The organism is Streptomyces sp. C (genome assembly GCF_000158895.1).
GTDB lineage: Bacteria > Actinomycetota > Actinomycetes > Streptomycetales > Streptomycetaceae > Streptomyces > Streptomyces racemochromogenes.
In genome coordinates, this window is sequence record NZ_GG657750.1 from 1,653,661 (window position 1) to 1,695,352 (window position 41,692).

Annotated in this window: 35 protein-coding genes and 2 pseudogenes; 11 read left to right on the forward strand and 26 right to left on the reverse strand. The window is 70.3% G+C overall.

Going from position 1 to position 41,692, the window contains the following annotated elements:
• The coding region (locus tag SSNG_RS07310) for a serine hydrolase (RefSeq protein ID WP_007263164.1) at positions 1-1,300 on the forward strand (1,300 nt) is incomplete at its 5' end.
• Positions 1,301-1,318: 18 nt separating this feature from the next.
• The gene (locus SSNG_RS07315; protein ID WP_007263165.1) at positions 1,319-2,287 is read left to right on the forward strand and encodes a pseudouridine synthase; all 969 of its coding nucleotides are present in this window, start codon (positions 1,319-1,321) and stop codon (positions 2,285-2,287) included.
• Here SSNG_RS07315 and SSNG_RS07320 read toward each other — a convergent pair.
• The 13 genes and pseudogenes from SSNG_RS07320 to SSNG_RS07380 all read right to left on the reverse strand — a co-directional run bounded on the left by SSNG_RS07320 (position 2,232) and on the right by SSNG_RS07380 (position 15,161).
• A pseudogene (locus SSNG_RS07320) lies at positions 2,232-2,928 on the reverse strand (helix-turn-helix domain-containing protein). The gene SSNG_RS07315 and the pseudogene SSNG_RS07320 overlap by 56 nt on opposite strands.
• Before the next feature lie 91 nt (positions 2,929-3,019).
• Positions 3,020-5,872, reverse strand: a complete 2,853-nt coding sequence (locus SSNG_RS07325) for a DEAD/DEAH box helicase (protein ID WP_007263167.1) — start codon at positions 5,870-5,872, stop codon at positions 3,020-3,022.
• Between the two features lie 46 nt (positions 5,873-5,918).
• Complete coding sequence (locus SSNG_RS07330; protein WP_042800677.1) at positions 5,919-6,806, reverse strand: diacylglycerol kinase; 888 nt, start codon at positions 6,804-6,806, stop codon at positions 5,919-5,921.
• A gap of 17 nt (positions 6,807-6,823) precedes the next feature.
• The gene (gene tatC, locus SSNG_RS07335) at positions 6,824-7,789 is read right to left on the reverse strand and encodes a twin-arginine translocase subunit TatC (RefSeq protein WP_007263169.1); all 966 of its coding nucleotides are present in this window, start codon (positions 7,787-7,789) and stop codon (positions 6,824-6,826) included.
• A 54-nt stretch (positions 7,790-7,843) separates the two neighbouring features.
• On the reverse strand, positions 7,844-8,134 hold the full coding sequence (tatA, locus tag SSNG_RS07340; RefSeq protein ID WP_042800678.1) for a Sec-independent protein translocase subunit TatA: 291 nt from the start codon (positions 8,132-8,134) through the stop codon (positions 7,844-7,846).
• A gap of 213 nt (positions 8,135-8,347) precedes the next feature.
• On the reverse strand, positions 8,348-8,548 hold the full coding sequence (locus SSNG_RS07345) for a hypothetical protein (RefSeq protein ID WP_007263171.1): 201 nt from the start codon (positions 8,546-8,548) through the stop codon (positions 8,348-8,350).
• A gap of 23 nt (positions 8,549-8,571) precedes the next feature.
• Positions 8,572-8,805: a hypothetical protein gene (locus SSNG_RS07350; RefSeq protein ID WP_007263172.1), complete on the reverse strand. Its 234-nt coding sequence runs from the start codon at positions 8,803-8,805 to the stop codon at positions 8,572-8,574.
• Positions 8,806-8,820: 15 nt separating this feature from the next.
• Positions 8,821-9,789, reverse strand: coding sequence for a WYL domain-containing protein (locus SSNG_RS07355; RefSeq protein WP_007263173.1), 969 nt, complete (start codon positions 9,787-9,789; stop codon positions 8,821-8,823).
• A 51-nt stretch (positions 9,790-9,840) separates the two neighbouring features.
• Positions 9,841-10,797, reverse strand: coding sequence for a WYL domain-containing protein (locus SSNG_RS07360; protein ID WP_042800679.1), 957 nt, complete (start codon positions 10,795-10,797; stop codon positions 9,841-9,843).
• Positions 10,798-10,923: 126 nt separating this feature from the next.
• On the reverse strand, positions 10,924-11,298 hold the full coding sequence (locus tag SSNG_RS07365) for an FKBP-type peptidyl-prolyl cis-trans isomerase (RefSeq protein ID WP_007263175.1): 375 nt from the start codon (positions 11,296-11,298) through the stop codon (positions 10,924-10,926).
• A 46-nt stretch (positions 11,299-11,344) separates the two neighbouring features.
• Positions 11,345-12,349: an FKBP-type peptidyl-prolyl cis-trans isomerase gene (locus SSNG_RS07370; RefSeq protein WP_007263176.1), complete on the reverse strand. Its 1,005-nt coding sequence runs from the start codon at positions 12,347-12,349 to the stop codon at positions 11,345-11,347.
• Positions 12,350-12,478: 129 nt separating this feature from the next.
• The gene (gene pafA, locus SSNG_RS07375; RefSeq protein WP_007263177.1) at positions 12,479-13,840 is read right to left on the reverse strand and encodes a Pup--protein ligase; all 1,362 of its coding nucleotides are present in this window, start codon (positions 13,838-13,840) and stop codon (positions 12,479-12,481) included.
• 58 nt (positions 13,841-13,898) lie between these two features.
• Positions 13,899-15,161, reverse strand: a complete 1,263-nt coding sequence (locus SSNG_RS07380; protein ID WP_007263178.1) for an MFS transporter — start codon at positions 15,159-15,161, stop codon at positions 13,899-13,901.
• A gap of 137 nt (positions 15,162-15,298) precedes the next feature.
• Between SSNG_RS07380 and SSNG_RS07385 the strand changes: the two genes are divergently transcribed.
• The gene (locus SSNG_RS07385) at positions 15,299-16,300 is read left to right on the forward strand and encodes a LacI family DNA-binding transcriptional regulator (protein ID WP_007263179.1); all 1,002 of its coding nucleotides are present in this window, start codon (positions 15,299-15,301) and stop codon (positions 16,298-16,300) included.
• 57 nt (positions 16,301-16,357) lie between these two features.
• Here the strand turns inward: SSNG_RS07385 and prcA are convergent, their stop codons facing one another.
• From prcA to arc, 6 genes and pseudogenes are all read right to left on the reverse strand, one after another.
• A complete protein-coding gene (gene prcA, locus SSNG_RS07390) occupies positions 16,358-17,122 on the reverse strand; it encodes a proteasome subunit alpha (RefSeq protein WP_007263180.1) in 765 nt (254 codons plus the stop codon).
• A gap of 43 nt (positions 17,123-17,165) precedes the next feature.
• The gene (prcB, locus tag SSNG_RS07395; protein ID WP_007263181.1) at positions 17,166-18,005 is read right to left on the reverse strand and encodes a proteasome subunit beta; all 840 of its coding nucleotides are present in this window, start codon (positions 18,003-18,005) and stop codon (positions 17,166-17,168) included.
• A pseudogene (locus tag SSNG_RS39245) lies at positions 17,957-18,109 on the reverse strand (recombination endonuclease VII); the annotation flags it as partial. The pseudogene SSNG_RS39245 and the gene prcB, both read right to left, overlap by 49 nt.
• A 51-nt stretch (positions 18,110-18,160) precedes the next feature.
• Positions 18,161-18,373 (reverse strand): ubiquitin-like protein Pup, encoded by a 213-nt coding sequence (locus SSNG_RS07400; protein ID WP_042803062.1) that lies wholly within the window; start codon positions 18,371-18,373, stop codon positions 18,161-18,163.
• 184 nt (positions 18,374-18,557) lie between these two features.
• The gene (dop, locus tag SSNG_RS07405) at positions 18,558-20,069 is read right to left on the reverse strand and encodes a depupylase/deamidase Dop (RefSeq protein WP_007263183.1); all 1,512 of its coding nucleotides are present in this window, start codon (positions 20,067-20,069) and stop codon (positions 18,558-18,560) included.
• A gap of 275 nt (positions 20,070-20,344) precedes the next feature.
• Positions 20,345-22,111, reverse strand: a complete 1,767-nt coding sequence (gene arc / locus SSNG_RS07410) for a proteasome ATPase (protein WP_007263184.1) — start codon at positions 22,109-22,111, stop codon at positions 20,345-20,347.
• Between the two features lie 264 nt (positions 22,112-22,375).
• Here arc and SSNG_RS07415 point away from each other — a divergent pair, with 264 nt between their 5' ends.
• Positions 22,376-22,696, forward strand: coding sequence for a ferredoxin (locus SSNG_RS07415; RefSeq protein ID WP_042800683.1), 321 nt, complete (start codon positions 22,376-22,378; stop codon positions 22,694-22,696).
• A gap of 4 nt (positions 22,697-22,700) precedes the next feature.
• Here SSNG_RS07415 and SSNG_RS07420 read toward each other — a convergent pair whose 3' ends face one another.
• From SSNG_RS07420 to SSNG_RS07430, 3 genes are all read right to left on the reverse strand, one after another.
• On the reverse strand, positions 22,701-23,276 hold the full coding sequence (locus tag SSNG_RS07420) for a hypothetical protein (protein WP_007263186.1): 576 nt from the start codon (positions 23,274-23,276) through the stop codon (positions 22,701-22,703).
• A gap of 182 nt (positions 23,277-23,458) precedes the next feature.
• On the reverse strand, positions 23,459-24,355 hold the full coding sequence (locus SSNG_RS07425) for a tRNA (adenine-N1)-methyltransferase (protein WP_007263187.1): 897 nt from the start codon (positions 24,353-24,355) through the stop codon (positions 23,459-23,461).
• An 18-nt stretch (positions 24,356-24,373) separates the two neighbouring features.
• Positions 24,374-25,573 carry a site-2 protease family protein gene (locus tag SSNG_RS07430; protein WP_007263188.1) on the reverse strand — a complete coding sequence of 400 codons (1,200 nt, stop codon included), beginning with the start codon at positions 25,571-25,573 and terminating at the stop codon, positions 24,374-24,376.
• Positions 25,574-25,728: 155 nt separating this feature from the next.
• Here SSNG_RS07430 and SSNG_RS07435 point away from each other — a divergent pair, with 155 nt between their 5' ends.
• Together SSNG_RS07435 and SSNG_RS07440 are read left to right on the forward strand one after the other, a co-directional pair.
• Positions 25,729-26,613, forward strand: coding sequence for a RecB family exonuclease (locus SSNG_RS07435; RefSeq protein ID WP_007263189.1), 885 nt, complete (start codon positions 25,729-25,731; stop codon positions 26,611-26,613).
• 64 nt (positions 26,614-26,677) lie between these two features.
• Entirely contained in the window at positions 26,678-27,349 is a 672-nt protein-coding gene (locus SSNG_RS07440) for a response regulator transcription factor (protein ID WP_007263190.1), read from the forward strand.
• 81 nt (positions 27,350-27,430) lie between these two features.
• Here SSNG_RS07440 and SSNG_RS07445 read toward each other — a convergent pair whose 3' ends face one another.
• From SSNG_RS07445 to metH, 4 genes are all read right to left on the reverse strand, one after another.
• A complete protein-coding gene (locus SSNG_RS07445) occupies positions 27,431-29,014 on the reverse strand; it encodes an ABC transporter substrate-binding protein (protein ID WP_007263191.1) in 1,584 nt (527 codons plus the stop codon).
• A gap of 68 nt (positions 29,015-29,082) precedes the next feature.
• Positions 29,083-30,687, reverse strand: a complete 1,605-nt coding sequence (locus SSNG_RS07450; protein WP_007263192.1) for an ABC transporter substrate-binding protein — start codon at positions 30,685-30,687, stop codon at positions 29,083-29,085.
• A 481-nt stretch (positions 30,688-31,168) separates the two neighbouring features.
• Positions 31,169-31,870, reverse strand: coding sequence for an HAD family phosphatase (locus SSNG_RS07455; RefSeq protein ID WP_007263193.1), 702 nt, complete (start codon positions 31,868-31,870; stop codon positions 31,169-31,171).
• A gap of 112 nt (positions 31,871-31,982) precedes the next feature.
• Positions 31,983-35,495, reverse strand: a complete 3,513-nt coding sequence (metH, locus tag SSNG_RS07460; protein ID WP_007263194.1) for a methionine synthase — start codon at positions 35,493-35,495, stop codon at positions 31,983-31,985.
• Between the two features lie 250 nt (positions 35,496-35,745).
• Here metH and SSNG_RS07465 point away from each other — a divergent pair, with 250 nt between their 5' ends.
• From SSNG_RS07465 to SSNG_RS07485, 5 genes are all read left to right on the forward strand, one after another.
• Entirely contained in the window at positions 35,746-36,513 is a 768-nt protein-coding gene (locus SSNG_RS07465; RefSeq protein WP_007263195.1) for an IclR family transcriptional regulator, read from the forward strand.
• 325 nt (positions 36,514-36,838) lie between these two features.
• Positions 36,839-37,621, forward strand: coding sequence for an MIP/aquaporin family protein (locus SSNG_RS07470; protein ID WP_007263196.1), 783 nt, complete (start codon positions 36,839-36,841; stop codon positions 37,619-37,621).
• 79 nt (positions 37,622-37,700) lie between these two features.
• Positions 37,701-39,227 carry a glycerol kinase GlpK gene (gene glpK, locus SSNG_RS07475; RefSeq protein WP_042800685.1) on the forward strand — a complete coding sequence of 509 codons (1,527 nt, stop codon included), beginning with the start codon at positions 37,701-37,703 and terminating at the stop codon, positions 39,225-39,227.
• A 39-nt stretch (positions 39,228-39,266) separates the two neighbouring features.
• Positions 39,267-40,874 carry a glycerol-3-phosphate dehydrogenase/oxidase gene (locus SSNG_RS07480; protein ID WP_007263198.1) on the forward strand — a complete coding sequence of 536 codons (1,608 nt, stop codon included), beginning with the start codon at positions 39,267-39,269 and terminating at the stop codon, positions 40,872-40,874.
• Positions 40,875-41,000: 126 nt separating this feature from the next.
• On the forward strand, positions 41,001-41,692 hold a 692-nt coding region (locus SSNG_RS07485), incomplete at its 3' end, for a PAC2 family protein (RefSeq protein ID WP_042803064.1).

A 41,692-nucleotide genomic window follows, 5' to 3' on the forward strand; every position in this document is an offset into this window, starting at 1 on the left:
CCTCCGCCGCACCGGCGAGAGCGCCAAGGTCGGCCCCGACACCGTCTTCCAGCTGGCCTCCGTCTCCAAGCCGGTCACCTCCACCGTCATCGCCGGCGCCCTGACCTCCCCCGACGCCTGGGACGAGCCCCTCGCCGGCACCCTCCCCGGCTTCGCCCTCAAAGACCCCTGGGTCACCTCCCACGTCACCCCCGCCGACCTGCTCTCGCACCGCAGCGGCCTCCCCGACCACGCCGGGGACCTCCTGGAGGACCTCGGCTACGACCGTACGTACATCCTCGGCCACCTCCGCGAAGAGCCGCTGACCCCGTTCCGCGCGAGCTACGCGTACACCAACTTCGGGTTCACCGCCGCCGCCGAGGCAGTCGCCCGCGACCACGGCGTGAGCTGGCAGAAGCTCAGCGAGGACACCCTGTTCAAGCCCGCCGGGATGACCCGCACCAGCACCGAGTTCGCCGCCTACGCCAAGGCCCCCGACCGCGCCTCGGGCCACGTCAGGAACCCGGACGGCACCTGGAGCCCCCGCTACGTCCGCGACGCCGACGCCCAGACCCCGGCCGGCGGGACCAGTTCCACCGCCCGCGACATGTCCCGCTGGCTGCGGCTCCAGCTGAACACCGGCACCCTCGACGGCAAGCGGATCGTCCCCGCCGACGCCCTCACCCGCACCCGCGTCCCCGAGATCGTCTCCCAGGCCCAGACCCCCCGCGGCACCCCGCAGTTCTACGGGCTCGGCTGGAACGTCAGCTACGACGACGCGGGCCGGCTGCGCCTGAGCCACTCCGGGGGCTTCGAGCTCGGCGCCAACACCAACGTCACCCTGCTCCCTCTGGAGCGCCTCGGCATCGTCGTCCTGACGAACGGCTCCCCCGTCGGCCTGGCCGACTCCGTCGCCCTGGACTTCTTCGACACCGTCGAGCACGGCAAGCCGACCGCCGACTGGCTGCCGCTCCTCGCCGCCACGTACGAGCAGCTCGACAACGCGCTCCGGTCCCCGACCGACTACGCGCGCCCCCCGGCCGGGGCCGCGCCCGCGCGCGCCGACTCCGCCTACACCGGCACGTACGACAACCCGTACTACGGCCCCCTCACCGTCACCGCCGACACCCAGGGCGGCCTGACCCTCTCCCTGGGCCCGAAGCCCCTGCGCTTCCCCCTCACCCACTACTCGGGCGACACCTTCAGCTTCGAGACCACCGGCGAGAACGCCGTCGGCCGCACCGGGGTGTTCTTCTCCGACGGCAAGGTCCGCGTCGAGTACCTCGACCAGAACCACCTCGGCACCTTCACCCGCAGGTAGCGGCCTACCCTGGTCCCGATGACCCGCAGATCCCACATCCCTCCCGCGCCCCTCCCCCAGCAGGCCGGCATCGACCCGGTCCGGATGCGCCTGCCCCCCGACCACGAGGGCCGCTGGCCCACCCTCGGCGCCTACCTGACCGAGCGGTACGCCGGCACGCGCGGCTCCGAGTCCATGGCCCGGCTGCTCTCCGGCGGCCGGGTGCTGGGCGAGGGCGGGCGGGTGCTGCGGCACGAGGACCCGTACGAGCCGGGCGGCTGGCTCTGGTTCCACCGGGACATGCCGCCCGAGCCGGCCGTGCCCTTCCCGATCGGCGTGGTCCACCGCGACCGGCACCTCCTGGTGGTGGACAAGCCGCACTTCCTGGCGACCACCCCGCGCGGCACCCACGTCACCGAGACCGCCCTGGCCCGGCTGCGCCGGGAGCTGGACCTGCCGGCGCTGAGCCCCGCGCACCGCCTGGACCGGATGACGGCCGGGCTGGTGATGTTCAGCATCCGGCCCGAGGACCGCGGCGCCTACCAGCTGCTGTTCCAGCAGCGCCGGGTGCACAAGGAGTACGAGGCCCTCGCGGCCCACGCCCCCTCGCTGGAGCTGCCCCGGCTGGTCCGCAGCCACATCGAGAAGACCCGCGGGGTGATGGCGGCGGTCGAGGTGCCCGGCGCCGAGCCGAACGCCGAGAGCCTGGTCGAGCTCACCGGCGTACGGGACGGGCTGGGCCGCTACCGGCTGACCCCGCACACCGGCCGCACCCACCAGCTGCGGGTGCACATGAACTCCCTGGGCCTGCCCATCCTGGGTGATCCCGTCTACCCGGTGGTCGCCGAGGCGGCGGACCCGGCGGACTACCGGCGGCCGCTCCAGTTGCTGGCCCGGACCCTGGCGTTCACCGATCCGGTCACCGGCGTCGAGCACCGGCTGGAGACCGGGCTCACCCTCCAGGCGTGGGAGGACCGGGCGGGCTGGGAGGCGGGCCCGGCGGCGTGAGCCCCCCGATCCGCAGCGCCGCGTCGGCGGCGGCCTCCGCGAAGGCCGCGACCGGGCGCCCCGGATCGGAGCGGCGGACCAGCATGACGCCCTCGATCAGGCCGAAGACCAGGTCGTTGCGCAGGGCCAGCCCGCCCCGCTCCCGCGCCAGCTCGGCACCGGCGGGGGTGGCGGCGAGCAACGCCCGGTAGCCGTCGCGCAGTTCCGCGCGCATCCGCCGGAACCGCGCCAGCCGCGGCTCCCTCAGCTCGGGCAGCAGGTAAAGGGCGCCCAGGTCGTACGGCCCCCCCGCACAGCAGCAGCACGTCGGAGCGGCACAGCTCCCACAGCCGCAGGGCGGCCGGCCGGGCGGTGTCGGCCAGCAGCCGGCGCAGCAGCGCCAGCGAGGGCGCGACCGTGGACTCCAGGAGTTCGGCGAGGAGTTCCTCCTTGCCGCCGAAGTAGTGATACATCGTGGCCTGGCGCATTCCGGCCCGTTCGGCCACCGCCCGGGTGGTGGTGGCCGCGTACCCCCGGACGGTGAACAGTTCGGCCGCCGCGCAGAGGATCTCCTCGCGCGGCGGCCGGCCGCTGTCCCGTCTCAGCCGGTCGGCGCGCGGCCGACCGACCCGTCTCGGACCTTCGCCCGTTCCCCCGCTCATACGCCCGATCGTCGCACAGGACACCGGCGAAAGATCATGGCAAGAGCTCAGATCCGGCCATCAGGGGCTTCGGACGAAGCCCCAAAACCGCCTAGCCGACCGAGCTGTAGGCCACTACGCCCCGCAGCAGGGCGTCGACGGCCTTGCGGGCGTTGCGCGCCACCGTGCTCCCGCCGGCCGAGGACGGCGGGGCCGTCGAGGCGGGGGCCGCCTGCGCGATCTGCCCGAGGACGTCGATGACCTGCTTGCACCAGCGCACGAAGTCGCCGGCCGGCATCTCCGCCTCGCGCAGCACCTCGTCCAGGCTCTTGTCGGAGGCCCACTGGTAGGCCGCCCACGCGAAGCCGAGGTCCGGCTCGCGCTGGCCCACGCCCTCCGCCTGGTTGATGCGGTGCTCCTCCTCCAGCGCGTCGAGCCGGCCCCAGATGCGGACCATCTCGCCCAGCGCCGTCTTCGCCGCGCCGTTCGGGACCTTGGGCGGTGCCGCGTCGTCGGACTGCCGCGCCTCGAAGACCAACGCCGAGACGCAGGCGGCCAGTTCCGCCGGGTTCAGGCCCTCCCAGACGCCCTCGCGCAGGCACTCCGAGGCCAGCAGGTCCAGTTCGCCGTAGAGCCGGGCCAGGCGCTTGCCGTGCTCGGTGACCTCGTCCTCGCGCAGGTAGTCCAGCTCGGTGAGCAGCGCGTGGATCCGGTCGAAGGTACGGGCGATGGTGTTCGTCCGGCCCTCGATGCGCCGCTCCAGCTGCTGCGTGTCCCGCTTGAGCCGGTGGTAGCGCTCCGCCCAGCGGGCGTGGTCCTCGCGCTCGTCGCAGCCGTGGCAGGGGTGCGCCCGCAGCTCGGCGCGCAGCCGGGCGATCTCGCGGTCGTCGGCCGCGGAGGCCCGGCCCGGCCGGTGCCGCTTCGGGTCGATGTGGCCGGCCTTGTTGCGCAGCGCCGTCGCCAGGTCCCTGCGGGACTGCGGGGAGCGCGCGTTGAAGGTCTTGGGGATCCGCATCCGGTCGATGGCCTCGACCGGGACCGGGAAGTCGATCGCCGCGAGCCGCTTGACCTGCCGCTCGGCGGTGAGCACCAGCGGGCGCGGGCCCTCGTGGTACTCGTACCCGCGGTGCCCGTTGCTCCGCCCGCCCGGCACGCCCGGGTCCAGGACCAGTGCGAGCCCGGCGAACTTGCCGGTGGGGACGTGGATGACGTCGCCCGGCTTGAGCTTCTCCAGCGAACTGGCCGCCTGGGCCCGGCGCTGGGCCGCGCCCTGCTTGGCGAGGTCGTTCTCGCGGTCCTTGAGGTCGCGGCGCAGCCGCGCGTACTCCTCGAAGTCGCCGAGGTGGCAGGTCATGCCCTCCCGGTAGCCTTCCAGGCCCTCCTCGTTGCGCTGGACCTGCCGGGAGATCCCGACGACCGAGCGGTCGGCCTGGAACTGTGCGAAGGAGGTCTCCAGCAGTTCGCGGGAGCGGTGCCGGCCGAACTGGGAGACCAGGTTGACGGCCATGTTGTACGAGGGCTTGAAGCTGGAGCGCAGCGGATAGGTGCGGGTGCCGGCGAGCCCGGCGAGCTGCACCGGGTCCATGCCGCGCTGCCACAGCACCACCGCGTGGCCCTCGACGTCGATGCCGCGCCGTCCGGCCCGGCCGGTGAGCTGCGTGTACTCGCCGGGGGTGATGTCGGCGTGCTGCTCGCCGTTCCACTTGACGAGCTTCTCCAGGATGACCGTGCGCGCGGGCATGTTGATGCCGAGCGCGAGGGTCTCGGTGGCGAAGACGGCCTTGACGAGGCCGCGTACGAACAGCTCCTCGACGACCTCCTTGAAGGTGGGCAGCATGCCCGCGTGGTGCGCGGCGATGCCCCGCTCCAGGCCTTCGAGCCACTCGTAGTAGCCCAGGACGTGCAGGTCCTCGGCGGGGATGGAGGCGGTCCGCTCCTCGACGATCTCACGGACCCGCAGGCGCGCGGTGTCGTCGTTGAGCCGCAGGCCCGCGTACAGGCACTGCTGGACGGCGGCCTCGCAGCCGGCCCGGCTGAAGATGAAGTTGATGGCGGGCAGCAGCTCGTCGTTGTCGAGGCGGGCGATGACCTCGGGGCGGCCCGGGGTCCAGATCCGGCTGCGGGAGCGGCGTTCGCGCTCGCGGTCGGCCTCGCGGACCATCTTGCCGCGCCGCCGGTCCTTGGGGCTGTAGCCGCGGCTGTTCTCCTCGCGGGCCATGCGCAGCAGGTCGGGGTTGACCTCGCGGCGGGCGGAGCCGCGGCCTCCGTGGTCGGACTCCTCCTCGAAGAGGTCGTAGATCCGCCGGCCGGCCATCACGTGCTGCCACAGCGGTACGGGGCGCTCCTCGGAGACGATGACCTCGGTGTCGCCGCGGACGGTGTCGAGCCAGTCGCCGAACTCCTCCGCGTTGGAGACGGTCGCGGAGAGCGAGACGAGGGTCACCGACTCGGGGAGGTGGATGATCACTTCCTCCCAGACGGCGCCGCGGAACCGGTCGGAGAGGTAGTGCACCTCGTCCATCACGACGTATCCGAGGCCGCTGAGCGCCTGGGAGCCCGCGTAGAGCATGTTGCGGAGCACCTCGGTGGTCATCACGACCACGGGGGCGTCGCCGTTGACGCTGTTGTCGCCGGTCAGCAGGCCCACCTTGGCGGCACCGTAGCGCTTGACGAGGTCGGCGTACTTCTGGTTGGACAGGGCCTTGATGGGCGTCGTGTAGAAGCACTTGCGGCCCTGCTGGAGGGCGAGGTGCACGGCGAACTCGCCCACGATCGTCTTGCCCGAGCCGGTCGGGGCGGCCACCAGGACGCCCTTGCCGGCCTCCAGTGCCTTACAGGCTTCGATCTGGTACGGGTCCAGGTCGAATTCGTACATCTCCCGGAAAGGGGCCAGGGCGGAGGCCTCTTCGGCGGCGCGGATCCGGGCAGCGGCGTACCGCTCGGCGGGTGAGAGTTCTTCGGTCATCTTGTCTTCGAGACTACCCGCCGCCTCTGACAACAGTCGCGATCATTTATGTGAGGAGCCGGACCGCCCCGGGGACGCACTCGGCGGTCACCGGGAGGGGGCCCAGCGGCTCCCCGTCGGCGTAGGCGGTCAGGTCGGGGGCTTCGAGGGTGACCTGGGCGGCGCGGTGGACGGTGACCTTGGGGTGGGACAGGTGCGTCCCCTTGTAGACCTGCGGGAACACCCTGAGGAGGGTGCCGCGGCCGCAGTCGCCGACCACCGTGACGTCGAAGAGCCCGTCGTCGGGCTCGGCGTCGGCGCATATGCGCATCCCGCCGCCGTACGAGCTGCCGTTGCCGACGGCGACGAGGGTGGCCTCGGTCTCGATGACCGGGCCGTCGTCGAGGGTGATCCGGTACGGGAAGGGGCGGAAGGCGGCCAGCTCCAGGGCGATGGCCAGGTCGTACTTGAAGCGGCCGAGCGGCAGCCGCATGCGGTTGCCGCGGTCGTTGACCCGGGAGTCGAAGCCGGAGCACAGCACGGTCCCGTACCAGGTGCCGGCCACCCGGCCGAGGTCGATCTCCCGGATCCGGCTCTCCTTGAGGGCCTCGGCGGCCAGCCGCCCGGCCCCGGCGGGGTCGCCCACGGGCAGGCCGAGGGAGCGGGCGAAGTCGTTGCCGGTGCCGGCCGCGACCACGCCGAGAGGGACCAGCGTCCCGGCCAGGGCCTGGAGGGCGAGGGAGACCACTCCGTCGCCGCCCACCGCGACCACCGCCCCGGTGCCCTCCCGGACGGCGGCGCGCAGCCGGGCCTGGGCGTCGGCGGCGTCGGCGCCGACGACGGTCCGTACGGAGAAGCCGGCGGCCCTGAGCGCGGAAGCGGCCGGCTGCGCGGCGTGCGCGCCCCGGCCGCGTCCCGCGGTGGGATTGACGAAGAGGGTGATGTCAGCGCTCACCCACCGGAACCTACCTGTCAGGTGGCGTCGTCGTAACCGTTGATCTGGCGGCGCCCGCCGTCGTCCTGGCCGGGCAGCGCGGAGGCGGACGGGGCGGCTTCCGCCGCGCCGATCGGGGCGGGGGTCAGGTCCAGCTCGGAGGCCTCGTCGTCGTCGAGCCCGGCGTCGGGGTCGCCCAGCCGGCGCCTGCGGTCGTTCAGCAGGCAGATGCCGAGGGCGATGAAGTACAGCGCGACGATCGGGGAGGCCAGCGTGAGCATGGTGAGCGGGTCGCCGGTGGGCGTCGCGAAGGCCGAGAAGACCGTGATGCCGAGCACCATGGCCCGCCACCAGCTGCCCAGCCGCTTCGCGGTGAGGACGCCGGTGAAGTTCAGCAGCACCAGCATCAGCGGCAGCTCGAAGGCGAGGCCGAAGACCACGACCATGCGCGTGACCAGGTCGAGGTAGTCGTCGACCGGGAGCAGGTTCTTGACGTGGTCGGGGGTGAAGCCGAGGAGGATCTCCGCCGTCTGCGGCAGGATCTTGTACGCGAGGACCGCGCCGGCGACGAAGAGGGGCGCGCCGACGGCGACGAAGCTCAGCGCGTACTTCTTCTCGTTCTTGTGCAGGCCGGGGGCGGCGAACGCCCACAGCTGGTACAGCCAGACCGGGGCGGAGAACACGATGCCCGCGGACAGGCCGACCTTCAGCGCGATGGAGAAGGGCGCGGTCAGGCCGTTGGTGGTCATCTCGGCGCAGGGGGCGCCGTTGCGCTGGTGCGTGGCGCCGTTGGTGCAGCCCACGGACGACAGCATCGGTTCCAGCAGGAAGTCGATGATCGGCCGGTAGAACCAGGCCGCGACGACCGTGATCACGACGATCGCCAGGACCGACTTCAGCAGCCGGTTCCTCAGCTCACGCAGGTGCTCGACGAGCGGCATCCGCCCTTCGGCGTCCTTCGCCTGCCGGTCCTTTTTCCCCTGCTTGCGGGCAGACTTGAGCAACCCACGTCCCTTGTCTCGTTGCAGATGACTGTCGTGACGGGCGACCGCCGCGCGTCAGCCCTGGGTGGTGCGGTTGGTCTCGTTCACGGGCCGGGCGCTGGTGACGTCACCGGGCGCGGCCTGGATGGTGCGGGGGGCCACGGGCTGCTGCGCGGCCTGGTCGGCGGCGGGAGCGGCGTCGGCCTCGGCCTCGCCGTCCTTCTTCATCGCCTTGGCCTCGCTCTTGAGGATGCGGGCCGACTTGCCGAGCGAGCGGGCCATCTCGGGGAGCTTCTTGGCGCCGAACAGCAGCACGATGACAGCGATGATCAGAAGGATCTCAAGGGGCTTCAGATTGCCGATCATGTGTGTCTTCCTTCTCACCGAAACGGCTGGTTGTGGTGGCCTTGGGCGATACCGGACAAAGATCCGGTACCGCTCTGACATGGATCGTAACCCCCGAGGGTTAACGCCCGGCAATCCCCGGGGGTATCCACGATTGCCTGCCGCACCGACGGTACGGGTCCGGCTCCGCGGTTTCCATATCCAGAGGACTACGTGCTCGTGACGCGCCGCCCGCTACGGGGCCGCCGCCCGCCCGGCCCGGGCGAGGTCGGCGGCGGCCCGTTCCAGGTCGCCCGAGGCCTCGGTGATCCGGCGGCTGGCCAGCGCGACCTGCCCGGCCAGCCGCCGCACCTCCAGGAAGACCCGCAGGGCCAGGACGGACAGGACGGCGAGCCCGAGGAATCCCAGGGCGATCGCGAGCATCGGCCACAGCATGCCCTGAGCCTAGCGCGCCCCTCTCACACGCTGCGCAGGGTGCTCACTCCCCCGCCCGTCAGCAGCTCCACGATGCGCTCACCGGCGGGTTTGCGGACGGCCGCCGCGCACTCGGGGCAGGTGAAGGAGTAGAAGGTGGCGCGCCGGCTGCCGCCAATGGCCAGGCGCAGCGCGTCCGCCGCGAGCTCGAAGCGCGCCCGGCACTCGGGACATGCCGCCTTGAACGTGACCGGTACGAGACCTGCTGATCGCGACATCGCTCCCCGCTCCCTCTAGACCTGTTCCCCGTACCCCGCGAGTGCCTCTCCAGCGGCCTTCCGGGCGCTGTCCGCCAGCTCCGGCGGCGACACGATCCGCCCGTCGCGGCCCAGGCGCAGCGCGAGCCGGCGCAGCGAGGCCGGGTCGGGGCTGCGCAGCGTGATCCGCAGGCCGCCGTCGGCGAGCTCCTCGGCGCTGTCGTGCGGGTAGTACTCGGCGACCCAGCGGCCGCCGGGGCCCACCTCGACCACCACCTCCGGGTCCTCGGCGGCCGGCTGCACCAGGCCCACCGACAGGTCGCGGGGCTCGATGGCGGGCGGCTCGGCCCGCTCGTCGAGGAGGCGGATCTCGGCGACCCGGTCGAGCCGGAAGGTGCGCCGGGCCTCGGAGAGGTGGCACCACCCCTCCAGGTAGGTGTGCCCGACCGCGAAGAGCCGGATCGGGTCGACGGTGCGCTCGGTGAGCTCGTCGCGGGCGGGCGAGTAGTAGCGCAGCCAGAGCCGGCGCCGCTCGGAGATGGCCCGGTCGACGTCCGCGAAGACGCCGCCCTCGGACTCGAAGGTCACCGACAGCCGGGAGCTGGCCCCGGCGGCCTCGCCGGCGGCGGCCTCCAGCTTGGCGGTGGCCCGCAGCAGCGCGTCCCGGTCGCTCTCGCGCAGCCCCGGCAGGGTCGCGACCGCCCGGGCGGCGACCAGCAGGGAGGTGGCCTCGTCGGCGGCGAGCCGCAGCGGCTCGGCGGTGGACTCCCCCGAGGCGTCGGCGTTGTGCCACCAGATGCGGTCGCCGTCGGTGTCGATGTCGAGCAGGTCCCCGCCGCGGAAGCTGGTGCCGCACATGGGCAGCACGTCGAGGTCCGAGATCAGCTCGTCCTCGGTGATCCCGAAGGCGCGGGCGACGTCCGCGACGTGCGCGCCGGGGCGCTCGCGCAGGTAGGTCACCAGGGACAGCATCCGGCGGGTCTGGTCGATGGCGTTGGCGGCCATGCTGCTACGTCTCCCCCTCAGGGCGTTGCTGCTGTTGTTGATCGGGTGGGCTCAGCCCTGGGCGACGGCGCGCAGCCGGTCCACCACGTCGGCCCGCAGGTCGGCCGGCCCCACCACGACGACGTCGGGACCGAACTCCACGAGCCAGGCGTCCAGCCCGTGCCCGTACGGGATCTCCAGCTCGTCCCAGCCGTCACCGCCCTCGCGCACGGCGGTGGCCTTGGCCCGCAGCGGGTAGCCCGCCCCGGCGCGCAGCCGGATCAGCGCCGAGCGCTCGGCGCCCTCGCCGGCCCAGGCCGCCACGGTCTCGCGCACGGTCACCACGTCCGGTACGTCGGCGGTGTACTTCCCGGCCCGGGAGCGGACCTTGCCGGTGATCCGGGAGAGCCGGAAGACCCGCTCCGCCCCGCGGTCGCGGTCGTAGCCGGCCAGGTACCAGTGGCCGCGCCAGCACTCCAGGGCCCACGGCTCCACCTGGCGGGGCTCGGGGCGGGCGGCGTTGGACTTGCGGTACTCGAACACCACCGGCCGCCGGTCGCGGCAGGCCAGCATCAGCGGCTCGAAGGCCGCCTCGTGGACGGGGATCCGCGGTTCGATCGCGCTGTGCTGACCCTCGTACGGATCACCCGCCTCCGGCATCCCGCCGGCGCGGAGCTTCTGCAGCGCGCCGCTGGCCGCCCCCGCCAGACGGGCCTGCTGCCACACCTTGGCCGCCAGCCCCAGGGCGGCGGCCTCCTCGGCGTCGAGGGAGACGGGCGGCAGCCGGTTGCTGTCCCGGCGGGCCAGGTAGCCGGTCTCGCCCTCCAGGTTCTCCACGGTCTCGATCACCAGCCCGAGCTCGCGCAGATCGTCCTTGTCCCGCTCGAACATCCGGTTGAAGGACTCGTCGTTCCCTGCTTCGAGGTAGGCCTCGATGGAACCGCGCAGCTCACGCTTGCTGAGGGGACGACGCGTCCCCAACAGGCACAGCGCCAGGTTCATCAGCCGCTCGGCCTTGGCGATCGCCATCGACGCCCTTCCCCCCACTCTTCGGCACACACTCGTGACCGTTGACCGTACCGCCCCCGCGGTCCCCGGCAAAAGCGAGGGCCCCCGCCTCACGGCGGGGGCCCTCCATGATCACAGCGGGTGAGATCAGACGCCCATCAGGTCGCAGACGAAGATCAGCGTCTCGTTCGGCTTGATGGCACCGCCGGCACCGCGCTCGCCGTAGGCGAGGTGGGCCGGGATGGTCAGCTTGCGACGGCCGCCGACCTTCATGCCCTGGACGCCCTGGTCCCAGCCCGGGATGACCTGGCCGATGCCCAGGATGAACTGCAGCGGGGCGCCGCGGTTCCAGGAGGCGTCGAACTCCTCACCGGAGGAGAAGGCCACGCCCACGTAGTGGACGGAGACCTTCTTGCCGGCCTCGGCCACCGGGCCGTCGCCCTCCCAGATGTCCTCGATGACCAGGTCGGCCGGGGCCGGACCCTCGGGGAAGTCGATCTCGGGCTTCTCGAGCTCGCGCACGGAACTGCTCCTCATACGTACGAAACGATGTACAACCGGAACAGTCTTACACTGCTCCGACGATGTCCACGACGAAGACGAGGGTGGAGTTGGCCGGCAGGTCCTCACCCTTGGCCTGGTCCTTGTACGCCTGCTCCGGCGGGATCACCAGCAGGACACGGCTGCCGACCTTCTTGCCCACCAGGCCCTTGTCCCAGCCCTCGATGACCTGACCCTGGCCGATCTTCGTCGAGAACGGCTGCCCGGTCTTCCACGAGGTGTCGAACAGCTTCGCCGAGTCCTTGCCCTGGTTCGGGGCCCACGCCGCACCGCTGTACTGCATGTAGACGGTCTGGCCGTTCTTGACCTCGGGACCCTTGCCCTCGATCAGGACCTTGTCGACCAGCTCCTTCGGCGGGTCGTTCTTCGGGACCGTGATCGTCGCGGCCTTGTCCTCGTCGGCCTTCACCTGCGGAAGGTCGGACGGGATCGGCGCCTGCGTGCCCTCGGCCTTCTTCGGCAGCACGGAGTCCACGTCGAGGACGAACACCAGGTTGTCCTTCGGACCGACGCCCAGCTGCGGCTGACCCTGCTCACCGAAAGCCGCCGCCGGCGGGGCCACGACCAGCAGACGGCTGCCGACCTTCTTGCCCAGCACCGCGTCACTGAACAGCGGCAGGATCTGCGGCGAACCGGCCGGGACCACGAGCGGCTGGCCGTTCTCGTCGTAGGACCCGCTCAGCTCCTTGCCGCTCTTCCAGACCTTGCCCGTGTACTTCGTGACCACGAGATCGTCCTTCTTGATCTCCGGCCCGGTGCCCTCCTTGACCGTGTTCACCACGAACTTGCCACTCGGCTCGCCCTTGGGAACGGTGATCTCCGCCTTCTTGCCGGCCTCACCGGCGACCGTCGGCATCGGGTCGGCCGACGCCACCGGCTTCGGCACCTCGGTCTTGCCGGCACTGGCCGACGGGGACGCCGCGGAGTCCTTCTTCTCGTCGTCGCCCCCTCCGCAGGCCGCGGTGAGCATCAGAGCCGGCACGATGAGCGCGGCAGCAAGTCGGCGTCGCACAATGGTCCTCAGGGTCGCTGGAATGGTCCGTCGTAGCGGCCCACTCTACGGGCTGACCCCCGCGCGACAAGGCGGTGGCGTGCGGGAACCCCGCACGCCACCGCGTACGGGGTTCCCGGCCGGACCGCCTCACATCCCGGCGATGAGCTTCTCCACCCGGTCGTCCACCGACCGGAACGGGTCCTTGCACAGAACCGTGCGCTGCGCCTGGTCATTGAGCTTCAGATGCACCCAGTCGACCGTGAAGTCCCGCCGCTGCTCCTGCGCCCGGCGGATGAAGTCACCGCGCAGCCTCGCGCGGGTGGTCTGCGGGGGCACCGACTTGCCCTCGAAGATCTTCAGGTCGTTGCACACCCGCGCCGCCTGGCCCTTGCGCTCCAGCAGGTAGTACAGGCCCCGGCGGCGGTGGATGTCGTGGTACGCGAGGTCTATCTGGGCGACCCGCGGGTTGGACATCGTCATGTTGTGCTTGGCCCGGTACCGCTCGATCAGCTGATACTTCATCACCCAGTCGATCTCGGTGCCGATCCGGTCCAGGTCCTGCGCCTCGACGGCCTCCAGCGTGCGGCCCCACAGCTCCAGGACCTGCGCCACGACGCCGGTGTTGATGCCCCTGCGGTCGGCGAAGTCGAGGGCCTTGTCGAAGTACTCCCGCTGGATCTCCAGCGCCGAGGCCTCCCGGCCCGAGGCCAGGCGCACCTTGCGCTGGCCCGTGATGTCGTGGCTGACCTCCCGGATCGCCCGGATCGGGTTCTCCAGGGTCAGGTCCCGCATCACCGTCCCCGCCTCGATCATGCGCAGGACGAGGTCGGTGGCGCCCACCTTGAGCAGCATCGTCGTCTCGGACATGTTCGAGTCGCCGACGATGACGTGCAGCCTGCGGTAGCGCTCCGCGTCGGCGTGCGGCTCGTCACGGGTGTTGATGATCGGACGGGAACGGGTCGTGGCGGAGCTGACGCCCTCCCAGATGTGCTCGGCCCGCTGGCTGACGCAGTAGACCGCGCCCCTGGGCGTCTGCAGCACCTTGCCCGCGCCGCAGATCAGCTGCCGCGTGACGAGGAACGGAATCAGGATGTCCGCGAGGCGGGAGAATTCTCCGTGCCGGGCCACGAGATAGTTCTCGTGACAGCCGTACGAATTGCCCGCCGAGTCGGTGTTGTTCTTGAAGAGGTAGACGTCGCCCGCGATTCCCTCCTCGTGCAGGCGGCGTTCGGCGTCGACGAGCAGGCCTTCGAGAATGCGCTCGCCCGCCTTGTCGTGAGTGACCAGTTCGGTCAGGTTGTCGCATTCCGGTGTTGCATATTCCGGATGCGAACCCACGTCGAGGTACAGGCGGGCGCCGTTCCGCAGGAAGACATTGCTGCTGCGGCCCCATGACACAACACGGCGGAAGAGGTAGCGCGCCACTTCGTCAGGAGACAGTCGGCGCTGTCCCCTGAACGTGCACGTGACGCCGTACTCGTTCTCCAGCCCGAAAATGCGGCGGTCCATGACTGAACATTACGCCTTCCGCACACTTCTGAAACCGAGTTCGAGAACGGCGTTCCGGTCAGTTCTTGATCAACGGCTCCCGGACGGCCTCCGCCGCACCCTCCGCCGCGCCCTCCGCAGACCCCGCCACCGCACGGCTGCGGCCCGCGCCGGCCATCGCCCGCTGAGTCAGCATCAGCACCAGCAGCGCCGCCGCCCCGCCACCGCAGGCCACCGCGAAACCGGCCGCCACACCACCCCGTTCCAGCGCCGGACCCGCCGCCGCCGTACCGATCGCCGCACCCACCCCGAAGAAGGTCACCAGCCAGGAGAAGGCCTCCGTCACCGTGCCCGCCGGCGCGTGCCGGTCCACCACGATGAACGCACACGCCAGCGAAGGCGCCAGGAACACGCCCGCCAGCGCCGCCAGCGCCGTCATCGCCACCGGACCCACGTCCAGCAACAGCGGCAGGTAACAGACGGCCAGCAGCCCCACCAGCAGCCGCAGCCGCCGCTCCGGCGCCCCCGCCCACTGCCGCGCCCCGTAGAACACACCGCCGACCAGCGCACCCAGACCCAGCGCCGCCATCAGCCAGCCGTACACCGCCTGGCCGCCGTTCTCGTCGGCGTACGCCACCGCCGCCACCGCGATCGAACCCAGCGCCATGCCGACGAAGAAGAACGCGCCCAGCAGCGCCAGCAGCCCGCGCGAACGCAGCGCACCCAGCCAGTGCGCCTCGCGCGGCGCGGAACGCCAGGTCCGCGAGGGCTCCGAGAGCACCACCATCAGCACGCCGAGCAGACCGACGCCGTTCAGGACCAGCAGCGCCACCGCCGGGGACCACAGGGCCACGCACAGGGTGACCAGCAGCGGCCCGACCGTGTACATGATCTCCTGGGCCACCGCGTCCATCGCGTACGCCGCGTGCACCCGCTCCTCGCGGCCGCCGAGCACCCCCGGCCACAGGGCCCGCAGGCCGCCCTCCAGCGGCGGGGTGAACAGGCCGGAGAGCACCATCGCCGCGTAGGCGGCGCCCACCGAGCCCGTACCGGCCACCGCCAGCCAGACCATGCCCGCCGCCGACACCAGCGCCGCCGGCAGCTGCACGCGCGGCTGCCCGTACAGGTCCACCGCCCGGCCCAGCAGCGGCTGGCCGACCGCGTTGGCGAGCCCGTACACGGCCGCCAGCGCGCCCGCCAGGCTGTAGCTGCCGCCCTGGTCCCGGACGAAGAGGACGATCGCGATCGCCGCCGTGGCGTTCGGCAGCCGGCCTATCAGGGTGCCCGCCAGCAGCCTCGCGGCATACCTGGTCCTGAGCAGCTCCGCGTAACCCGCGGCCATGACCGCCCCCTTCTGCCCGGACCCACGCCCGGGGTAATACGTATAACGAGACACGTCATACGTACCATGGCGGCAGACCCGGGGTCCACCCGGCGAACCACGCACGCCCGCCCCACCTCGCATTTCAGGAGCTACCTGTGACGAGACCCACCAGCCGCGACGTCGCCACCGCCGCCGGGGTCTCCCAGGCCACCGTCTCCCTCGTCCTCGGCGACAAATGGCGCGGCCGCGTCTCCGAACGCACCGCCGCCCTCGTCCGCGAAGCCGCCACCACCCTCGGCTACCGCCCCAACCTCGCCGCCCGCAACCTCCGCCTCGGCAGCACCCGCACCGCCCTCCTCGTCGTCCCCGCCCTCACCAACGAGTTCTTCGCCCGCGTCTACACCGGCGCCGCCCGCGTCGCCGCCGAACACGGCTTCGGCGTCGTCCTCTACCCCTCCCCCGAAGGCACCGGCCCCGCCCGCGACCCCTTCGCCTCCGCCCGCGCCGCCCTCGACGGCGTCATCGCCTCCTCCATGGCCACCCACGCCCTCGACGCCCTCGGCGGCGACGGCCTCCCCCTCGTCATGCTCGACAGCGACCCCACCGCCGGCCGCGCCGCCGCCCACGTCAACCTCGCCATCACCGACGGCATGCGCCAGGTCACCGAACACCTCCTCGGACACGGCCACCGCCACTTCCTCCACCTCGCCGCCGACGTCGACTCCTGGACCTTCGACATCCGCGCCGAAGCCCTCGCCGCCCTCCTGCGCCCCCACGCCACCCTGCGCACCGCCCGCGCCGCACTCACCGTCGAAGCCGCCCGCGAGGCCGCCGGGACCGCCCTGGCCGACCCCCGCCACCGGCCCACCGCCGTCGTCTGCGACGACGACATCCTCGCCGCCGGCGTCTGCAAGGCCGCCCGCCGCCTGGGCCTGCGCGTCCCCGAGGACCTCTCCGTCACCGGCGTCGACGACCTCGCCCTCGCCACCGCCGTCGAACCCGAGCTCACCACCGTCGCCCTGCCCGCCGAGCGCGTCGGCGAACAGGGCATGACCGCCCTCCTCGCCGTCCTCTACGGCACCCCCTGGACCGCCCCCGAGATCCCCGTCCACCTCACCGTCCGCGACTCCACGGGCCCCGCCCCGGCCGCCGCCTAGGCACGCGAAAGCCCCGGCCCACCCCATCGGGGCGGACCGGGGCCGGGGTACCACGTCCTACTCGGCGTCGTCCTCCGCCGCCTCGTCGTTCGAGACGGCATCCGCCTGGACCGCCGCCGGAACGTCCGCCTCCAGCAACCTCGCCAGCTGCCGGCCCCGGATCCGCTTGAACTTGCGCTGCTGCGACCGCGTACGGTCCAGCACCGCGACCTCCAGCCGCTCCGCCGGAATGGTCTTGTCCGCACCGTTCGCCTGGCTCGACAGCGCCTGCACCGCCAGCTTCAGCGCATCGGGCAAGGTCATCCCGTCCTGGTGGCGCTGGTCCAGGTAGGTGCTGATCTGCTCCGCGTTCCCGCCCACCGCGACCGAACCGTGCTCGTCCACGATCGAGCCGTCGTGCGGCAGCCGGTAGATCTGGTCCCCGGCGGCCGTCGCACCGACCTCGGCCACGACCAGCTCCACCTCGTACGGCTTCTCACCGGCCGAGGAGAAGATCGTGCCGAGCGTCTGCGCGTACACGTTCGCCAGACCGCGCGCCGTCACGTCGTCACGGTCGTAGGTGTACCCGCGCAGATCGGCGTAGCGCACCCCGCCGATCCGCAGGTTCTCGTACTCGTTGTACTTGCCGGCGGCCGCGAAGCCGATCCGGTCGTAGATCTCGCTGAACTTGTGCAGCGCACGGGACGGGTTCTCGCCGACGAACACGATGCCGTCGGCGTACTGCAGCACGACGAGGCTGCGGCCGCGGGCGATGCCCTTCCGGGCGTATTCCGCCCGGTCGGCCATGGCCTGCTGGGGTGACACATAGAACGGAGTCGACACCGGTTATCCGTCCCTTTCTTCTGGGCGACGAGACGAGGACTGGTCAGAGCAGGGCGGCACGCGGTCCGTCGGGCTCCTGGAGCCGACGGTCCGTCACCTTGCGGGCGAGCTCCTGCGACTCGTCCTCGTCCAGCCTGCGGAAGCCCTCGTCGGTGATGACGGTGACGATGGGGTAGATGTGGCGGTACAGGTCCGGGCCGCCGGTCGCCGAGTCGTCGTCGGCGGCGTCGTACAGCGCCTGGACCACCAGCGTGGTGGCCTGCTCCTCCGACAGGTCGGGGCGGTACAGCTTCTTCATCGAACCCCGGGCGAAGATCGAACCGGAACCGGTGGCAGCGTAGCCGTGCTCCTCGGAGCGGCCGCCGGTCACGTCGTACGAGAAGATCCGGCCCTTCTCCTTGGCCTCGTCGTACCCCGCGAAGAGCGGCACGACGGCGAGCCCCTGCATGGCCATCCCCAGATTGCTCCGGATCATGGTCGACAGCCGGTTCGCCTTGCCCTCCAGGGACAGCGTCGCCCCTTCGACCTTCTCGAAGTGCTCCAGCTCCAGCTGGAACAGCTTGACCATCTCCACGGCCAGGCCGGCCGTACCGGCGATGCCGACCGCGGAGTACTCGTCGGCCGGGAACACCTTCTCGATGTCCCGCTGCGCGATCATGTTCCCCATGGTCGCCCGCCGGTCACCGGCGAGCACGACCCCGCCGGGGAAGGTCGCGGCGACGATGGTCGTCCCGTGCGGCGCCTCGACGATCCCCTCGGGCAGCTTCCGGTTCCCCGGCAGCATCTCGGGCGCGTGCGCGCCCAGGAAGTCCATGAAGGACGACGACCCCGGCGTCAGGAAGGCTGCCGGTAGACGCCCTGTGCTACGAGTGTTGGGTTCCACAGGTTTCCTTCCACGTAAGCGGCTGCACGCCGTATGACGTCCGGCCGATCCTTGAACTGCCCCAAGGCTGCGCGGCAGCCGGACGGTGCGCCTCGGACCATACCCGTCTGATGATCACCAAGGCAGTTGAACCTTCGATTCGAAGGCGAAAGGGCCTACTGGCCGCCCTTTTGCACGAAGGACCGCACGAAGTCCTCCGCGTTCTCCTCGAGGACATCGTCAATCTCGTCAAGAACCGAGTCGACGTCGTCAGAGAGCTTCTCCTGCCGCTCCTTGAGGTCGGACTGCGCTTCCGCGGCCTGCTCCTCGACCTCTTCGGTCGAGCGAGTGGCCTTCTGCTGTCCGCCGCCGGTGTCCTTGGTCGCCATGTCTACCTCACCCCGCTCGGTTCGCACGCTCACACGGAGAGACCCCGGGATTCGGGACCTCTCAAGATCAGACCCTACGTCGGACCCTACAAGGAGGGCCCGGCGTTCGTCCCCGTACTTTCACAACGTCCGGGTTCCTTCATGATTCCCGGGCCGGGGCCCTTTCAGGCCCCGAAGGCGCCACTCACTGTCCCGAAAGCACCCGGACCAGGTCCTCCGCCGTACGGCAGCGGTCCAGGAGCTCCTTGACGTGGTTGCGGGTGCCCCGGAGGGGTTCCAGGGTCGGGACCCGCTGGAGGGAGTCGCGGCCCGGGAGGTCGAAGATCACCGAGTCCCAGGACGCCGCCGCGACGTCGTCCGCGTACTGCTCCAGGCAGCGACCGCGGAAGTACGCCCGGGTGTCCTCCGGGGGCTTGCTCTCGGCCCGCTCGACCGCCGGCTCCTCCAGCAGCCGCTTCATCTTGCCGCGGGCGGCCAGGCGGTTGTACAGGCCCTTCTCGGGCCGGACGTCCGAGTACTGGAGGTCTACCAGGTGCAGGCGCGCCGCGTCCCAGTTCAGGCCGTCACGGCGCCGGTAGCCCTCCAGGATCTCCCGCTTGGCGATCCAGTCCAGCTCCCCCGCCAGGCTCATCGGGTCGGTCTCCAGCCGGCCCAGTACGTCCTCCCAGCGCCCCAGGACGTCCTTGGTCTGCTCGTCCGCGTCCGTCCCGAACCGCTCGTCCACGTACTTCCTGGCCAGCTCGAAGTACTCCATCTGGAGCTGTACGGCGGTCAGGGTGCGCCCGCTGCGCAGCGTGATGAGGTGCTGGAGGTCGGGGTCGTGGGAGACCTGGTGGAGGGTGCGGACGGGCTGGTCCACGGCGAGGTCGACGTTGATGAAGCCGTCCTCGATCATGGACAGGACGAGCGCGGTCGTGCCCAGCTTGAGGTACGTGGAGATCTCGGAGAGGTTCGCGTCGCCGATGATCACGTGGAGGCGGCGGTACTTCTCGGCGTCCGAGTGGGGTTCGTCGCGGGTGTTGATGATGGGCCGCTTGAGGGTGGTCTCCAGCCCGACCTCGACCTCGAAGTAGTCCGCCCGCTGGCTGATCTGGAAGCCGTGTTCGCGGCCGTCCTGGCCGATGCCGACGCGGCCGGCCCCGGTGACGACCTGGCGGGAGACGAAGAAGGGGGTCAGGTGGCGCACGATGTCCGAGAAGGGGGTCTCCCGCTTCATCAGGTAGTTCTCGTGCGTGCCGTAGGAGGCGCCCTTGTTGTCGGTGTTGTTCTTGTAGAGGTGGATCGGCTGGGCGCCGGGCAGCTGGGCGGCCCGCTCGGCGGCCTCGGCCATGATCCGTTCGCCGGCCTTGTCCCAGAGCACGGCGTCGAGGGGGTTGGTGACCTCGGGCGAGCTGTATTCGGGGTGGGCGTGGTCGACGTAGAGGCGCGCGCCGTTCGTGAGGATGACGTTGGCGAGGCCGATGTCCTCGTCGGTCAGCTGGCTGCTGTCGGCGGCCTCGCGGGCGAGGTCGAAGCCGCGGGCGTCCCGCAGCGGATTCTCCTCCTCGAAATCCCAGCGGGCGCGTCGCGCCCGGTGCATCGCCGCCGCGTAGGCGTTGACGATCTGGGACGAGGTGAGCATGGCATTGGCGTTCGGGTGCCCCGGAACGGAGATCCCGTACTCCGTTTCGATCCCCATTACTCGCCGTACGGTCATGCGGCCCTCCTTGCCCGGCGGCGCTCCCGTTCGGGAGCGGCGCTCAAGTACCGCTGGTGCTCCGGTGCGTCGTGTGCGGTGCCCGTCCCCGCACTGCGCGTCCGGCGGTACGGAAGAGCCTAGAACCACTCCGCGCTGGGGGGGAGATCATTTCAGTCATTGAATTCGCCTTGTCACCGGCTGAAAAGGGCGGGCCCAAGGCTGGCCGTGAATGCGGGGCGGTAAAGCAGTCGGCCGCGGGTGCCGTGTGAGGCACCCGCGGCCGCCTCGCTCCGTCAGAGGTACTGACCTGTGTTCGCCACCGTGTCGATGGAGCGCCCGGTGTCCGCGCCCTGCTTTCCGGTGACGAGTGTGCGGATGAATACGATCCGCTCGCCCTTCTTTCCGGAGATGCGGGCCCAGTCGTCCGGGTTGGTGGTGTTCGGCAGGTCCTCGTTCTCCTTGAACTCGTCCACGCACGCCTGGAGGAGGTGGGAGACCCTCAGACCCTTCTGGTTGTGTTCGAGGAAGGCCTTGATGGCCATCTTCTTGGCCCGGTCCACGATGTTCTGGATCATGGCGCCGGAGTTGAAGTCCTTGAAGTAGAGGACTTCCTTGTCGCCGTTGGCGTACGTGACCTCGAGGAAGCGGTTCTCCTCGGTTTCGGCGTACATCTGCTCGACGACGGTCTGGATCATGCTGTGGACGGCCACCTGGGGCGAGCCGGAGTGCTCGCTGAGGTCGTCCGCGTGGAGCGGGAGCGAGGCCTTGAGGTACTTGGCGAAGATGTCCTTCGCCGCCTCGGCGTCCGGGCGCTCGATCTTGATCTTCACGTCGAGGCGGCCGGGGCGCAGGATGGCCGGGTCGATCATGTCCTCGCGGTTGGAGGCGCCGATGACGATGACGTTCTCCAGGCCTTCCACGCCGTCGATCTCGGCGAGCAGCTGGGGGACGATGGTGTTCTCCACGTCCGAGCTGACGCCGGATCCGCGGGTGCGGAAGAGGGATTCCATCTCGTCGAAGAAGACGATGACGGGGGTGCCCTCGCTCGCCTTCTCCCTCGCGCGCTGGAAGACGAGGCGGATGTGCCGCTCGGTCTCGCCGACGTACTTGTTGAGGAGCTCGGGTCCCTTGATGTTCAGGAAGTAGGACTTGCCGGCCGCCTGCCCGGTCACTTCCGCGACCTTCTTGGCAAGGGAGTTGGCGACGGCCTTGGCGATGAGCGTCTTGCCGCAGCCGGGCGGGCCGTAGAGCAGGATGCCCTTCGGGGGCCGCAGTTCGTGCTCCTTGAACAGGTCGGGGTAGAGGTAGGGGAGCTCGACGGCGTCGCGGATCAGCTCGATCTGGTCGCCCAGGCCGCCGATCTTGTCGTAGTCGATGTCCGGGACCTCTTCGAGGACCAGGTCCTCGACCTCGCTCTTGGGGACGACCTCGTAGACGTAGCCGGAGCGGGGTTCGAGCAGGAGGGCGTCGCCGGGGCGGATGGTGATGTCCAGGAGCGGCTCGGCGAGCCTCACCACCCTCTCCTCGTCGGTGTGCCCGACGACCAGGGCGCGCTCGCCGTCCTCCAGGATCTCCTTGAGGGTGACGATGTCCCCGGCCCGCTCGAATTCCATGGCCTCGACCACGTTGAGCGCTTCGTTGAGCATGACCTCCTGGCCGCGCCGGAGGTCTTCCGGTTCGACGCTGGGGCTCACGTTCACGCGGAGCTTGCGGCCGCCGGTGAAGATGTCGACGGTGCCGTCCTCGTTCGCCTGAAGGAAGACACCGAAGCCGGCCGGCGGCTGTGCGAGCCGGTCGACCTCTTCCTTGAGGGCCACGATCTGGTCGCGGGCCTCACGGAGGGTGTTCGCCAGTCGTTCGTTCTGCGCGGAGACGCCTGCCAGATTCGTCTGGAGCTCGACGATCCGCTCTTCGAGAATCCTCGTGTGTCGCGGAGAGTCGGCGAGCTTGCGTCGCAGGACGGCGATTTCCTGCTCGAGATAGGCAACCTGGCCAGCGGGGTCCTCAGACCCTCGCCCGGGCCGGATGCCGCGGTTGATGTCGTCGTCGTGGGCTGCCACGGTCCTCACCTCCTCCAAGGGGAGCTGGACGCTTCCTGACCCTACCTGGGCTGGTGGTGATTGAAACCCCTAGATCACAAAGACGGTAGAGGTGTGTCCGATCTTCACCCTTGCGTACTCCCTCACGCCAGGGGAATACCCACCCTTCAACATCGGAAAGCAGCCGGTTGTAAGGTCGAAGCGTTCAACACCCGTCACGGCTCGCGCGACTTGCCGCGAGTCGTGTTCGGGGCGGATCACTCAGAGCAGGAAACGGCAGGAGATATGACCGTGCAGCAGGAGGCCCCGACGGGTGGTTCCGACGGGGCCGGGGAGCCGCTGGAGGTCTGGATCGACCAGGACCTGTGCACCGGGGACGGCATCTGCGTGCAGTACGCCCCGGAGGTGTTCGAGCTGGACATCGACGGTCTGGCGTACGTGAAGAGCGCCGACGACGAGCTGCTCCAGGAGGCGGGGGCGACCACTCCGGTTCCTTTGGTGCTGTTGCAGGACGTGGTGGATTCGGCCAAGGAATGTCCGGGAGACTGCATCCACGTGCGCCGCGTTTCGGACAGGGTCGAGGTGTACGGCCCGGACGCGGAGTGACGGTTCAAACACGTCCGGCGGCCGAGTCCGTCAGCTCCTGGCGGAATTTCCCGCCGGTCCAGCGCCACTTGGCGAGCTGCTTCACGTCGGGTTCGTAGCGCGGCACGGAGGGTGACGAGTAGCCCAGCAGGTGTGCGGCGACGTAGCCGTCGCGCACGGTGAGGCCGGTCACGTTCCGCCGTTGCCCGGCGTCGAGGAGGGTGGCGACGACCCGGGGGGCGGAGTCCGCCCGCGGGTCCTGGGCCAGTACGTAGAGGGCGTGGGGCGGGGTGCCGGAGCCGGCGTCGCAGCGGACGGCCGCCACGGTCTCGGGGCGGCCGTCGCCGTCGAGGTCGCCCTGGGCGGCTTCGGTGACTGTGCGCGGGGTGCCCTTGCAGTCCAGGGGGTACGCGGCCGCGTGCGCGTCGGGGGCCGTGGGTCCCGGGGCGGCGTCCGGGCCGGGCGCGGGGGTGGCTCCGGTGGCCCGGCCGGGCTGGAGCAGTCCGGCGCCGGCTATGAGGGCGGCGAGGGCGGTGGCCGTGGCGAGCCAGTGGACGGGCCTGGTGCGGCGGTGCGCCAGGTCGGTGGGGCTGTGCAGCACGCCGGGTGTCTCCTGTGCGAAGGGTGACGGGGAGCCAGCATCGTGCCACACGTCACACGGGAGTGGAATGGCCGGGTCCGACCCGCACGACACTGCGTCCCGGCAACGAAGAGGCGCTGTGGCGCAGTTCCCGGTTCGTGCGGGGGAACTGCGCCACAGCGCTTTCGTGTTGGCGGGGTGCGCTACGCGGAGCGGTCGCTGCCGGGGCCCTCGTAGTCCTCGCCGTAGGCGCCCTTGGAGGGGCGGCGGCGGCGCATGGGCGGCTCGACGCCGTCGGCGAGGCGGCGGGCGGTGACCAGGAAGCCGGTGTGGCCGATCATCCGGTGGTCGGGGCGGACGGCGAGGCCTTCGACGTGCCAGTTGCGGATCATCGATTCCCAGGGCTGCGGTTCGGCGTAGCAGCCGAACTCGCGGATGGACTCGACGGTGCGCGAGAGCTGGGTGGTGGTGGCCACGTAGCAGCAGAGGATGCCGCCGGGGACGAGGGCCTTGGAGACGGCCTCCAGGCACTCCCAGGGGGCGAGCATGTCGAGGATGACGCGGTCGACGTCGGTGTCGGACAGGTTGTCCTGGAGGTCGCCGACGGTCAGCTGCCACGCGGGGTGCGGGCCGCCGAAGTAGCGCTCGACGTTGGCCGTGGCGATCTCTGCGAAGTCCGCGCGGCGCTCGTAGCTGTGGAGCATGCCCTGGTCGCCGATGGCGCGCAGCAGGAAGCTGCTGAGGGAGCCGGAGCCGACTCCTGCCTCCACGACGCGGGCGCCGGGGAAGATGTCGGCGAAGGCCAGGATCTGGCCCGCGTCCTTGGGGTAGACCACGGCGGCACCGCGGGGCATGGACAGGACATAGTCGGGGAGCAGGGGGCGCAGCGCGAGGTACGCGACGTTCCCCGTGGTACGGACAACACTGCCCTCGGGAGCACCGATCAGCTCGTCGTGGGGGAAGGAACCCTTGTGGGTGTGGAAATTCTTCCCGGCTTCGAGCGTGAACGTGTAGTGGCGGCCCTTGGGGTCGGTGAGCTGAACCTGGTCCCCGACCTCGAAGGGCCCGCGTCGGCGGGCGGCACCGGTCGGTTCGGACATGTGACCAGTGTATTGGGTTCAGGGCTGGGGCCGTGCCATGGCCTTCACGAAGGCCTTTTCGACGTCGAGGGTGGACAGGACGCCGTAGATCTCGCCGGTGGGTTCGAGGACGAGGTATTCGGTGGCGGGGGTGGCGCGGAGGTGGTCGAGGAGTTCTTCGCCGGTGAGGTCCGCGGAAACCTTCATGCCGTCGGTGAGGTCCTGGGCGAGGGTGCTGACGGCGACCCAGGGGCGGCGGTGTTCGGGGACGGAGGCGATGGCGGTCTCGCGGACGATGGCGGTGGGGTCGCCCTGGCCGTCGACGACGACGAGGGCGCGGGCTCCGGCCTCGTTGGCGCGGCGGAGGGCTTCGGAGAGGGGGGTGGTGGTCTGGACGGGGATGGCGCGGCGGGTGAGGGCGCGGGCGCGGAGTTCGGGGAGGTGTTCGCGCAGGCGTGCCATGCGGAGGCTGTTGCCGGCGCCGGTCCAGATGATGGCGGCCAGGATGGCGGCGAGGAGGGCGTCCATGACGGTGTCCATGCCGCCGATTTCCCGGGTGGGGTTGCCGAGGACTCCGGTCTGGGTGAGGAGGGGCAGGCCGATGAGGACGGTGACGGCGAGGGCGCGGCCGACCCAGGCGGCGGCGACGGTGCCGGTCATGGGTTTGCCGGTGATGCCCCAGATGACGGCGCGGAGCATGCGGCCGCCGTCGAGGGGGAGGCCGGGCAGGAGGTTGAAGGCGGCGACGAGGAGGTTGGAGATCATCAGGCCGGCGAGGAGTACGCCGGGGACGGTGGCGGGGTGGACGGCCTTCATGCCGAGGTAGAAGGCTCCGGCGAGGGCGAGGGAGAGGAGGGGGCCGACGAAGGCGAGGACGAATTCGCGGCCGGGGGTCTCGGACTCCTTCTCGATCTCGGAGACGCCGCCGAAGAACTGGAGCTGGATGCGGCGCACGGGGAGTTTGTAGCGGAGCGCGGCGATGGTGTGTGCCAGTTCGTGGACGAGTACGGAGGCGTAGAAGGCGACGGCGAAGAAGAGGGAGACGAGGTAGCGGGCGGGGCCGAGGTCGGGCAGGACCCGGTCGAGCTGGTCTCCGAAGACCCAGGTGATGAGCGCGGCGACGAGGAACCAGCTGGGCGAGACGTAGACGGGCACGCCGAAGGGGCGGCCCATGAGGATGCCGCCGCCCGGGTCGGAGCGCTTGGACCTGCGCTCGCCGGTTTCGTCGGTGTCTGCCACGGTTTTCCTTCGTTCGTGCGGTGCGTGCGGTGGGCCGGGGCGCGTCGGTGGCGCGGTGCGCTGTTGCGCGGTGTGATGCTCCGATCATGCAGTGCGAGGGGCCCTTAGTCGATGGTATGCGCGTGCTGTCCGTCCCGGGTCGTAGGGTTTTACGCATGACGACGACCCCCGGTGCCGGTTCCGCAGATGCTTCTTCGGGTGCTTCCCGGCCGACCTCGCTGTCCCCGTCGCGGGCCGGTGACTTCATGCAGTGCCCGTTGCTGTACCGGTTCCGGGTGATCGACCGGCTTCCGGAGAAGCCGAGTGCGGCGGCGACGCGGGGGACGCTGGTGCACGCGGTGCTGGAGCGGCTCTTCGATCATCCGGCGCACGAGCGGACGGTGCCGCGGGCGAAGGAGCTGCTGCCGGGGCAGTGGGAGCGGCTGCTGGAGGCGAAGCCGGAGCTGGCGGAGCTGTTCCCGGAGGGGGACGGGGGGGCGGGGCTGGCGCGCTGGCTGTCGGAGGCGGAGGCGCTGGTGGAGCGCTGGTTCACGCTGGAGGACCCGACGCGGCTGGAGCCGGTGGAGCGGGAGTTCTTCGTGGAGGCGGAGCTGGAGTCGGGGCTGCGGCTGCGCGGGATCATCGACCGGGTGGACGTGGCGGCGACGGGTGAGGTGCGGATCGTCGACTACAAGACGGGCAAGGCGCCGCGGCCGGAGTACGCGGAGGGTGCGCTGTTCCAGATGAAGTTCTACGCGCTGGTGGTGTGGCGGCTGCGGCAGGTGGTGCCGCGGCGGCTGCAGCTGGTGTACCTGGGGAGCGGGGACGTGCTGACGTACGACCCGGTGCCGGCGGATCTGGAGCGGGTGGAGCGGAAGCTGTACGCGTTGTGGGAGGCGATCCGGGAGGCGACGGAGACGGGTGACTGGCGGCCGCGTCCGACGAAGCTGTGCGGCTGGTGTGACCATCAGGCGGTGTGTCCGGAGTTCGGGGGCACTCCCCCGGTGTATCCGCTGGTGGTGCGGCCCCGGGACGGGGCGGATCGCCCGGCCGGTTCCTGATCGGCCGGCCAGGGCAGAATGGGCGGCGTCCGCCGTTGCCGCCCGACGAATACGAGGTACCCCCGTGGCGATCCGCGTCCTGCTGGTCGACGACCAGCCACTGCTGCGCACCGGCTTCCGGATGATTCTGGAGGCGGAGGGCGACCTCGTGGTGGTGGGTGAGGCCGGGGACGGTCTGCAGGCGTTGGAGCAGGTGCGGGCGTTGCAGCCGGACGTGGTGCTGATGGACATCCGGATGCCGCGGATGGACGGGGTGGAGGCGACCCGGCAGATCACCGGGCCGGACCGGAACGGGCCGGCGAAGGTGCTGGTGTTGACCACGTTCGATCTGGACGAGTACGTGGTGGAGGCGCTGCGGGCGGGGGCGAGCGGGTTCCTGTTGAAGGACGCGCCGGCGAACGAGCTGGTGCAGGCGATCCGGGTGGTCGCGGCGGGTGAGGCGATGCTGGCGCCGAGCATCACGCGGCGGCTGCTGGACAAGTACGCCGGTCATCTGCCGTCGGGTGAGCAGAGCCTGCCGGACACGCTGGGGACGCTGACCGAGCGTGAGGTGGAGGTGTTGAAGCTGGTGGCCCGGGGGCTGTCGAACGCGGAGATCGCGGCGGACCTGTTCGTCAGTGAGACGACGGTGAAGACGCACGTGGGGCACGTGCTGACGAAGCTGGGCCTGCGCGACCGGGTGCAGGCCGCGGTGTACGCGTACGAGAGCGGTCTGGTGCGTCCGGGCGCGCAGTAGCGCGTACGGGTGCGGCTGCGGGTGCGGCTCCGCCCCGGCTCCCTTCTCGGGTGCCGGGGCGGAGGTGTGTCCGGGGGCGGGTCAGCCCTTGCTGATCTCCCAGAAGCGGAAGACCGTGGAGGCGTCCAGGGACCACTGGAGACCGGTCACGTTCTGGCGGGCGACGGCGTACTGCTTGCTCTGCCAGAGCGGGAGGACCGGGAGCTCGTCGGCGACGATGTCCTGGAGGCGGGTGTAGTCCGTGTTGGCCGCGGTGCGGTCGGACTTGGTGGAGGTCGAGGGGATGATGGTCCCGGTGATCTCCTTGTTGTCGTAGTTGTTGCGCAGGACGTTGTCCGGGCCGAAGAACGGCTGGGTGAAGTTGTCGGCGTCGGGGTAGTCGGGGACCCAGCCCTTGACGTAGACGCCGTACTTGCCGGCGTCGATGTCCTTCTCGTACTGCTCGAACTCGACGGACTTGACGTCGGCGTCGAAGAGGCCGCTGTCGTTGAGCTGCTTGGCGATGACCTGGAACTGGTGGTCGGTGGAGGGGCCGTAGCGGGTCGGCGTGGACCACAGGGTCAGCTTGATCTTGCCGGTGATGTTGGCGGCCTTGAGGACCGCCTTGGCCTTCTCCAGCTGCGGCGAGCCGCCGTAGCGGTCGAAGTAGGGGGTGGTGTGTCCGGCGATGCCGGCCGGGACGATGGAGTAGAGCGGTGCGGCGGTGCCCGCGTACACGTCCTTGACGAGCGCTTCGCGGTCGACGAGGTAGGCGATCGCCTTGCGGACGGGGAGCTTGCCGACGACGGGGTCGTTGACGTTGAAGACCAGGTGCTCGACTTCGGCGCCGGTGCCCTGGACGACGTCGACCTTGTTGTCGCCGGTCTTGGTGGCGGCGAGGCCTGCGATGTCCTTGGCGGCGAGGCCGCGGAAGGCGAAGTCGACGTCGCCGCTCTCCAGGACGGTCTTGAGGCCGGCCTGGTCGCCGTTGAAGAACTTCAGCGTGACGCCGGTGTTCTTGGCCTTGGCCTTGCCGCTGTAGGAGTCGTTGACCGAGAAGTTGGCGCTCTTCTCGCTGAAGGCGTCGAGCTTGTAGACGCCGGAGCCGACGGCCTTGTTGTCGGTGCGGAGCTTGTCGGCCGGGTATTCCTTGTGGTCGACGATGGCGCCCGCGCCCGACGCGATCTTGCTGGGGAAGGTCGCGTCGGAGGACTTCAGCTTGAAGACGACGGTCTTCTCGTCGGGGGCTTCGATGCCGGCGATCGACGAGAGCATCACGGCGGGGCCGTTGGCGTCGTTGATCTTCAGCGTGCGCTCGAAGGAGAACTTGACGTCCTTCGAGGTGAGGCTGTTGCCGTTGCTGAACTTCAGGCCGCTGCGCAGGGTGCACTTGTACACCTTGCTGTCGCCGCCCTCGAAGTTGCAGGCCTGGGCGGCGTCGGGCTCGGGGGTGGTGCCGCCCTTGGGGAACGTCAGCAGGGACTGGAAGACGTTGTTGAAGAGCAGCCAGGAGCCCGGGTCGTAGCCCGACGCGGGGTCGACGGACTTCACCTTGTCGGATATGCCCATGACCACGCCCTTGCCGTTGCCGGCGGCGGAGCCGTCCTGCGAACCGCAACCGCTGAGCAGCGCTGCGGCAGTGGCCGCGCCGAGCGGGGCTGCCAACCACTGGTTACGTCTCTTCACGCGAATTCCTTCACAGTCTTGTCTGTCGTTGCGCCGGCCTGCGACGTCCGCCGCCGGTCCTGCCGGTCTCAGCCGCTGACACCCCGGCCGAGTTCCCACAGCTGGAGGTCGGAGATGGCGTTGACCGACCATTCCACTCCGGTGATCCCGTCGCGTGCGGCGACGTACTGCTTGCCCTGCCACAGGGGCAGGACGGGGACGTCGTCGGCGACGATGTCCTGCATCTCCGTGATCGCGGGCACGGCGACGTTGCGGTCGGCCGCGCGGCGGGATTCGGGGATGAGCCTGGTGCGCACCGCGTTGTTGGCGTACGGCGTGCCCAGGAAGTTGTCCTGCTCCAGGAAGGGGGCGAGGAAGTTGTCGGGGTCCGGGTAGTCGGGGAACCAGCCGAGCCCGTAGGCGGCGTAGTCGCCCTTCTTCTGGGCGGGGCGGAAGGTGCCCCACTCGTTGCCCTGGACGGTGATGTCGAAGAGCTGGGTGGAGTTCAGCTGGGCCTTGAGGGCGTCGAACTCGGCGGCGGTGCCGTCGCCGTAGTGGTCCGTGGTGTAGTTCAGGGTCAGCTTGACGGGCGGCTTGACGCCGGCGGCCTTGAGGATGTCGGCGGCCTTGGCGGTGTTGGCCTCGCCGTACTTGTTGTAGAACGAGTTGACGTGGCCGGGCACGGCGGTGGGGACGAGCGAGTACAGGGGCTGCGCGGACTTGCCGTAGACCTTGGAGATCACGTTGTTGCGGTCGACGGCGGCGGCGAGGGCCTGGCGCACGGCCTTGTTGCTGACGGTCGGGGCGTCGGTGTTGAAGCCGATGTAGCGGATCTCCAGGCCGGGCATCGGGGTGAGCTTGACGCCCTTGGGGGGAGTCTTGGCGAACTCGGTGATCTGGGCGGGCGACAGGGTGCGGGAGACCACGTGGATCTTCCCGTCGGTGAGCGCCTTGCCCATGGTGGCGGAGTCGTCGAAGGTGCGCAGTTCGACCTTGTCGTTCTGCAGCTTGATGTCGCCCTTGTAGTTCGGGTTCTTGGTGAAGACGGCGCGGACGAGGTGGTTGTCCTTGACCTCGGCCTTCATCGTGTAGGGGCCGGAGCCGTCGACGGTGAAGCCGGGGCGGAGCTTCTTGGCCTCGTAGTTCTTCTCGCTGACGATGCCCGCGGCGGGGGTGGCGAGCTTGTACGGGAAGGTCGCGTCGGCGGTCTTCAGGTGGAAGACGACGGTGTCGGTGCCCTTGGTCTCGACGGTGTCGAGGGTGGAGAGGAGGGCGGAGGGGCCGTTCTCGTCCTTGATGGCGCGGACGCGGTCGATGGAGAACTTGACGTCCTTGGCGGTGACCGGGTCGCCGCCGGCGAACTTCAGGCCGGGCCGCAGGGTGCAGCGGTAGCTTTCGTTGCCGGTGTCGGTGAAGCGGCAGTCGGAGGCGGCTTCGGGGACGGGCTGGCCGCCGCCGCGCGGGGTGCGCACGAGCGTCTGGACGGTCTGGCGCAGGATGTTCCAGGCGCCGGCGTCGTAGGCGTAGGCGGGGTCGAAGGGGGCGGGGGCGTAGTCGGCGGCCTCGAACCGGTCGGTGGTACCGACGACGATCGCTCCGGACGCTGCTCCTCCGCCGCTCGCGCTGCCGCATGCGGACAGCGCGGGGGTGAGCAGGCCGATCGCGGCCGTCAGCACCATGGTCTTGCGGTTCATGCTGGAAGTACTCCCTCACCCGGCACTTGTTCAAAGCGGCGTAGAGGGCACTTCGCGGCGGTCGCCCGTTCAGGGCGGAACGATCGGGCCGGTGTTTGACGATCGGTCCACGCGCGTACCGGCGCAAGGGTGCGCGGCCGGTGCGGCAAGGGTGCGTGCGGAGTGCCCGCGTCGACATTAGTGGGCTGGGGCGGGATGGCTGGAACTGGCAGGAGTTGGGGTGTAATCGCACCGTGATGGGTGCGGACTTACCGCTTATGCCGGAGTCCTCGCAGATGCGGTCAGGAGATGATCAATCCGGACACAAAGGAAGCCCCCGGAGCCGGTGCGCGGGCTCGGCGGGGGCTTCCCGGGTGACCAAGGTCACCTGAAATCTCGCTCACGGAGAGGATGGAATTTCGGCCTCCGGGGTTAAGAGCGGAAGATCCTCTCGTCGGACCTCGGGCTCGCCCCCGTTACGTTCGGCACGGAGTGTGTGCGCTCAGTTCATCGTAGTGATGAGCGAGCGCAGGAAGGGGAGGTTCACGTCCTCCAGCGAGCGCACGATGGTCCGTCCGGGCGCGGGCGCGATGACGCCGACGGAGGGGATGGCCACGACCCGGCAGCCGGCCGCCTCCGCGGCGGCGACCCCGGTGGCGGTGTCCTCGATCACGGCGCAGCGCGAGGGGTGCGCGCCGAGGGTGCCGGCGGCGAGCAGGTACGGGTCCGGATGGGGCTTGGTACGGGGCACCTCGTCGCCGGCGACCGTCAGCGTGAAGCGGTCGCGGCCGAGGGTGAGCAGCACCTGGTCGATGACGCGGCGGTGCGAGGCGGAGACCAGGGCGGTGGGCACGTTGTGCCGGGCCAGCTCGCTCAGGAGGCGCTCGGCGCCGGGCATCAGGGGGACCCGGTCGGCGATGCGGGCCTCGAACCGCTCGTTGAGCAGGACGCTCAGCTCGGCGAGGCCGATGTCGGCTCCGGTCCGCTCGATGAGGAAGGACGCGCTGCGGCTCATGGGACCGCCGACGACCACGTCCCGCCAGGACTCCTCCAGGCGGTGGCCGAGCTCCAGGAAGATCTGCTCCTCGATCTCCCACCAGAAGCCCTCGGTGTCGACGAGGGTGCCGTCCATGTCCAGCAGCACCGCCTGCAGGGCGTGCCCGTCGGCCGTGCGGGCGACGGGTGCGGGAACGGTGCTGGTCATGCGTACGCCTCTCGTGGGGACGACAAGGCCGGTCACCTCGCCCCGCAGGGGACATCCCCTCGGGAACAGGTGACCGGCCTGTTTGGGACCGACCAGTGTACGCCGGTCTACGTCAGCGTGCGTTGAAATACTTCGCTTCGGGGTGGTGAATCACGAGAGCGTCGGTGGACTGCTCGGGGTGGAGCTGGAACTCCTCCGAGAGGTGGACGCCGATCCGCTCCGGCTGGAGGAGGTCGGCGATCTTCGCGCGGTCCTCCAGGTCGGGGCAGGCGCCGTAGCCGAGCGAGAAGCGGGCGCCGCGGTACTTGAGGTCGAACATGTCCTCGACCTTGTCGGGGTCCTCGCCGCCGAAACCGAGCTCGGCGCGGACGCGGGCGTGCCAGTACTCGGCGAGGGCCTCGGCGAGCTGGACGGAGAGGCCGTGCAGCTCCAGGTACTCGCGGTAGGAGTCGGATTCGAACAGCTTGGCCGTGGCCTCGCCGATCCTCGAGCCGACGGTGACCACCTGGAGGCCGATGACGTCGGTCTCGCCGGACTCCTCCGGGCGGAAGAAGTCGGCGAGGCACAGGCGGCGGCCGCGGCGCTGGCGGGGGAAGGTGAAGCGGGTCCGCTCGTTGCCCTGCTCGTCGAGGATGATCAGGTCCTCGCCCTTGGAGACGCACGGGAAGTAGCCGTAGACCACGGCCGCTTCCAGGAGGTTCTCGGTGTGCAGCTTCTCCAGGAGGCCGCGCAGGCGCGGACGGCCCTCGCTCTCGACGAGCTCCTCGTACGTGGCCCCGCCGGCGCGGGCCTGCTTGAGGCCCCACTGGCCCTTGAACAGGGCGCCTTCGTCCAGCCAGGAGGCGTAGTCCTTGAGCGGGATGCCCTTGATGACGCGGGTACCCCAGAAGGGCGGGGTGGGCACCGGGTTGTCGACGGCGACGTCGGAGCGGCCGCCGGTCTCCTCCGGCTCCTCCACCTGGAGGGCGGGGGTGTCGCGCTTGGCGACGCGGCGCTGCTTGAGTTCGGGGAGGGTGGCGCCGGGGACTCCGCGCTTGACGGCGATGAGGGCGTCCATCAGCCGCAGGCCCTCGAACGCGTCGCGGGCGTAGCGGACCTCGCCCTCGTAGATCTCGTGGAGGTCCTGCTCGACGTAGGCGCGGGTGAGTGCGGCGCCGCCGAGGATCACCGGGTAGTCGGCCGCCAGCTTGCGCTGGTTGAGCTCCTCCAGGTTCTCCTTCATGATCACCGTCGACTTCACCAGCAGCCCGGACATGCCGATCACGTCGGCCTTGTGCTCCTGCGCCGCCTCCAGGATCGCCGAGACCGGCTGCTTGATGCCGATGTTCACGACGTTGTAGCCGTTGTTGGTGAGGATGATGTCGACGAGGTTCTTACCGATGTCGTGGACGTCGCCGCGGACGGTGGCCAAGACGATGGTGCCCTTGCCGTCCGCGTCGGTCTTCTCCATGTGCGGCTCCAGGAAGGCCACCGCCGTCTTCATCACCTCGGCCGACTGGAGGACGAACGGGAGCTGCATCTGCCCGGAACCGAACAGCTCACCGACGACCTTCATGCCCTCCAGGAGGGTGTCGTTGACGATGTCCAGCGCCGGACGGGTCTGAAGGGCCTCCTCCAGATCCGCCTCCAGGCCGTTCTTCTCCCCGTCGATGATCCGCCGCTGCAGCCGCTCCTCCAGCGGCAACGCGAGGAGCTCCTCGGCCTTGCCGGCCTTCATCGACTTCGTGTTCACGCCCTCGAACAGGGCCATCAGCTTCTGCAGCGGGTCGTAGTCGCCCTCACGCCGGTCGTAGATCAGATCCAGGGCCGTGGTGACCTGCTCCTCGTCGAACCGCGCGATCGGCAGGATCTTCGACGCGTGCACGATCGCCGAGTCCAGACCCGCCTTCACACACTCGTCCAGGAACACCGAGTTCAGCAGGATCCGGGCGGCCGGGTTCAACCCGAACGAGATGTTCGACAGACCGAGGGTCGTCTGCACGTCCGGGTGGCGGCGCTTGAGCTCGCGGATCGACTCGATCGTCGCGATCCCGTCCTTGCGGGACTCCTCCTGCCCCGTGCAGATCGTGAACGTCAGGGTGTCGATCAGAATGTCCGACTCCCGGATCCCCCAATTGCCGGTCAGGTCCTCGATCAGGCGCTCGGCGATCGCGACCTTGTGCTCGACGGTGCGGGCCTGGCCCTCCTCGTCGATCGTCAGCGCGATCAGCGCCGCCCCGTGCTCCTGCGCCAACCGGGTCACCTTCGCGAACCGCGACTCCGGCCCGTCACCGTCCTCGTAGTTGACCGAATTGATGACCGCACGCCCGCCCAGCTTCTCCAGACCCGCCTGGATCACCGGAACCTCGGTCGAGTCCAGCACGATCGGCAGCGTCGAAGCCGTCGCGAAACGCCCCGCCAGCTCCTGCATGTCCGCGACACCATCACGGCCCACGTAGTCCACGCACAGGTCCAGCATGTGCGCGCCCTCACGGATCTGGTCCCGCGCCATCTCCACACAGTCGTCCCAGCGGGCGTCCAGCATCGCCTCACGGAACTTCTTCGACCCGTTCGCGTTCGTCCGCTCACCGATCGCCATGTACGAGGTGTCCTGCCGGAACGGCACCGTCTGATAGAGCGACGCAGCCCCCGGCTCCGGCTGCGGCGACCGCTCGGTGACCGCCGTGCCCCGGACCCGCTCCACGACCTGCCGCAGGTGCTCCGGCGTCGTCCCGCAGCAGCCGCCCACCAGCGACAGCCCGTACTCACGGACGAACGTCTCCTGCGCGTCCGCCAGCTCCGCCGCCGACAGCGGATAGTGCGCCCCCTGCTTCGTCAGCACCGGCAGACCCGCGTTCGGCATGCACGACAGCGGGATCCGCGCGTTGCGGGCCAGATAACGCAGGTGCTCGCTCATCTCCGCCGGACCCGTCGCACAGTTCAGACCGATCATGTCGATCCCCAGCGGCTCCAACGCCGTCAACGCCGCCCCGATCTCCGAACCGAGCAGCATCGTGCCGGTGGTCTCGACGGTGACGGAGCAGATGAGCGGGACGGTGACGCCGAGGGCCTCCATGGCGCGGCGGGCGCCGATGATGGAGGACTTGGTCTGGAGGAGGTCCTGGGTGGTCTCGACGAGCAGCGCGTCGGCGCCGCCGGAGATCAGGCCCTCGGCGTTGACCTGGTAGGCGTCGCGGATCTGGGCGTAGCTGATGTGGCCCAGGGTGGGCAGCTTGGTGCCGGGGCCGATGGAGCCGAGGACCCAGCGCTGCTGTCCGGTGGAGGCGGTGAACGCGTCGGCGGCCTGGCGGGCGATGCGGGCGCCGGCCTCGGACAGCTCGAAGTTGCGTTCGGGGATGTCGTACTCGGCCAGGGCCGCGTAGTTCGCGCCGAAGGTGTTGGTCTCGACGCAGTCCACGCCCACCGAGAAGTACGCCTCGTGGACCGAGCGGACGATGTCGGGGCGGGTGACGTTGAGGACCTCGTTGCAGCCTTCCAGCTGCTGGAAGTCCTCCAGCGTGGGGTCCTGTGCCTGGAGCATGGTTCCCATGGCTCCGTCGGCGACGACCACGCGGGTCGCGAGCGCCTCTCGGAGGGCATCGGCCCGTGTCTGGGTGTCTGCGGGCGGGTTCGGCAACGAGGCCATGGTTGAGCTCCCTGGGCTGCGACGGCTGTCGGCTTTGCACCCTCTGTGTCAAGGGTGCACGCCGTCAGGGTAACCGCGCGGCAGTGGACCCGGTGGGGGCGTCCCACGTGGCGGACTGCATCCTGTGGCCGGGAGCCGCGTGGGAGGGTGCCCCGGTCGCGCCGCACCATGAATCACCCAACCATGCACGAGGTCGACATCGACCGATACTGTTCAGCATTGTCGAACTACGTCAGCAGGAGGCTGCGCGATGGCACGGAACATCCAGTCGCTCGAACGAGCCGCTGCGATGCTGCGGCTCCTGGCCGGCGGGGAACGCCGGCTGGGTCTCTCGGACGTGGCGTCCGCCCTGGGCCTGGCCAAGGGCACGGCGCACGGGATCCTGCGCACGCTGCAGGCCGAGGGCTTCGTGGAGCAGGACCCGGCCTCCGGGCGCTACCAGCTGGGCGCGGAGCTGCTGCGGCTGGGCAACAGCTACCTGGACGTGCACGAGCTGCGCGCCCGCGCGCTGGTGTGGACGGACGACCTGGCGCGGGCCAGCGGCGAGAGCGTGTACGTGGGGGTGCTGCACCAGAGCGGGGTGCTGATCATGCACCACGTGTTCCGGCCGGACGACAGCCGTCAGGTGCTGGAGGTGGGGGCGATGCAGCCGCTGCACTCCACGGCCCTGGGCAAGGTGCTGTCGGCCTACGACCCGGTGGCGCACACGGAGGCCCTGGACGCGGAGCGGGAGGCGTTCACGCCCCGCACGGTGACCGACGCGGCGGGCTTCGAGGGCCTGTTGGACCTGACCCGGGCGCGCGGCTGGGCGTCGGACGTCGAGGAGACCTGGGAGGGCGTCGCCTCGGTGGCCGCCCCCATTCACGACCGGCGGCGGATGCCGGTCGGCGCGGTGGCCGTCGCGGGCGCCGTGGAGCGGGTCTGCGGGGAGTCCGGGGAGCCCCGGCCGGCCCTGGTGGCCTCCGTGCGGGACTGCGCGCGGTCGGTTTCGCGCGATCTCGGCGCGGGCCGGTTCTGAGCTTGACCTGACGCCTTCGGTCCACCCAATGGCCCACCTCACGAGCCATTCGGGTGGACTTTGGCGTTTTCCGAGCAGCCATTGGCCGGATTTGGTCGATCGTACCGAGTGGTAACGATCCGGTTCTTTGACCTGGTCAACCCTTGACGCGTTCTTCACCCAGGCGGAAAACTGCCGTTCATCGGTCGGCATTGTCGAACACCTACCGGCAATACGCGTTAGGCTGTGGCGAGGCCATGGACCGGTGAAGCACTCACCGAGTGTGTGGACCACCGGAGGGACCCGGTGTCCGCCCACCCCTGGACGTAAGACAAAGGAGTCGCGGGTGTCCAGCTCCGACATCTTCATCGGCGAGACCATCGGTACCGCCCTGCTCACACTGCTCGGCGGCGGCGTGTGCGCCGCCCTCACGCTCAAGAGCTCCAAGGCCCGTGGCGCGGGCTGGCTCGCGATCACCTTCGGGTGGGGCTTCGCGGTCCTGATCGCCGCCTACGTCTCCGCGCCGCTCTCCGGCGCGCACCTCAACCCGGCGGTCACCGTCGGCATCGCCGTCAAGACCGGTGAGTGGGGTGACGTCCCCGTCTACTTCGCGGGCCAGATCCTCGGCGCCATGCTCGGCGCGGTCCTGATGTGGATCACCTACTACGGCCAGTTCGCCGCGCACCTGGCGGACCCCGAGAACATCAAGGACGCCAAGCTCGGTCCCGAGGACCCGCACCCGCACGACCAGGCCGGCCCGGTGCTCGGCATCTTCTCCACCGGCCCCGAGATCCGCAACGTGGTCCAGAACCTCGCCACGGAGATCATCGGCACCTTCGTCCTGGTCATCGCGATCCTGACGCAGGGCCTCCAGGACGGCGGCAAGGGCCTCGGCGTCATCGGCGTCCTGATCACCTCCTTCGTCGTCGTCGGCATCGGCCTCTCCCTCGGCGGTCCGACCGGCTACGCCATCAACCCGGTCCGCGACCTCGGTCCCCGCATCGTCCACGCCCTGCTCCCGCTGCCCAACAAGGGCGGCTCGGACTGGGGATACTCCTGGATCCCGGTCGTCGGCCCGCTCGTCGGTGCCGCGCTCGCCGGCGGTCTGTACAACATCGCGTTCGCCTGATCAGCTTCGGCCGCGTTCGTAAGATCCGCACCGCCCTCCTGATTCCGCCTACTCAACAGACCTGCCAGGAGCAGCCATCATGACCAGCAGCACCGGCCCCTTCATCGCCGCGATCGACCAGGGCACCACCTCCTCCCGCTGCATCGTCTTCGACCGCGACGGCCGCATCGTGGCCGTCGACCAGAAGGAGCACGAGCAGATCTTCCCGAAGCCGGGCTGGGTCGAGCACGACGCCGTCGAGATCTGGACCAACGTCCAGGAGGTCGTCGCCGGCGCCATCGCCAAGGCCGAGATCACCGCCGCCGACGTCAAGGCGGTCGGCATCACCAACCAGCGCGAGACCACCGTCCTGTGGGACAAGAACACCGGCGAGCCGGTGCACAACGCGCTGGTCTGGCAGGACACCCGCACCGACGCCCTGTGCAAGGAGCTCGGCCGCAACGTCGGCCAGGACCGGTTCCGCCGCGAGACCGGCCTGCCGCTGGCGAGCTACTTCGCCGGCCCGAAGGTCCGCTGGCTGCTCGACAACGTCGAGGGCCTGCGCGAGCGCGCCGAGGCCGGCGACATCCTCTTCGGCACCATGGACTCCTGGGTCATCTGGAACCTCACGGGCGGCGCCCAGGGCGGTGCGCACGTCACGGACGTCACCAACGCCTCGCGCACCATGCTGATGAACCTGCACACCCTGGCCTGGGACGAGAAGATCGCGGAGTCGATGGGCGTCCCGCTCAACGTGCTCCCCGAGATCAAGTCCTCCGCCGAGGTCTACGGCCACGTCAAGGACGGCGTCCTCGCCGGCGTCCCGGTCGCCTCGGCGCTCGGCGACCAGCAGGCCGCCCTCTTCGGGCAGACCTGTTTCGCCGAGGGCGAGGCGAAGTCCACCTACGGCACCGGCACGTTCATGCTGATGAACACCGGCGACAAGATCATCAACTCCTACAGCGGCCTGCTGACCACGGTCGGCTACCAGATCGGCGACCAGAAGCCGGTCTACGCCCTGGAGGGCTCCATCGCCGTCACCGGCTCGCTCGTCCAGTGGATGCGCGACCAGATGGGCATGATCAAGACCGCCGCCGAGATCGAGACCCTCGCGCTCTCGGTCGAGGACAACGGCGGCGCCTACTTCGTGCCGGCCTTCTCCGGCCTGTTCGCCCCGTACTGGCGCTCCGACGCCCGCGGTGTGATCGCCGGCCTCACCCGGTACGTCACCAAGGCGCACATCGCCCGTGCCGTCCTGGAGGCCACCGCCTGGCAGACCCGCGAGATCACCGACGCCATGACCAAGGACTCCGGCGTCGAGCTGTCGGCCCTCAAGGTCGACGGCGGCATGACCTCCAACAACCTGCTGATGCAGACGCTCTCGGACTTCCTGGACGCCCCCGTGGTGCGCCCGATGGTCGCCGAGACCACCTGCCTCGGCGCCGCCTACGCCGCCGGCCTGGCCGTCGGCTTCTGGCCCGACACCGACGCCCTGCGCGCCAACTGGCGCCGCGCGGCGGAATGGACCCCGCGGATGCCCGCCGACCAGCGGGACCGCGAGTACAAGAACTGGCTCAAGGCCGTCGAGCGGTCCATGGGCTGGATCGACGACGAAGACGCCAGCTGACGCACCGGCTGAGCCGATCGACGAGGAGCTGAAAGAAATATGAGCACCCTGCAGAGCGTTCCCGCCCTGGGCACGCACCCGACTTCCGGTGCCAACGCGAGCCGCGCGGAGACCCGTGAGCAGCTCTCGAAGGCCACGTACGACCTGCTGGTCATCGGCGGTGGGATCCTGGGCACCTCGGTGGCCTGGCACGCCGCGCAGTCGGGTCTGCGGGTTGCCATGGTGGACGCCGGCGACTTCGCCGGCGCCACCTCCTCGGCCTCCTCGAAGCTCGTCCACGGCGGTCTGCGCTACCTGCAGACCGGCGCGGTCAAGCTGGTGGCGGAGAACCACCACGAGCGGCGGGTGCTGGCCAAGGACGTGGCCCCGCACCTGGTCAACCCGCTCACGTTCTACCTGCCGGTCTACAAGGGCGGTCCGGTGGGTGCGGCCAAGCTGGGCGCGGGCGTCTTCGCCTACTCCGCCCTCTCGGCCTTCGGCGACGGCATGGGCAAGGTCATATCGCCGGCCCGTGCCGTCGCCGACAACCCCGGCCTCAAGACGGACAACCTCAAGGCCGTCGCGGTCTACTACGACCACCAGATGAACGACTCCCGCGTCGCCGTGATGACGGTCCGCGCGGCCGTCGAGTCCGGCGCGGTCGTCCTCAACCACGCCGAGGTCACCGGCCTGCGCATGACGCGCGGCCGGGTCAGCGGCGCCGAGCTCAAGGACCGCCTGGACGGGACCGAGTTCGGAGTCGACGCGCGCGTCGTGCTCAACGCCACCGGCCCGTGGGTGGACCACCTGCGGCGCATGGAAGACAAGCACGCGATGCCGTCGATCCGCCTCTCCAAGGGCGCGCACATCGTCATGAAGCGCAAGTCGCCGTGGAAGGCCGCCATGGCCACCCCGATCGACAAGTACCGCATCACCTTCGCCCTCCCGTGGGAGGACCAGCTGCTGCTCGGCACCACCGACGAGGTGTACGAGGGCGACCCGGCGGACGTGCGCGCCACCGAGTCCGACATCCAGCAGATCCTGGACGAGGCCGCGTTCTCCATCAAGGACGCCGACCTCGACCGCTCGCTGATGACGTACGCCTTCGCCGGCCTGCGCGTGCTCCCGGGCGGCCCCGGCGGCGTCGAGAAGGCCAAGCGCGAGACGGTCGTCTCCGAGGGCGCGGGCGGCATGCTGTCCGTGGCCGGCGGCAAGTGGACCACGTACCGCCACATCGGCCGCGTGGTCATGGACAAGCTCGCCAAGCTCCCCGGCAGCCCGCTGACCGAGGACATGGAGCCGGTGAAGTCCCTCGTGCGCCGCGTCCCGCTGCCCGGTGTCGCCAACCCGAACGCGGTCGCGCACCGCCTGCTGGTGGACCGCGAGCCCGGCGCCCGCATGGACCCGCTGACCGCCCGCCACCTGGCCTCGCACTACGGCTCGCTCGCCTTCGACATCGCCCGCCTGGCGAACGAGGACCCGGCGCTGGCCGAGCGCATCCACCCGGACGGTCCGGAGATCTGGGCGCAGGTCGCCTACGCACGTGACAACGAGTGGGCCGAGACGGTCGACGACGTGCTGCGCCGCCGTACGACGGTGACGGTCCGCGGCCTGGACGACGAGGCCGTACGGGCCCGCGTCGAGGAGATGCTGGGCCGCAAGGCATAGCTCGTACGCAGGTGGGGAAGAGGGGCGGTTCCGAGGGGAACCGCCCCTCTGTCGTGGGCTGTGGCCGACGCACCACGAAGGCTTAGGCTGACCCACGTACGCAAGGAACTTCGGAAGGAGACCTGGGTGATCGAGCTTGAGGGCGTGCCCGAGCTGATCGACCCGGTCATGGTGGCCGCGTTCGAGGGCTGGAACGACGCGGGCGACGCCGCCTCCGGTGCGGTGGCGCACCTGGACCGGGAGTGGAAGGGCGAGGTCTTCGCGGCGCTGGACGCCGAGGACTACTACGACTTCCAGGTCAACCGGCCGACGGTGTGGCTGGACAACGGGGTCAGGAAGATCACCTGGCCCACGACGCGGCTGTCGGTGGTCCGGATCGGCGGCGCGAAGCCGCGCGACCTGGTGCTCGTCCGGGGCATCGAGCCGTCCATGCGGTGGCGGTCGTTCTGCAACGAGCTGCTCGGGTTCGCGCACGAGCTGGGCGTCGAGATGGTCGTCATCCTGGGCGCGCTGCTGGGCGACACCCCGCACACGCGGCCGGTGCCGGTGAGCGGGGTGACCTCGGACGCGGACCTTGCGCGGACGATGGACCTGGAGGAGACGAAGTACGAGGGTCCGACGGGGATCGTGGGCGTGCTCCAGGAGGCCTGTACGCACGCCGGGGTCCCGGCGGTGTCGCTGTGGGCGGCGGTGCCGCACTACGTGTCGCAACCGCCGAACCCGAAGGCGACGCTGGCGCTGCTGAACCGGCTGGAGGACCTGATCGACATCCGGATCCCGCTCGGGGAACTCCCGGAGGACGCGCGGGCGTGGCAGCT

Bases quoted from the DNA above. Each gene is read 5' to 3' on its own strand.
- SSNG_RS07380 (WP_007263178.1), bottom strand. From the start codon at position 15,161: ATGGCCGCGGGTTACGCGGAGCTGCTCAGGACCAGGTATGCCGCGAGG.
- SSNG_RS07355 (WP_007263173.1), bottom strand. From the start codon at position 9,789: ATGGCCGCCAACGCCATCGACCAGACCCGCCGGATGCTGTCCCTGGTG.
- glpK (WP_042800685.1), top strand. From the start codon at position 37,701: ATGACCAGCAGCACCGGCCCCTTCATCGCCGCGATCGACCAGGGCACC.
- SSNG_RS07425 (WP_007263187.1), bottom strand. From the start codon at position 24,355: ATGTCCGAACCGACCGGTGCCGCCCGCCGACGCGGGCCCTTCGAGGTC.
- SSNG_RS07325 (WP_007263167.1), bottom strand. From the start codon at position 5,872: ATGACCGAAGAACTCTCACCCGCCGAGCGGTACGCCGCTGCCCGGATC.
- SSNG_RS07415 (WP_042800683.1), top strand. From the start codon at position 22,376: ATGACCGTGCAGCAGGAGGCCCCGACGGGTGGTTCCGACGGGGCCGGG.
- dop (WP_007263183.1), bottom strand. From the start codon at position 20,069: ATGACCGTACGGCGAGTAATGGGGATCGAAACGGAGTACGGGATCTCC.
- SSNG_RS07315 (WP_007263165.1), top strand. From the start codon at position 1,319: ATGACCCGCAGATCCCACATCCCTCCCGCGCCCCTCCCCCAGCAGGCC.
- SSNG_RS07345 (WP_007263171.1), bottom strand. From the start codon at position 8,548: ATGCTGTGGCCGATGCTCGCGATCGCCCTGGGATTCCTCGGGCTCGCC.
- tatA (WP_042800678.1), bottom strand. From the start codon at position 8,134: ATGATCGGCAATCTGAAGCCCCTTGAGATCCTTCTGATCATCGCTGTC.
- SSNG_RS07455 (WP_007263193.1), bottom strand. From the start codon at position 31,870: ATGACCAGCACCGTTCCCGCACCCGTCGCCCGCACGGCCGACGGGCAC.
- metH (WP_007263194.1), bottom strand. From the start codon at position 35,495: ATGGCCTCGTTGCCGAACCCGCCCGCAGACACCCAGACACGGGCCGAT.
- pafA (WP_007263177.1), bottom strand. From the start codon at position 13,840: ATGGACCGCCGCATTTTCGGGCTGGAGAACGAGTACGGCGTCACGTGC.
- SSNG_RS07465 (WP_007263195.1), top strand. From the start codon at position 35,746: ATGGCACGGAACATCCAGTCGCTCGAACGAGCCGCTGCGATGCTGCGG.
- SSNG_RS07350 (WP_007263172.1), bottom strand. From the start codon at position 8,805: ATGTCGCGATCAGCAGGTCTCGTACCGGTCACGTTCAAGGCGGCATGT.
- SSNG_RS07400 (WP_042803062.1), bottom strand. From the start codon at position 18,373: ATGGCGACCAAGGACACCGGCGGCGGACAGCAGAAGGCCACTCGCTCG.
- SSNG_RS07360 (WP_042800679.1), bottom strand. From the start codon at position 10,797: ATGGCGATCGCCAAGGCCGAGCGGCTGATGAACCTGGCGCTGTGCCTG.
- SSNG_RS07480 (WP_007263198.1), top strand. From the start codon at position 39,267: ATGAGCACCCTGCAGAGCGTTCCCGCCCTGGGCACGCACCCGACTTCC.
- SSNG_RS07435 (WP_007263189.1), top strand. From the start codon at position 25,729: ATGACGACGACCCCCGGTGCCGGTTCCGCAGATGCTTCTTCGGGTGCT.
- SSNG_RS07450 (WP_007263192.1), bottom strand. From the start codon at position 30,687: ATGAACCGCAAGACCATGGTGCTGACGGCCGCGATCGGCCTGCTCACC.